Genomic DNA, 53,667 nt, shown 5'->3' with positions numbered 1-53,667 from the left:
GTCCAGCGGCTCGATGACCTGCGCCAGGTTGGCGATGAAACCGGACGGGGTCAGCACCCGCAGCCAGTTGTCGCCGCCGTCCTCGTCCTCGCCGTCGCCGTCCTCGGCGAGCAGCAGCGTGCCGTCGGGCGCCATGGCCACGGTGTCGGGCTGGTTGAGGGTCCTCGGATTGGGCGACTCGAACAGCAGCTGCAGCGTTCCCGTTTCGTGGGAGGCCGGGGTGTACCGCCAGACCTGGCCGTTCTCCCCGTCGCCCGCCTCGCTCGCCACGAACGTCACCGAGCCGTTCGACCACGCGGAGCCCTCGAGCCCGAGGAAGCGGCAGCCACCCTTCGCGCGCCCCTGGGAGTACACCGAACCGGGGTTCTCCTCGGCGTCGGACGGGTCCGGCTCGTCGATGTCCACCCAGTGCGTGTCGAGCACCTCGCCGACGCGCTGCCCGGTGGCCGTGTCGTAGTTGCGGTCCCCGGTGACGGCGAGCATCTGCAGCTTCCCGCCGGCGGCGAGCTGGCCGGGCCGGCGCGGGACGAACCGGTAGAACCCGTCGCCGGGGTCGCCGTTGTCCTCGGTCATGTAAACGATCCCGGTCCGCGGATCGATCGGCGCCGTCTCGTGCTCGAAGCGCCCCATCGCCTTGAGCGGAACCGGGTTCACCGGCCCGCGCGCGTCGGACGGAATCTCGAACACGTATCCGTGCGGCTTGTCGAACCCCGCCTTCACCCCGTCGGTCGTCTCCTCGCACGACAGCCAGGACCCCCACGGGGTGGCGGCCCCGCTGCAGTTGGACAGCGTCCCGTTGAGCACCAGAAAGCTCTCCAGCAGCCGTCCGCTGCCGAGGTCGTACAGCGACGAGGTGCACCCCGCCGGCGCCGCCCGGTCGTAGGCGTTGCGCGGCCCGATCGCCCGCTGCTTCGCCCCCGGGATGTCCAGGTCGATCTCGTGGTTGCGAACGATCCGGACCCGCCCGCGCCCGGCGTCGAACACCGCCTGCCCGTCGTGACACCCGGGCGTGGCGATCCCGTCGCTCATCCTCGTGCCGGCCGACCCGAAGGTGCGGTACGAGAATCCGGCTGGTAACGCGAGCTCCTTGCCGGCCTTGACCAGCGGCCCGTACCCGTCCTTGAGCTGCGGCGCCCCCGCGGCGGCCACGCCCCCGCCGAGAAACGCCCCGCCCAGCCCGCCGCCCACGAGCCCGAGCCCGGTGACGGCCAGAACATCACGCCGATTCATCGTCATGAAGGCACGCTCGTCCCGGATCCGGTACGCCCGCAAGCGCAGGTCATGAACATCGAGTTCAGCGCAGTTGAACGTGAGAGGCGGCGTGTTCGCTCCGGAGGACGTATCGCGCCCGGAAACCCGCCCGGGTATTGTCTGGCGATCGTCGTCGATCTTGTGAGGTGGGTCCCGGTGGGTGGTCGGTCGTACATGGTCGCGACCCGGATTCCTATGTCGCGGGCCGGGTTCGACAGCTGGCTCACCACGCCGCTGCCCGGGCTGGACGTCATCGAGAACCCGCGGGACATGTGGCGCGGCTGGGCGCTCGACGGTCAGGACGCCGACTGGGAGTTCGCCGCCATCGCCGATTCGCCCGCCGCCGTCGCCGGGTTTCGCGAGGACCGGCGCCGGACACCCGTGGAGCTGCTCGCCGCCCGGGCCGCCACCGGGTTCACGCTCGCCCGGCACCGGGAGCAGGCGCTGGAGATCTACCTCTACGACTACCACGCGGACGTGTACAACACGCAGACCGAGCTGTTGATGCTCGCCGGGGCCGGCCGGTTCGCCGACGCCGAGGGCGCGGTCATGTACTGGGGCGGCAACGTGTACCCGGACCTGCCCATCGACGGGGACGAGCCGCTCGCGGTGCTGCTCGCCGGCGCCGACGGTGCGCGCTTCGCCGGCCGGTACCCCGTCGACCGGCTCATCGAGCAGCTGCGACCGGTCGAGGCGGCGTTCCTCGGGGCCGTCGTGGACAGCGGCGACGAGAACATCGGCTGGGACGACTCCGAGATGCTGGATCCCGCGGTACGGGCGCAGCTCACGAAGCGGTAGCCCCGCCAAACAGATCAGGCCCTATACCTGCGAGGGGATTCCCTACACCGCCCCCAGGACAGGCTGCAGTTACGCGAAGGTGCCTTAGGGTGTCACACGCCGTTCAGCTTCCGCGCCTAGCGTCAGCCGAAACCCACGTCCACCTGGAGGTCCGGGTCAATGTCCCGTGCGCTCATCCGGCGCGTCATCGTCACCATATCGTTGTCCACAGCCGGCCTGACCTGGCCATTATTCGCCGACCCGGCCGCCGCGAACCCGGCCGGCACGGGTCTGGTCATCAGCGAGGCATACGTCAACGGCGGCTCGTCCGGCGCCAGCTACCTCAACAAGTTCATCGAGCTGTACAACCCGACCTCGAGCCCGATCCCGCTGTCCGGCAGCACGCTGCAGTACCGGGCCCCCACCAGCACCGTCGTGCCGAGCGGGGCACAGGTGTTCGCGCTGTCGGGCACGGTGGCCGCGCACGGGCACTTCCTGATCCAGCTGCCCAGCAACAACGCCGCCACCAACCCGGGCGCGCCGCTGCCGGCCGCCGACCTCAACACCGGGACCAGCATCAACCCGGGTGCGGGCGGTGGGACGCTGTTCATCGCGGCCTCCGCCGGCGGGGTGCTGCCCACCGACGCGTCGGTGATCGACAAGATCGGCTGGGGCACCAGCAACTCGCCCGAGGGCTCCGTAACCTCCGGTAACGGGCTCACGCTGAGCTACCAGCGCGACGCGGCCGGGGCGGACACCGACAACAACGCGGCCGACTTCCACACCGCCGCGCCGGAGCCGCAGAACGCGGCGTCCGACGGGGGCACCGCCACCGTGACGGTGACGAACCCCGGGGCGCAGAGCGCGACGACCGGCACCGCGATCGCGCCGCTGACGCTGACGGCGTCGGGGGGCACCGCGCCGTACAGCTGGAGCGCCTCCGGTCTTCCCGACGGCCTCGCCATCTCCGCGGCGGGCGTCGTCTCCGGCACGCCGACGGCGGCCGGAACCTCCTCGGTGACGGTGACCGCGACCGACGCGAGCAACGTCAGCGGCTCGGCGACGTTCGCGTTCACGGTGAGCTCGGCGACGACGGTCCTGTCGATCGCGCAGATCCAGGGCACGAACACCGACACCTCGCCGTACACCGGCAAGGGCGTGACGACCGAGGGCGTCGTGACGGCCGTGTACACCACCGGCGGCTTCAACGGCTTCTTCCTGCAGACGGGCGGCACGGGCGGCGCCGAGTCCAACGACGCCACGCCGGGCGCCTCCGACGCGGTCTTCGTCTTCGGGTCGAACTCGGCGGCGCAGGTCGCGATCGGCGACAGCGTGCGGGTCGCCGGGACCGTCCAGGAGTACCAGGGCGAGACCGAGATCACCTCGCCGAGCGTCAGCAAGCTCGCCACCCCGCTGCCGAACGTCGCGGCGGCCACGATCCCGTGGTCGAGCCTCACCACCGATGCGCAGAAGGAGGCGCACGAGGGCGAGCTGATCGCGCCGCAGGGCACGTTCACCGTGTCGGACAACTACGACGCGAACTGGTACGGCTCGTTCACCCTCGCCGCCGGCGACACCCCGCTGCGCCAGCCCACGGACGCCGGCAAGCCCGGCAGCCCCGAGGCGATGGCCGTGGTCGCCGACAACGCCGCTCGCAAGGTGACCCTGGACGACGGCGCGAGCGTCAACTACAGCGGCGCCGCGAACACCGGCACCCCGCTGCCGTGGCTCACGCCGACCAACTCGGTCAGCGTCGGGTCGAAGGTCGCGTTCCACCAGCCGGTGATCCTGGAGTACCGCTTCTCGCTGTGGAACTTCCAGCCGACCCACCAGGTCACCGACGACGGCGCGGCGGTCGCCACGTTCAGCGACACCCGCACCGGCAACCAGCAGCCGGCCAACGTCGGCGGGAACCTCCGCCTGGCGACGTTCAACGTGCAGAACTACTTCCCGCTCACCGGTGAGGCGTACGTCGCGAAGGGCCTCGGCACCTGCGTGTTCTACGACGACCGGGCCGGCAACCACATCGCCAACAAGTCCTGCACCGGCCCGAACAACGCGGCCGGCCCGCGCGGCGCCGCCACCGACGCCAGCTTCCAGCGGCAGCAGGCGAAGATCGTCACCGGCATCAACCGGCTCGGCGCCAGCGTCGTGTCGCTGGAGGAGGTCGAGAACTCGGCGAAGTTCGGCGGGGACCGCGACGCCGCGCTCGCGCAGCTCGTGACCGCGCTCAACGCCGCCGCCGGCACGAACGTGTGGGCCTACGTGCCGTCCCCGCCCGCGGACCAGCGGCCGGCGATCGGCGACGAGGACGTCATCCGCACCGCGTTCATCTACAAGATCGCGGATGCCGTACCCGTCGGGCCTTCGAAGATCCTCACCACGTCCTCGGCCTCGGGGCAGCCGTTCTCCATCGCCCGCGAGCCGCTCGCCCAGGGCTTCAAGAAGGCGGGCGCCACGGACGCCGACGCGTTCCTGGTCGTGGCGAACCACTGGAAGTCGAAGGGCAGCGGCACCCCGCTGTACCCCGGCGACGAGGAGAACACGTCCTCCCTCGCGGTGAACCAGGGCTCGTTCAACGCGACCCGCGTCCGCGAGGCGCAGGACACGACCGCGTTCGCCACGCAGGCGGCCGCGGCGCTCGGCACGGACCGCATCTTCCTGGTGGGTGACTTCAACAGCTACACCCAGGAGGACCCGATGCAGGTGCTGTACCAGGCCGGCTACACCGACCTGGCCTCCGCCCTGGACTCGGGCGAGACGACGTACGCGTTCGACGGCCTGCACGGCTCGCTCGACCACGTGCTCGCCAACGGCCCGGCCCGCGCGCTGGCGACCGGGGCGGACGTGTGGCAGATCAACGCGCAGGAGGCGATCGCGTACTCCTACAGCCGGTACAACTACAACGCGACCCTGCTGTTCAACGGCTCGGACCCGTTCACGGCCTCGGACCACGACCCGGTCGTCGTCGGGCTGAACGCGCCGGTGACCCCGCAGCTGCCGGCGTGGAGCGCGTCGAAGGTGTACCTCGGCGGCGACAAGGTGACCTACCAGGGCAAGGTCTGGCAGGCGCTGTGGTGGACGCAGAACCAGACCCCGGGCGACCCGTACGGGCCGTGGCAGGAGATGGCGACGGCGTCGGACGGCACCGCGATCTGGACCGCGTCGCGCATCTTCAACAGCGGCGACGTGGTCGTCTACCAGGGCAAGAAGTACGTCGCCCAGTGGTGGACCCGCAACCAGGCCCCCGGCGACCGGTGGGGACCCTGGAAGGCGCTGTAGTTCGGTCTCGTACTGCTGAGTTCTTCTGGTAGTGCCCGGGCCGCCCTCGCGACTTCGCGGGGGCGGCCCTCTTCTACGCTCGATCCGTGGTTACTGAGATCGGGGTCGAGCTCGCCGACGGGCGGCTGCTGCACGCGTACGACACCGGCGGCGACGGCCCGGTCATCTACTGGCACCACGGCACCCCGAACATCGGCGAGCCGCCCGCGCCGCTGCTCGGCGGCGGGGTCCGCTGGATCTCGCACTCCCGGCCCGGGTACGGCGCCTCGACGCCCAGCCCCGGCCGGAGCGTGGCCTCGGTCGCGGCCGACGCCGCCGCGGTCGCCGACGCGCTGGGCGTCACGAGCTTCGCGGTCATGGGCCACTCCGGCGGCGGCCCGCACGCCCTGGCCTGCGCGGCGCAGCTGCCCGGCCGGGTCACCGCCGTCGTGGGCATCTCCGGCCCCGCGCCGTACGAGCCGTTCACCGCCGCCGGCCTCGACTGGTACACCGGCATGGCGGACGGCTCGGCCGAGTCCCTGCGCGCCGCCCGCGCGGGCCGCGAGGCGAAGGAGCGCCAGCTGGCGGCGGCCACGGGCGAGGAGGACATCGGTTTCCGGCCCGCGGACTGGGAGGCGCTGCGCTCGGACTGGGCGTGGCTGGACTCGGTGGTGGCGCCGGCACTGCTCATGGGCCCAGCGGGGCTGATCGACGACGAGCTCGCGATGGCCGGCGACTGGTCCTTCGACCCGGCGACGATCACCTGCCCGGTCCTGCTGATGCACGGCGAGGCCGACGGCATGGTGCCGGCCGCCCACAGCGCCTGGCTGGCGGGGCACATCCCGGGCGCGCAGGCGCGCCTGCTGCCGGACGAGGGCCACATCACCGTTCTGCGCCACGCGAGCGCCGCCCTGGACTGGCTGCACGCCCGCCCCTGATCTGAACGTCCGTCGTCGGATTCCGGGACGAGGAGGCCTGGCGCCGGTCGCGTAACGCAGCCCTGGAAGGACCGCTATCGGAGTAGGCCGCGCCGGTAGCCCTCTCCGACAGCGGCGGCCCGGTCCCGGACGCCGAGCTTGTCGTAGATGTGCTGCAGGTGGGTCTTGATGCTCGCCTCGCTGACGAACAGGAGTCTCGCCACCTCCCGGTTGGAGGCGCCGTCGGCGACCAGTTGGAGTACTTCCAGCTCTCGATTGCTCAGCGCCAACCCGGTCGGTCTGCGGACCCGGCTCATGAGTTGACCGGCGGCCGAGGGCGCGAGTACGGACTCCCCGCGATGGGCGGCCCGCACGGCACGGATCAGCTCCTCGGGTGGCGTGTCCTTGAGCAGATAACCGGTAGCGCCCGCCTCCACCGCCGGCAGCACGTCGGTCTCGCTGTCGAAGGTGGTGAGCACCAGTACGTGTATCGGGAGCGCGGTCTGGGCGAGGGCGGCGATCGCCTGGACGCCGTTCATCTCCGGCATCCGCAGGTCCATCAGCACCACGTCGACACGCAGCCGCACCGCCTCGGTCACCGCCTCCCGGCCGTTGGCGGCCTCGCCGGCCACCTCGATGTCGGGCAGGTCCGCGAAGGCCCCCCGAAGTCCGTTACGAACGATCGGATGGTCGTCGGCGATCAGGATGCGGATCATGATGCCACCATCGGGATCGCCGGCACCCGTACGCTGATCGCCGTGCCCTCGCCAGGAGCGCTCTCGATCTCCATCACACCTCCCACAGTCCGGACCCGCTGCACCATGCTCCTGAGGCCGAATCCCTGAGCCGAGCCACCGTTCATGCCCCGCCCGTCGTCGCGAACATCGAGCAGGACCACATCGGTCAGGTAGGAGAGGGTCAGCCCCACCCGGGATGCGCGGGCGTGCCGGACCACGTTGTGCAGCGCCTCCTGCGCGACCCGGAACAGCGTGACATCGATGGCCGGGCTCAGTGCGACCCGTTCGCCGGTGACGTCGAATCGCAGGGTTATGCCGGTGTCGTTCGCCCAGCGCCGGGCCAGGTCACCCAATGCCTCCGGCAGGTGGGCCCCCTCCAGTTGGCGCGGCCGTAACGCCTGCACCGACCGGCGGGCCTCGTCCAAGCCCTCCCGGGCCAGGGCCAACGCCCGGTCCACGTGCTCACGCGCCTGCGTCGGCGAGTGCCAGACCCGTTGGGCCGCCTGCACCTGGGTGACGATGCCGGTCAGGCCCTGCGCCAGCGAGTCGTGGATCTCCCCGGCCATACGCTGCCGCTCGTCCAGCACGCCGGCCTCGCGGGCCTGGGCCAGCAGCTGGGCGTGCAGGCCGGCGTTCTCCTCCAGCGCCGCCTCCAGCCGGGCGAGCATCTGCTCACGTCGCTCGTGCTGCTCGGCACTCTTCTCGGCCAGCACGATGCCGGAGCTGATCGCCGCGGTCTGGATCACGATCACTCCCAGGTAGGTTCCGAGCGACTGTACCGTCGCGGCCGGCATATCGGACGCCATGGTGTTGATACAGATCGACGTTCCGAGCACGCCGGCCGCCCCCAACGGCCACGGTCGCAACTGGTACGCGTGGAAGAACCCGGTGATGGCGAAGAGCAGGAAGATCACGTCACGGGCCATCAGCGCGACGCAGAGCGTGAGCAGCCCGGCGAAGTAGATCAGCATCGGCAGGGTCCGCTTCCGGCGGTCCTGCGGCACCCGGGTGTGCCCCAGATACATCCACCCGGCGGCCGCCCCGACCAGGCCCAGGGTGATCGCATGGTCGTTCCAGGTCCGGCCGGGCTGCGCCAAGGCGATCGCTGTCGAGGCGGGGAGCAGCAGCCAGGGCACTACGACGAGCAGCTTCTCGTACCAGCGGTCCCAGTCGGGGCCGGCGTCACCGCTCATCGAAGCTCGCACCTTCGGCTCATTCCCAGCGGAACAGCTTCGCCGCCGCACCACCGGCCACGACCGCGAACAGCGCCATTATCCCGAGTTGCAACAGCTGCTGCGACGAACCTGCCGTCCCGGCCCCCACCACCGCGTCACCCGACCAGCCCGCCAGCAGCGACTGCGCCCCGGGCGGGGTGTAGTCGCCCATTCGCATCAAGAAATCCGGCAGCAGGAAGCGTGGCAGGAAGACGCCTCCAGCGAACATCGTCACCATGTACACGACGGTCGACAGCCCGGTGGCGACCCGGGAGGTGGGCGCGACCGCAGCGATCAGCATGCCGATCGCGAGCACCGCGCCGAAGCCGAGCAGGAACGCGATCGCGAACCCGAACGGGTGCCGCGGCAGTGGCACGTCGAGTACCAGCCAGGCCGAGACGATCAGCAGCGCGGCCGCCGCGACCGCAGCGGCCAGGGCGACGATGAGCTGCGCCGCCAGCACCTTGCCGGGGTGGATCGGCGTGGTGGACATTCGCCGGAGGATGCCCCGCTCCCGGTAGGTGGCCACCGCCACCGGGATGTGCTGCAGCCCGACGATGCCGAGCCCGAGCACGAGTGCGCTCGGGGCCCAGAGCTCCACGAACCGCACCCCGCCGAACTGCTCCGACGGCTCCCGCAGCGTGGGGACAGCACCGAGCCCGAGAAGGATCGCGGCCGGGAACAGCACCCCGAAGACGACCGCCATCGGCTCCCGCAGGAACAGCTTCGCCTCGGCGACAGTGAGTTTGTACAGAGCGGACATTACGACAGCTTCCTTCGAGTGAGGGTGACGAAGGCGTCGTCCAGGCTGGCCTGCTCGACTCTGAGATCCCCGGCGATGATGTGCTGCTGAGCCAGGACCGAGGTGACCGCCTGCAGCAGGTTTCCAGTGCCCGTCACCAGCACCTGCTGCCCTTGGCGCCGCACGCTGGTCACCTCTGGCAGGCCGGTCAGCAGCCGCTCGTCCAGGCAGGTCGATGGCCGGAACCGCACCCGCTGCTCGGCCCCAGCGCGCGCGACCAGGCCGGCGGGGGTGTCCAGAGCGACCACGCGCCCGGAGTCGATCAGCGCGAGCCGGTCACAGAGCCGCTCCGCCTCATCCATGAAGTGGGTGACGAGGACGATCGTCACGCCCGAGTCGCGCACCTCTTCGACCAAGTCCCAGGTGTCCCGCCGGGCCTGCGGGTCGAGCCCGGTGGTGAGCTCGTCCAGCACCGCGACGGTGGGACCACCCGCCAGGGCGAGCGCGGCCGAAAGCCGCTGCTGCTGACCACCGGAGAGCTTCCGGTACTGCGTGTTGCGCTGCTCGGCGAGCCCCAGCATTTCCAGCAGCCGCCGCCCGTCCGCCGGCTCGCGGTAGAACGAACGGTACAGATCCATCGCCTCGGCCACCGTCTGCTTGTCCGGCAGCCGGTGCTCCTGCAACTGGACCCCGACCCGTTCCCGCAACTCACCCCGGTCCCGCCGAGGATCGAGGCCGAGCACCGTGACCTCGCCACGATCGGGAGTACGCAGGCCGCTCACGCACTCGACCGTGGTCGTCTTGCCAGCGCCGTTCGGACCGAGAATTCCGAAGATCTCGCCCGCCTCGACCGTGAACGACACATCGTCGACGGCAACCCTGTTCCCGTATCGCTTGTGGAGGTTCGTCACCTCGATGATCCCCATGGCAGCGAGTTTCGCCCGCCACCGACGGTTGCCGATTCACCCAGCCGGCACCGAGGTCGGTCGACCCTCGCATCAACCGATCGGTTGACCCATACCGCCCGACGCGCCGGTGCAGGCCCGGTTCACTCGCGGCGATTCACCGGATCTGGTACTCGCCGCCGCATGCCTCGGCGAGAGCCGGCCCGAACAGCGCCGCCGGCGTGTACGCGCCGGGCTTGCCTTGCCCGTCCAGCAGCCGCCGGACCACCTCGGCCGGCACCGTGGCCGTCCAGGACTGGGCCTCGCCGACCCGCAGCCAGCCCTCGCGGATGCTGCCGTCCGGCCACTCCACGACGGCGTGGCCCCAGGAGTGCGCACGGGGCTTCGGCCGGGCCTTCGTCGGTACCGCGGCCAGCCGTCGCCGGGCGAAGGAGCGCACCGGGCCGATCGCGAGCAGGGCGGTCGCCACGGGCAGCACCGCGCGGACGACCGGGGAGGACGGGGCCTCGCTCGACGCGGCGAGCACGTCCGCGGCGCCGCTGGCCCGCTGGGCGGCCATCAGCTCGCCCAGCGGCATGCCCGCGGTGGTCACCGTGGAACCGTCGGGCAGGACCAGTTTCATCGGGTCACCGGCGAGACGGGCTGGTGCGAGCCGTCCGTTGCGGTACCGGCGGCCTTGGAACCGCCCACCGCCCTCAACCCCGGGGATGCCCTCCACGAGGGTACCGGCCAGGGCGTCGCCGACGACGCCGTCATCGGCGGCCAACGAGGGCACCATGTCGACCCGGACCCGCCGCGGTGCCGGCCGCCCTTCGCACAGCTTCACCACGACGCTCTCGGTGGCGGTCACGCCGAACCCGGCGCCGGTGACGGCCGTGCGCCCGGCAGCCGTCAGCTCCCCGCCCCGGCCGAGGATCGCCGACACCGCCGCCAGATCGTTGGCGAGGTCGAGGTAGTGGCCAGCCGGAAGGCAGGCGCCCAGCAACGGCGCGGCCGTCTCGAGGAACGGTCCGACGGTGTTGACGACCACGGCCGGCCGCTCCCGGCGGATCGCGGCCGCGGTCTCGCGGACCGATCCGGCCACCAGCGTCGGCAGACCGCCGGCCGCCGCCTTCAGCCGTTCGGCGTCGCGGCCGACCAGCGTCGGCTCGATGCCCCGGCGCCGCAGTTCGGCTGTGATCGCCCGCCCGCTGCGGCCGGTGCCGCCGAGAATCCACACGTCCGTCATGGCACAGCTCCGCCCTGGTGCGGCGCCCGCCCCAGTGACGACACGCCGTGCCATCACCATACCTCCAACGACACGGGATGTCATCACGGCTATACTGACGTCATGGCCCGATGGCGACCGGACGCTCGCGAGCGCTTGCAGCAGGCGGCGCTCGAGCTCTTCGCCGAGCAGGGCTTCGCCGCGACCACGGTGCCGGCGATCACCGCGCGGGCCGGCCTGACGACGCGCACGTTCTTCCGGCACTTCGCCGACAAGCGCGAGGTGCTCTTCGCAGACGAGGCCGAGATCCCCGCCTTCGCCGCGAAGCTCATGACCGAGGCGCCCACCGGCGAACCGCTGACGATGATCGTCGCGGGCCTGCGCATGGTCGCCGAGACGTACTTCGAAGGCCGCAAGGATGCCCTGCGGCAGCGGCGCGCGATCGTGGCATCCGACCCGGGACTGCGCGAACGCGACCAGCACAAGCGCGCGACGCTGGCCCAGGTGGCGCGGGACGGCTTCCGCGCCCGCGGCCTCGACCCGCTCCGGGCCGGCCTGCTCGCCGAGACGGCGGTGACCCTGATGTACGTGTCCGTCGCCGAATGGCTCGACACTGACGACGATCGCCGGCTCCGCGACATCATCGACGCCGCACTGGCGACGCTGCGCGCGGAATTGGCGGGCTGAGACGCCTCCCCCGCGCGGTTCAGACGTTCAGTCGGGGTCGCCCGGTTGCCACTCCTCCATGCTGAGCATCAGCTGGGTGCAGGAGGACACCTCCGGGCAGTTGCTCTCGTGGGCGAGGTTCCGGTCGTCGGCGTTGACGGTCATCCGGTACGTGGGCGGGTAGACCAGGCTGACGCAGCCTGCACCCCCGCCGCAGCGATTCGCCCCGGGCAGCGCGCCGACCTGCTGGAACCGTTCGGAGAGGGCACTGAGCGCAGCCGGCCCCGCCATGTTCGGCGCTATGTAGAAGCGCGTCCAGAACGGTTTGCCGGAGGGATACTTGTCCTCCAGCGTTGCCGTCACCCGCCACCCCTCCGGCAGGGTGATCCGGTCGAGGGCGGCGTACGCGGCGTCGTTGCGCTGCGCAGCGGGCCGGTACGAGAAGTACCAGTAGCCCCCGCCGATGAGGGCGAGGACCGCAACGACTCCGGCCGCGATGATCCACTGGTCTCGGGTTCTGATGGCGCGCTCCACGACGTCGAACGGTCTCCGGCACAGGCAGTATCCCTCATCGATCCTTCGCCGTGGGGCACCCGTGGCGCTTGAGCCGCGACGAGCACCTCGACCCACTCGTTCGTCACGGCGGCCGACGTCTACGGAGAGTGGGGTTCGCGCCGGGCTGGCCTCGCCGCGCGGGGCATCACCAGCGTCGATGTGGCGGGTGGCGACCGGACGCCTGGTCGCCACCCGCCGGGCGGGCCGGTGCGCGGAGGCGCTCAGCCGTTGTAGACGCGCAGCTCCGAGACCTGCCCGGCCGGCCAGCCGGTGTTCGCGGTGAAGGTCAGCCGCAGGTAGCGGGTGGTCACCGTGGACGGGAAGGTGATGGTGACGGTGTTGCCGGTGGCGGGATCGAAGGTGTACCCGGCGGAGCCCACGATCGTGGAGAAGCTCCCGCCGTCGGGGCTGCCGCTCACCGACAGCGTCTGCGTGCGCGTCGCCCAGGCCGGCTGCGGCGGCAGTGTGAGCACGATGCGGCGGGTGGCCGTCGCGCTGCCGAGGTCGACCTGCAGCCACTGGGGCCACGAGTTGTTGGCGCTCTCCCAGTAGGTGCCGGTGTTCGCGTCGACGGCGTTGCCGCTGCCGTACACCTGGGTGTGGCTGCTCTCCGCCGTCGGGCGGCCCGCGGCCAGGTTCGTGGCGTTGTCCGGCGGGGCCGAGGTCGTCGCCGCGACCGCGTTGGAGGCGCCGGAGGCGTTGCCGGCCGCGTCGAAGGCGGCGACGGTGAAGGTGTACGCCGTGGCCGCCGTCAGGCCGCTGACGGTGAAGGCCAGCGTCGACGTGGTACCGATGACGCTGCTCGTGGATCCCGAAACCCGGCTGATGCGATATCCCGCGACGCCGACGTTGTCGGTGGCGGCGCTCCACGCCAGCGCGACCGTCGTGTCGGTGACGCCGGTGACGCGCAGGTTTCCGGGCACGGTCGGGGCGGTCTGGTCGGCGCCGGTCGGCAACGGCACCGTGAAGCGCGTGGCGGTCAGCGCGACCTGGCCCTTGAGCATCCGCCCGCCGTCGGCGGTCAGCCGCAGGTAGTAGTCGGACGAGCACGGCGTGCCGTCCTCGTCGAGGGCCCGCATGCCGGAGTTGGTGGGCTGCCAGGCCGCGCTCTCGGCCGTCTTGGCGATCTGATTGCCCTCGTTGAACTCGTCGAACATCGAGATGTACACGCTCTGCACGCCGGCCCGCGTGTGGTTGAAGAACTGCCGCCACATGAGCTCGCCGTGCCGGCGGTGCCCGGCCGCGAGGTCGCCGGGGATGACGCAGGGCTGGTAGTCGATCCCGCGGGCGCCCAGATCGGCGAGGTCGGGCAGCACGCGGTTCTGGTAGAACCAGTCGGCCCCGGCGTTGTCGCTGATCCGCCCGACCATCCACGGCGAGACCATGTCGAACGCGTGGTACACGTCGATGAAACCGGCCCGGGAGTCGTCCGTGCCGAGCCGCCAGTGCGTCGGCACGCCACCGATGACGTAGCAGCCCTGCCCCTTGAACCAGTTGACGACATCGAGGCACGCGGACGGCGTGAAGGGCCGCCCGTCGTCGTTGAACCCGAACCCCCAGATGCACACGACGGGCTTGCCGTTCTGGCGGGCGTAGGTGGGCGAGGCGGTGTGGGCGGACATCTTGTTCGTCCAGTCGGCCTTGATCTCGCCCTGCATGTTCAGCCACCACGTGACGTCGTACATGATGTAGAACTTCCGCCCGTACGCCTCGGCGGCCTGGCGGACCTTCTGCGCCATCGCGTCGCGGGTGGCGCCCTCGCCCCCGTTGGGGTTGAACCGCTGCAGCGCGGCCGTGTCGCACCCGTTCTGCTGCATCCAGCGCAAATGCGTGTCGACGGTCTGCTGGTCGCAGGACGAGAAGAGGTTCGCCGGCTGGCCGTTGCCGAGGTTGGCGAAGTTAGTCCGGTACCCCTTCGTGAAGTCCCGCATGTCCGGCCAGCAGGTGATCGAGCACGCCCCGGGCGCCGGGCTCTGCGACCAGTTCGGGCTGTAGTGCCACCATCCGTTGATCGGCGCACCGTCCCCGATGCAGGCGAACCAGCCCTGGTAGCCGACGGTGACCTTGCCGACCACGTCCCCGGGCGGGCTGACGGCGTAGGCGACCTCGGCGCCCTGTGCCCCGATCGGCAGCGCGCCGGCGGCGGCCCCGGCGAGGGAGGTGGCGATGACGGAGCGGCGGGAAACTCCCATGTGGACTCCTAGGGATGTCGCCCCTGAGGCGGCGTCTCCCCGGTCGGCGGTCCAGGGCAACGCATCGGAGTTCGCCTTCGGGGCACGGCGGGGGAACGGGCCTGAGCGGGGCCCGCGCACCGGCACTGACCAGCCCGGACTCCCGAGGGAGCCCGGTTGGCGGTGCTGACCACATGACGGCTTCTGGCGTGAGATCCTGCCAGCCGCGACACACCGAGCGCAATACTTCGATGTGATCGTCGCAAATTCACGACGAACTTCTGTTGCTTTGGACGTTTGTCCATCGATAGCTCAGGTACAGGCCGGGTAGGAGGTGATCCAGCGGCCGCGCACGTCCCAGGTCCCGCCGCCGGCCGTGGCGCCGCGCAGTCCGTGCAGGGTCTGAGCTCCGGCGAGGGCAGGGAGGCGGGAGTCGTACAGGGACGCGAAGGCGTAGGTGCGGGCCGGGTCCCAGTCGGTGGAGTGGCGCAGGCGGCGGGCGAGTTGGGCGAAGCCGAGCGGAGCCGCGGCCATCACCCACGCGTCGGGTAGTTCCGCGGTCAGTCTGCTCGCCGGACGCAGCCAGGACGCGGCGTTTTCGGGCCAGTTCACCACGGCGAGTACCTTGCCGCCGCGGGCCTTCCATGCGGCGGTGAAGGCTTCAGCCGCGTCGCGGGAGGGGTCGTCCCTGCTGTGGCCGACCGCAACGGTCCCGATCCGCGACTTCGGCCCGGTCAGCAGGGCGAGGAGGGCGGCGAACTCGGCGTCGGTGTGGGGGCCGGGCGCCGGGAGATCGCCGTATCCGGCCAGGTCCGCGGCGCTGATCAGCGGGGAGCGGGAGTGCTTTCGCTCCTTGAGGATGCTGTTCGCTTTCCAGTGGGTGTGCCTTTCCGGCAGACACACCGCGCAGGGCCGGTATCCGGCCGTGATCGCGGTGGCCTCGTCCGGGAAGAACACCCGGTGGTTCACGTAGTGACCGCGGGCGATGGCTCGCAGTGCGCATGGGCAGTCCAGCCGCCCGTACAGCCGGCCGCGCCGGTGCCCGCCGAGGGCGCCGGGGGTGCTGCTGTGATAGGGCTTGCCGTCCGGGCCGAGCAGCGTATAGATGCGCCGGCCCTCGGGCGGGCCGGGTACGGCGGGCATCATGCGGCGTCGTGGAAGACGAGGCCAAGGGTGCGTCGGCGGCCGGAACGGACCGTGCTCACCCCGTGCCGCATGGGCCCGTTGGACCAGCCGCGCTTGGACGGGACCGGCCTGTCGCGGGTGGTGAAGATCAGCCCGTGGCCCTGTGGCAGGGTCGTGGACGAGCCCCTCGACTGGGCACGGGGGCGCTGCTCGGTCATGATGAACTCGCCGCCGGTGAAGTCGACGCCGGGCGCGTCCAGGCCGATGACGACCTGGAGCGGGAAGAGCATGTCGCCGAACACGTCGCGATGCAGGGCGTTCCAGTCGCCGGGGCCGTAGCGCAGCAGGATCTGCGCCGAGCGGTCCTGCCCGGCCGCGTGGCACATCGCCAGCCACTCCCGCAGTGTGTCGGGCCATGGCGCGGACCTGCCGAGCTTCTTGGCCCAGTCGCGGGCGATGGGCAGCAGGTGCGGATAGAACGCCTCACGCAACTGCCGTATCACGTCCGGCAGGTCGTGGGTGAAGTAGCGGTACTGACCGGAGCCGAAGCGGTGGCGTGCCATGTCGATGGTCGTGCGGAAGCGGTCGGCCTCGTCGTACAGTCCGGCGATCGCTGCGCATTCGGCCGGAGTGAGCAGCTGCCCGGTGAGTGCGTTGCCGTAGTCACTGAGCTCGTCGGTCAGCGCGCCCCAGTCGCCCGCCGCGACCCGGTCGCCGACGCGTCCGGCCGGCTGGATGGTGTCGGTCATGGTGACTCCTTCGATGGACGCGGGCGCCCCGGCTCCGCGGGCATGGCAGCCTGGTGGACGTGCTCGGAGTCCAGCGGCTGCGCCGCTCGCGCCGGTGTCAGATCAGCGTCGGCTGCAGGACACCCTCGTGGGTGAGGAGCTGGACCTTGCGCTCGACGCCGCCGGCGTAGCCCCGCATGGTGCCGTCGGCGCCGATCACCCGGTGGCACGGGCGGACCAGCAGCAGCGGGTTCGCGCCGATCGCCGCACCCAGCGCCTGGATCCGCTCACGCGGCAGGCCGAGCTGTTCGGCGAGCTCGCCGTAGGTGGTCGACGTGCCGTACGGAATCTGCTCCAGTGCGTGCCACACGCGCTGCTGGAAGTCCGTGCCGCTAGGTGTGAACGCGATGTCGAACTCGGTGAGTTCACCCGCGAAGTACTCCTCCAGCTGGCGGGCGATGTCCGCGAAGCGGTCGGGGTCGTGGAGCCAGCCGGCCTGGATGGCCGGGGCGGTCTTCTGGCCTCGCATGGACAACGAGGTCAGCGTGACGCCGTCCCGCGTCTCCTCGCCGACCAGGAGCAGGTCGCCCAGCGGGCTGGTGATCGTCGCGTAGGCGGTCATCGTAGGCTCCTCTTCGTTTGCCTTCATTCCACCTTCAACGATGAGGTGTAGCGGCCGCGTTTGCTGGCGGTATTCGGACGTCACGCTGTGGCGGTGCGGCGCTGGCCGGCGGCGTTCCAGCAGTGGCGCATCCCGGTGTTCGGTGGCAGGGCATGCGCCGGTCCAGGTCGCGGGCAGCTGTCGAGTCGCGGCATGGTGATGAACAGGTGCTCGGCGGTGCCAGCCGGTCCAGGATCGGCCTTCGAAGGGGTCGAGGCCCGCGGCCGGTCTTGAGGTCGGGGTAGTCGTGTTCGATCGGCCAGCGGGTCTTGGGGTGCCGGATCAGGTCGGTGGCAGGGACCGACGATCACGACCGGGTCCATCGTCACGCGGCGGGCGAGGAACGACAGCGTGTCGTGCGTCTGCGGGTCCAGCCACCGCACGTCGTCGGCGAGGACGGCGACCGGCCGGTCCGCGGCCGCCTCGACGAGGATGTTGAGCGCCGCCAGCGAGACCAGGAACGGCTCCGGGCTGGCGTCGGCGTCCGCGCCGGATGCCGCGCGCATCGCGTCGACCTGGCGCTGCGGCCGGCGGCCGGCGTAGCCCATCAGCGGTCGCAGGAGCTGGTGGAGACCGGAGTACGGCAGAGCTGTGCCTCGGCGTCGACTCCGATGGCGCCGAGGGTGCGGAAGCCGGCGGCGCGGGCGAGCTCCCGCGCCGCCTCCAGCAAAGCGGACTTGCCGATGCCGGGCTCGGTCAAGAAGCACCACGGCGACATCCGCGTCAGCTCCGAGCCCGGCGACACCCGGTTCACGGTGCTGCTCCCCCTCCGCGAAAGCCACCAAGCCCGTCGGCGAGGGGACCGGCCTCGGCCGGTGAGCACCACGGCCGCGCCCGCCGGCTCGTCACCGTCGCCGCCACCGGCGAACAGCGCACCCAGCCCGGCCGGCTCCGCGTCACGGCCGAGCAGCTCGGTGCCCAGCGGTCCGGTCCGCCGGCCCGGAACATCACGACAGTAGCCACCTCCCCGCGCATCGACGATGCGCATGCTCACACCGGCCGCCCCGGTCAGCCACAGGGCCCGGACTGCGCGCGTCAGTCGATCGACTGACGCCGGCCGGGCTCGGACCGCACGATGAGGACCGTCTTGCCCGGCTTGCGCGGCCGCGTCCCGCCGGCATACGCGGCGCGGCCATCGGCCAGTGGGAAGGTGCTGCTGACGACCGGGCGCAGCCGGCCCGCGTCGGCCAGCGCGGCCAGCCGGCCCAGCTGCGTTCGATCCGGGCGGACGACGAAGAACATCGCGTGTACCCCGTGCGCGGCGGCGAGCTCGCGGTCGGGCGGGGCGCCGAGCGTCACGAGCCGGCCGCCGGGCCGCAGCACCGGGTAGGAGCGTGCCAGCGTGGAACCGCCGACAGTGTCGACGACCACGTCCACCCCGGCCACTACACGGTCGAAGTCCTCCCGGGTGACGTCGATGAAACGGTCGGCGCCCAGCGCCCGCACTGTCCGCGCGTGGTCCGGGAGGTCGGTGGCGACGACCGTGGCGCCGAGGTCAGCGGCGAGCTGGGTGACGTAGACGCCGACGCCGCCCGCACCGCCGTGGACGAGTACCGTTTCGCCGGCGGTGAGCCCGGCGTGGTCGACCAGCGCCTGCCAGGCGGTGAGCGCGGACAGCGGCAGGGCGGCGGCCTCGGCGTGCGACAGCGTGGCGGGTTTGGCGGCGAGCGCCTCGGACGGCACTGCGACGAACTCGGCGGCCGCGCCGTCCCGGTCGAAGTCGATCAGGCCGTAGACCTCGTCGCCGGTGTGCAGGCCGGTGACCGCGGCACCCGTCGCGACGACCGTCCCGGACACCTCGTGGGACGGGATGACCGGGGTGCGGTCGCGGCCGTCGCGCGTGGTCCACGACAGGTCCCAGCCCAGCTCGGCGAAGGTGATCGCGGCGGCGTGCACGGCGACGAGCACCTCCCCCAAGCCCGGGCGGGGTCGCGGTGCGGTCTCGTAGACCAGCTGTTCGGGGCTGCCCCGGGCATGCGCCCGCAGCGCCATCATCGTGTCGTCCACAACAGGCACTTCCTTTCCTGGTCGGGTGCCGATCGACCGGCGCGACGCCGGCCGATCCACCAGTGTTGTGATGTCACAGCAGCGGCCCGCGATCGGCGTTGCCGGTCGCCACCTCGGCCGGCGAGTGCGGCGCGAAGTTCGCCACCGCCGCCTCGAATTGCGGCCGGCCCGGGGCCGGGACCGTCCACCGCTCGGGCTCCTCCGCGCTTACCGCGCTGCCGAAGCTGTACTGGAACTCGTCGGCCGTCAGCGACACCGCGTGGTGGACGTTGGCCGGGTTCCTGAGCACCGGGCTCGCGGAAACGGGGCCCAGGAGGAGGGGTGCAGCCAGAGGCCGTGAATGAAGAGGACTGGGATGGGCGACTCGGGCATGAGGTACCTCGTCTCGTTGCGTAACGGTGGTTGCTCCGCGATGGTGGCTTCTGGACCACGGCATCGGGGTGGGACACCATCACCGCGTGCGAGGAGCGCATCGTGCGGATCCGGGCGTGGGCCCGCCCGGCCATCATCCGCTGCCCGGCCGGGTTGATGGCGTGATCCGCCAGGGTGATCATCGGCACCGTCCGCCAGGCGGGCGCGAGGGAGAGTTCGGTGAACGCGAGCGGCCGCTGGGTCACCGCCATCAGGTCGGCGGTCGCGGCGAGCACGTCACCGGCAAACACCGGCCCGGCTTGATCGTGATGTCCACGTCGGCGCCGGACCCGGCCGGGTTGGGCCACGGGGCGCGTCGCGGTGGGTGCCGGGGCCGAGCAGCGACGGGTACGTCGCCGGATCGGGCACCGTGGCGATGCTCTCGCCCCGGCCGGGCACGAATGCGCCGACGTAGACCAGGGCCCGCACGTTCGGCACGCCACGGGCGGCGTTGGCGATGACGGCGCCGCCGTAGGAGTGCCCGACCAGCACGATCGGTCCGTTGATCGACTGCAGCAACGCCCGGACGTAGTCCGGGTCGCTGGTCAAACCCGCAGCGGGTTCGGCGCGGCGACAACCGGGTAGCCGAGGCACCGCAGAGTCCGGACCTCCGCGTTCCAGCCGCTGGAATCGGCGAACGCTCTGGCCGTCGTGTGCTGTGCGTTCTTGTTCATGCACCAGGACGATGGTCGGCTTTCCGCGGTTGTCGTCACCGCCCTTTCCACGATGGTCGAGCTGACAGCGACCATCGTGGGGACCCGCGCCGCGGCTGGTCTTCCGTCAGCCGGCGGTACGCGCCACCGTCGGCCGGCTGCCCGGCCGCTCGATGACTCGCGGGCAGCCGGGCGCGCCGTCACCCGCCCGATGCCCGGGCGACACCGATCGCCACACGATGGCCGGCATGCGAACCGTCGCGACACTGGCCCTCGGCCTTGTCGCCATCCTCTGCCCGCCCGTCTCGGCGCACGAGTCGCGGGTGCCGGCCGGCTTCGCCGAGCGGCGCGCCGACTTCGGCGGCATCGGCATCAACTATGTGCGCGGCGGCCACCACCCCCAGACCTGGTACGAGTGGCGCGGCCTGCTGCCGGAACTCGGCGAGCACTAGCGCCCGGCCTGCGCGGCGCGGGCAAGAGCGACGCACCGCGGGGCGGCTACGACAAGAAGACGATGGCCGCCGGCATCCACGGCCTGCTGGTGCGGCTCGGCCTCGACCATGACGTCCGGCTCGTCGGCCACGACACCGGCACGAACGCCTACGCCGCCCACCCCGCGGACGTGCGGCGGCTCGTCCTCAGCGAGGCGCCGATCCCCGACCCGGCCATCTACACCTTCCCCGCGCTTCGGCTCTCCGGCCCCGGCATCTGGAACCTCGGGTTCTTCACCCTCACCAACGGCCGGCCCGAATCGATGATCAGGGGGCGCGAGCACCGATACCTACGACGGTTGTCGAGCGAGCCGCCGCACCGGTCGGCGCGGCGGCTCGCTCGCCGCTGTGGCGGCGGTCAGGCCGCCTTCAGGTAGCGGCCGTCGTGGTACAGCAGCGGCGCCCCGTCCGAGTGTGCGCCGTGGATCGGCTCGGCCAGCACGATCGCGTGGTCGCCCGCGTGCACTCGCTCGGCCACCCGGCACACCAGCACCGCCAGGGCGTCCTCCAGCACCGGGACGCCGTCGGGGCTCTCCCGCCAGGTCAGTGGCGGTGCGAAACGGTCGATCCCGCTGGTCGCGAACCGGCGCGCGACCGGCTCCTGGGCCGCCGTCAGGACGTGGACCCCGACGTGGGCGGCGCGCTGGACCGTCGGCCAGCTCGATGAGCGGCGGTCCAGGCAGAACGATACCAGCGGCGGCTCCAGGGACACGGACGTGAACGACGTCGCCGTGAAGCCCGCCGGGCCGGGCGCGGTGATCACCACCACGCCGGCGGCGTGGCGACGCAGCAGAGCGCGGAACAGGTCCGGGCCGATTGCCGTCAACTCCGGGCCTCCTCTACGAGACGGTGAGAATGGCGGGGGCGGCCGGGTCCGCGCGCAGGCGCTCCAGCCACTGCACGACGTGCGCCGCCACCGTCCGGTGCGTGATGTCGTTCAGCGCGTCGTGGCGGCCGTCGCGCACGGTGGCCAGCTCGGCCCGCGGGAGCGAGGCGGCGAGCCGGCGGACTCCGGCCAGCGGCGCGACCGGGTCGGCCTCGCCGTGGATCAGCAGGACGGGGACGGTGATCTCGGGCGGTACCACGGCGGCGGCCAGATCGGCGGGAACCTCCGCGGCCAGGGCGCCGCGGGCGAACGCGCCGTCGCCGGTCAGCCGGGAGCGGTGGGTCGGGCACGCGGTGCGGGCCTCCAGCTCGTCGTCCCACCCCAGCAGCGAGGGCGAGGAACCGGCGGACCACGGGGTGCCGGCGGCGATGACCCCGGCGGCGCCGGCCGCGTGGGCCAGGGCGAGCGCCCGCAGCGCGCCGGTGTCGGAGCCGGCCAGCACCAGCGGGGCGACCGCCTGGTCCGGGTCGCCCGCGCGAAGCCGGTGAGCCGGACTGGGCGGGCCGGACGCGCGGACCGCGTAGCCGTCGGCGGCGAGGCGGCGGCCGAAGCGCTCGTACACGCCGGGGTGCTCACCGCGCCCCGGCAGCACCAGGACCGTGCCGCGCACGGCGATCTCCGGCGGCGGATCCCAGCGCAGGCCGGCCAGGACCGAGGCGGTCACCGGGCACCCACCGGGACCGCGGCGGACGCGGCGGCCCGGTGGGCGAGCTCCTGGCGGACCAGTGGCAGCAGGTGGCGGCCGTAGTCGATGGCGTCGTCGAGGGGGTCGTACCCGCGGATGAGCAGCGTCGTCACGCCGATGTCGACGTAGTCCAGCAGCGCCTTGGCCACGGTCTCGGGCGTGCCGACGAGCGCCGTCGAGTTGCCGCCGGCCCCGGTCGCCTTGGCCGGCGCGGTCCACAGGGCGCGGTCGTGCACGTCGCCCTTGGCCGCGGCGGCCAGCAGGCGCTGGGAGCCGACGTTCTCCGGCGGGCCGTCGCTGCGCCAGGCGCGCTGCGGCCAGTTGGAGCGGCCGGTGAGGACGGTGTCGAGGATGGCGTGTGCCCGCTCCCAGGCGAGCTCCTCGGTCGGGCCGAGGATCGGGCGGAACGAGACGCTGATGCCCGGCGGCTCGCTGCGGCCGGCGGCGGCCGCGGCGGCACGCACGGAGGCGATCTGCTCGGCGGTCTCCGCCAGCGGCTCGCCCCACAGCGCGAAGGTGTCGGCGTGCTTGCCGCCGACGCGGTACGCGGCCGCGGAGGAGCCGCCGAAGTACAGGGGAATCCGGTGCGCCGGCTGGACGTGGGCGGAGAAGTCCTCGAAGCGGTAGTACTTGCCGTCGTAGTCGAACGGCTCGGGCGAGGACCAGGCGCGGCGCAGGATCTCCAGGTATTCGTCGGTGCGCGCGTATCGCTCGTCCTTGCCGAGGTAGTCGCCGTCGCGGCGCTGCTCGTGGTCGTTGCCGCCGGTGATGGTGTGCACGGCGACGCGCCCGCCGCTGAGCTGGTCCAGGGTCGCGAACGTGCGGGCGGCCAGCGTCGGGGCGACGAAGCCGGGGCGGTGCGCGACGAGCAGGCCCAGGCGCTCGGTGTGGGCGGCGACGTGCGCGGCGACCTGGCCGCCCTCGGGCCAGCCGGAGCCGTACCCGATGAGGATCCGGTCGAAGCCGGCGTCCTCGTGGGCGCGGGCGAAGCGGCGCGTGTACGCCGGATCGACGAGCGGTCCTGAGGGCGCATGGATCTCGGAGGCGTGCTGCGTGCCGATCATGCCGATGAACTCGACCGTCATGGCGTGGATGTCCTTTCGTAGCGGGCCAGCGCGGCCTTGCCGGCCACGGCGAGAATGGTGTCGTCCTGCGGGGTGTGGATGCGGGCGCAGAGCACGTCGCGCAGGTGACGTTCGAGGGGGTTGCGCCGGTTGAGCGCGTTGTTGCCGACGAGGGCGACGGCGTCCTGGACGCTCTCGATCGCGGCGCGGGTGCCGGCGAGCTTGCCGAGGCCGGCTCGGCGGATCGACTCGGGGTCGCCCGCGTCGACGCCGGCGGCGAGAGCGCGCACGAGGACCTCGGCCGAGAGCAGCCGGGCCTCGATCTCGCCGACCGCGGCCTGGAACCGCGGCAGGGTGGCCAGGGGCTGGCCGAGCGAGGTGGGGACCCGCTCGTGCAGGAAGCGCACGAGCCAGTCGCGGGCCGCGTTCGCCACGCCGAGGTACAGCGCCGTCAGCCCGAGGCAGTTCCAGGCGAACAGCTCCGCGCCCCGGGCGTCCGGCACGGGCGCGGCCAGCTCCACGGTCGCGTCGATCGGGACGCGCACGTCGGTGAGGACGACGTCGTCGCTGCGGCTCGCGCGCAGGCCGAGGTGGTCCCAGGTGGGCTCGATGCGCAGGCCGGGGCTGCCCCCGCGGACCAGGAACGAGCCCGTGCGCGGCTCGTCCTCGTCGGTGCGGGCCCAGACGAGCATCCAGGCCAGGGCCTCGGCGCCGGTGGAGAAGATCTTCCGGCCGGTCAGGGCCCAGCCGCCGGCGACCCGGCGGGCCACGGTGGCGGGCAGGCCGCCGCGGGCCGGGGTGCCGAGCTCCGGCTCGACGCGCAGCGCGTTGACGAGCGCCGGGCCGCCCGCCGACTCGGCCAGCAGCTGCCGGTAGTGCGGCGCGGGCCAGCTCGACGTGCGCGCCTGCCCGGCGTGGGTGAACAGCGTCATCGCGGTGACGAGCGCGACGGCGGGGTCGCCGGCGCCGAGGGCGGTGAGGATCTCCACGGTGCGGGCGAGCCCGGCGCCGGGACCGCCGTAGCGCTGGGCGACGGTCGCGGTGAGCAGGCCGTGCCGGTGGACCAGCGCGATGCCCTCGTGCGGGAACGTGGCCTCGCGGTCGTGCTCCTCGGCGCGCTCGGCCAGCTCGGCCGTCACGGCGGCCAGGTCGGTGGCGGTGGCTGTCATGGCATCCTCCGGATCGCCGGTGGTTCGTGGACGGTGACCGGGGGCGGCTCGCCCCGGTACCGCTCCACCTGTACCAGCGCGTGCTGGCCCGTGCAGCCCTGGGAGAGCCGCGAGCTCGGCGCGTCGGCGGTGAGCACGTTCGGGTTGCCGTGCGCGCACAGCACGCCCTCGGGGGTGTCGACCGGGTCGAACCACGCGCCGGTCGGCAGCCGCAGCACGCCCCGCCGCAGCCCGTCGTCGATGACCGCCCCCGCGAGGCAGGCGCCCCGGTCGTTGAACACCCGCACGACGTCGCCGGCGGCGATGCCGCGCTCGGCCGCGTCGAGGGGGTGGATGCGCAGCGGCTCGCGGCCGGCGACCTTCGCGGCCCGGCTGACCGCGCCGACGTCGAGCTGGCTGTGCAGGCGCGTCTCGGGCTGGTTGGCGATGAGCAGCAGCGGGTGGCGGGCCGCGGCCGGGCCGCCGAGCCACTCCTCGGGCTCCAGCCACGCGGGGTGGCCGGGGCAGTCGGGGTAGCCGAAGGCGGCGATGGTCTCGCAGTACAGCTCGATCCGCCCGCTCGGTGTGCGCAGCGGGTGGCCGTCCGGGTCGGCGCGGAAGCGCTCGAAGAGCGTGAACCGCTCGGGGCCGGGCGGCAGCTCCAGTTCCCCGGCCGCCCAGAACTCCTCGAACGTCGGCGCGTCCGCGGGGCGCCAGCCGTCGTAGAGGTGCCGCAGCCACTGCATCGGCGTGCGCCCCTCGGTGAAGGCGGCGCCGTAGCCGAGCCGGTCGGCGAGCCCGGCGAGGATCGCATGGTCGTCGCGGGCCTGCCCCAGTGGCGGTACCGCGCGGTGCATGGCGATGAGATGGGTGTCGCGGCGCCCGCCCCCGATGTCGTCGCGTTCGAGGGTCGTGGTGGCCGGGAGCACGACGTCGGCGTGGCGGGCGGTCGCGGTCCAGTGCGTTTCGTGCACCACCACGGTGTCGGGGCGGCCGAACGCGCGCCGCAGCCGGGCCAGGTCCTGGTGGTGGTGGAACGGGTTGCCGCCGGCCCAGTGGACGAGCCGGATGTCCGGGTACGTGCGGCGCTGCCCGTCGTAGTCGTAGGCACCGCCGGGGTCGAGCAGCATGTCGGCGATGCGGGCGACCGGGATGAAGTCGGTGACCGGGTTGGTGCCCTGGGGCAGCCACGGCAGCCGCGCGGCCGGGCCGTGGTCGCCGACGTCGCCCATCGAGCCGTACCCGTGCCCGAACCCGCCGCCGGGGAGCCCGATCTGCCCGAGGGCGGCGGCCAGCGCGAGACCGGCCCAGACCGGCTGCTCGCCGAAGCGGGCCCGCTGCAGCGACCACGTGACGGTGACCAGGGTGCGCCGGTCCGCCATCCGGTGCGCGAGGGCGCGAATGTCCTGCGCCGGGATGCCGCAGATCGGCGCGGCCCACTCCGCGGACGTGGGCGTGCCCTGGATGTACCGCAGCAGCCGGGGGAATCCGACGGTGCAGCGGTCCAGGAAGTCCCGGTCGTGCCGGCCGGCCTCGACCAGCGTGTGCAGCAGTGCCAGCATCAGCGCGGTGTCGGTGCCGGGCACGATCGGCAGCCAGGTGGCGTCCAGTGTGGACGGCAGGTCGGCGCGCAGCGGGCTGACGAGCACCACGGGCGCGGCCAGCCGGGCGAGGTGGCCCGGGGTGGCGTGGCGGGTGACGCCGCCGGGCGTGACGTACACGTTCTTGGCCGGGATCCCGCCGAACGCGACGACCAGCTCGGTGTGCTCGGTGATGGTCGGCCACGAGGAGGCGTTGCGCAGCACCTCCTCGGCGTCGCCGACGACGTGCGGCAGCAGCACCAGCGACGTGCCGAGGCTGTAGGAGTTGCGGGAGCCGGTGTACCCGCCGCCGAGGTTGAGGAAGCGGTGCAGCTGGCTCTGGGCGTGGTGGAACCGGCCGGCGCTGGCCCAGCCGTACGAGCCGCCGAACACGGCCCCGTCGCCGTGCTCGCGCCGCACCCGGGTCAGCTCGCCGGCGACCAGGTCCAGGGCCGTGCCCCAGCCGACCTCGACGAACTCGTCGCGGCCGCGCCGGTCCGTCGGGCCCGGGCCGCGCTCGAGCCAGCCGCGGCGGATCGCCGGGGCGCGGACCCGCGTGGCGTGGGTGACGCCGTCGGCGACGTTGCCCAGCAGCGGGGACGGGGCCGGATCGGCCGGATGCGGGGCGACGGCGAGGCCGCCCGCGCCGGCGGTCACCCGGTAGGCACCCCAGTGCGAGGTGGTCGGGGTGCTCATACCAGCGCCCCCCAGGCTCCGGCGCGGTGGCAGGCGACCGCGCGAGCGCCGTCCACGGTGGACAGTTCCGGCTCGGTGGCGCAGCCGTCGGTGGCGAAGGGGCAGCGGGCGGCGTATCCGCAGCCGCCGGCGTACCCCTCGCCGTCGCCGCCACGCAGGCGGGCCGCCGGGATCGGGTGCTCGCGGCGGACGCTGGGCGAGGAGGCGGCCAGCAGCGCGGTGTACGGGTGGCGCGGCTCGGTGAGCACCGGGCCGATCGGGCCGTGCTCAACGAGCCGGCCGCCGTAGAGCACGGCGACGCGGTCGGCGATCCCGGCCAGGGAGCTCAGGTCGTGGGAGATGACGACGAGGGTCACGCCGCCGGTGTCGCGCAGGTCGGCGAGCAGGCGCAGGACGTGGTTGCGGTTGGAGGCGTCCAGGGCGGAGACGGGCTCGTCGCACAGCAGCAGCCTCGGCTCGACGGCGAGGGCGCGGGCGAGCAGGACCCGCTGGCGCTGGCCGCCGGAGATCTGGCCGGGTGTGCGAGGGCCGAGCGCGGGGTCGAGGCCGACGCGGGTCAGCGCGGCGGCGACTCGCTCGGCGATCCCGCCCGGGGCGAGCCGGCCCGCGATGGCCAGGCCCTCGCCCACGATCGTGTCGACCGTGTGCTGCGGGTCGAGGGCGCGCAGCGGGTCCTGGAAGACGTACTGCAGCACCCCGGTGCGCCGCCACGCCCGCAGTGCCCGGCCGCGCAGCGCGGTCAGGTCGGTGCCGGCGAAGCCGATTCGTCCACTGTGGACGGGCGCGAGCCCGGCGACGGCGCGGGCGAGGGTCGTCTTGCCGGAGCCGGTCTCGCCGATGACGCCGAGGATCTCGCCGGGCTCGACGGTGAGGTCGACGCGGTCGAGGACGGGGCGCTCGCCGTACGACACCGTGAGCCCCTCGACCGAGAGCAGGGCACTCATGCGCCCACCAGCGCCAGCTCGGCCGCGCGGTGGCAGCGCACCGCCCGGTCGTCCAGTGTGGACATCGGGACCGGGTCGGCGCACACGCCGGAGGCGTATGCGCAGCGGGGCGCGAAGCGGCAGCCGGCGACCGGGGTGCCGGGCTCCGGCGGGCGGCCCGGGATCACCTGCAGCGTGCGGCGGCGCCAGTCGCCGAGGGAGGCGACGCTCAGCAGCGCCTCGGTGTACGGGTGCCGCGGGCCGGCGATGACCTCGGCGGTCGGGCCCTGCTCGACGATCTCGCCGGCGTAGAAGACCGCGACCCGGTCGCAGACCTGCGCCACGACGGCGAGGTCGTGGCTGACCAGCAGCAGCGCCAGGCCGTCGCGCTCGCGCAGGTCGCGCAGCAGGTCGAGGACCTCGGCCTGCACGGCGGGGTCGAGGGCGGTGGTGGCCTCGTCGGCGACGAGCAGCTCTGGCCCGCCGGCGACGGCGATCGCGATCAGGGCGCGCTGGAGCATGCCGCCGGAGAGTTCGTGCGGGTACTGGTCGTAGACGGTCCCGGGGCGGCGCAGGCCCATCGCGGCCAGCAGTTCGACGGCCGCGGCGCGGGTCGCCCGGCGGGGCAGGCCACGCTTGAGGCGCAGCTGCTCGGCGAGCTGGCGGCCGACGGTCAGCGACGGGTTGAGGTACGACCCCGGGTCCTGGAAGACGGCGGCGAGGCGGCTTCCGCGCACGCGGTCCCAGCCCGTGCGGGTGAGCGCCGTGAGGTCCGTGTCGCCGAGGGTGACCCGGCCGCCGGAGACCGCCACGCCGGGCGGCAGCACGCCGAGGATCGCGCGGCAGGTGAGGGTCTTGCCGGAGCCGGACTCGCCGACCAGGCCCAGCGACTGTCCCTTGTGGAGACTCAGCGAGACCTGCCGGACCGCCTCGGCCCCGCCGGGCACGGTGACATGGAGGTCATCGACGCGCAGCACGGGTCCCCCGATCGTCGGCGAGATTGTTGAGCGCGGCCACGGTCAGCGCGATCAGCGCCGCCGGGATGAGCGGCGCCCACGGCTGCTGGGCCAGAAAGCCCAGGTCGCTGGCGAGGACCCCGCCCCACGTCGGCGCGGGCGGCTGGACGCCGATGCCGAGAAACGTCAGCGACGACACGGCCAGCAGCGCGCCGCCGGTGGCCTGGGCGGCGGTGACGGCGACGGTCGGCAGGACCTTGCCCCACACGTGGGTGCGCAATATCCGGCCGCGGGAGGCCCCGAAGAGCTCGGCGGCCTCGACGTACTGGGCCCGGGTGAGGCTCAGCCCGGCGGCCCGGGTGACGCGGAAGAACAGCGGCGCCAGCAGCAGCCCGATGGCGAGCATCGCCTGGGTGAGGCCGTTGCCGAGGATGCCGGTGACGGCGACCGCGAAGACGATGAACGGCAGCGTCATGAGCGCGTCGGCGGCCCGCAGCAGCAGCCACTCGACGCCGCGGCCGAGCCACAGCGACGCGAGGCCGGGAACGACGCCGAGCAGCAGCCCGACGCCGACGCTCTCGATCGCGGCCAGGACGGTGGTGCCGGTGCCGGCGACGAGGCGGCTGAGCACGTCGCGGCCGAGGTAGTCGGTGCCGAACGGGTGGGACCACGACAGCCCGCGCAGCGCGAGGTCCGGGTTCTGGTGCAGCGGGTCGTGCGGGGCCAGCAGGCCGCCGGCGACCGCAAGGACGGCCACGACCGCGAGGATCGCCGCGCTGCCGGCGGTGGCGCGGCTCATGACCGCCGCCCCTGCGGGGTGAGGCGGGCCAGCGCCAGGTTGACCAGCGTGTTGCACAGCAGCACGACGGTGACGGTGACGAGCAGGGTGCCCTGGATGAGCGGCACGTCGTGCTGCGCGGAGGCCTGCAGCGTCAGCTGGGCCAGGCCCGGCAGGTTGAAGATCTTCTCGGTGACGACGGCGCCGCCGAGGACCATCGGCACGCCCATGCCGAGCACGGTCAGCGCCGGGCCGGCGGCGTTGCGCAGGGCGTGGCGGAACAGCACCCGGCGGGCGCCGAGGCCGCGCACGACCGCGCCGGTGACGTAGTGCTCGCCGAGCTGCGCGACCAGCGAGGTGCGCAGCTGGCGGGCGATGGAGGCGGCGATGTCGAGGCTGAGCGCCAGCGCCGGCAGGATCGCGAAGCGCAGCCAGGGGCCGAGGCCGTGCTCGGGGCCGACGTATCCGCCGGCCGGGAGCGCCTTGAGCAGCACTGAGAAGACGACGACGAGGCCGATGCCGATCGCGAACGGCGGCAGGGTGCCGAGCGCCGAGGCGACGAACGTGACGGCCCGGTCGAGGCGACTGCCCTGGCGCAGGGCGGCGGCGATGCCGGCCGCGCCGCCCAGGAGCACGGCGAGCAGGACCGCGAGGCCGGCCAGGGCCAGGTCGACCGGGAGCGCGGCGAAGATGCTGTCGGAGACCGGGATCGTGGTGAAGTACGAGCGGCCGAGGTCGCCGGTGAGCGCGTGGCCGAGCCAGTCCGCGTAGCGCACCAGGAACGGCCGGTCGAGGCCGAACTCGTGGTTCATCCGGGCGATGTCGGCCGGCGTGGCGGTCTCGCCGAGCACGGCCGCCGCCGGGTTGCTCGGCGACAGGGCGCCGAGGCCGAACGTGAGCAGCGACGAGAACAGGAACACCACGACCGGCGTGGCCACCGCGCCGATCCAGCGGCGGCGCCGGCGCTGCGGCGGGGTCGCCCCCGAAGGGGCACGCGGCGGCGCCGGCGGCCGTTCGAGCAGCGTGGTCATGAGACGGTCACCCCTTCGAAGCGCTGGACGACGGTGAACTCGGGGATGGCGGAGACGTTCGGCCGGCGGGCGAGGATGCGCGGGACCGTGTAGAGGAAGACGTTGGGCATGGTGCGCACCGCGACCGCCGTCGCCGCCTGCAGCACCGTGGGGTAGCTCGGGTCGCCGAGCGGGGTGCGGCTCACCTTGGCCAGCGCCTCGGCGAGCTCCGGCGGCTGGACGCGGCCGGGGTTCATCAGCCCCTCCTTGCCGAAGAGCACCTGGAAGGCCTGCACGGCGGCGTCGCGCCCGGCGAACTGGTCGACGAAGAGGGCCTTGCTGTGCTGGACGTACACCAGCTGCGTCGACTGGGCCTGGGGGATGACCTCGATGGTCGGCTTGAACCCGGCCGCCTGCAGCTGGGACTGCAGCTGCTCCGGCACGCCGGCCGCGGTCGCCGTGGTGATGACGACGTCGACGGGGGCGCCGCGGTACGACGACTCGGCCAGCAGCTGCTTCGCCTTGCCGGGGTTGTAGGCGTAGATGCCGTCCAGGGCGGGGTTGTAGCCGGCGTAGCCCTTCGGGAACGGCTGGTACGCGACCTCGCCGTGGCCGAACTGGGCGGTCTTGAGCAGCGCGGCGCGGTCCACGGCGTAGCGCAGGGCCTCGGCGACCTTCGGGTCGTCGAACGGCTTCTTGGTGATGTTCACGTCGAGTACGGCGACGACGAGCGAGGGGATCACCTGGACCTGCAGCCCGGCCGCCTTGGCCGCCTCGACCTGGCTGCCGGGGATCTGGGCGACGTCGTACTGCCCCGACTGCAGCGCCGCCACGACGGTCGCCGCCTCCGGCAGCGGGTACGCCTCGAAGTTCTGCAGCTTGATGCTCGCCGCGTCCCAGTAGCTGGGGTTCTTCGCCAGAACCGCCTTGGCGTTCTGCGCGTAGGAGGTGAGCGTGAACGGCCCGGCACCGGCCGGCTTGGTGGCCAGGGCCTCGGCGTTGGACTCGAAGGCGGCCGGGTTCACGATCATGCCGGTCTTGCCGGCGAGCAGGTTGGGAATCTGGAAGTCGGCGACGCCGAGCTTCAGCACGACCGTGGCCGGGTCCGGGGCGAGGATCTCCTTGACGTTGACCAGCTGCGGGCCGACCAGCGACTTGGGGAAGTCCCGGCCGCGCTCCAGGCTCTTCTTCACCGCGGTCGCGTCGAGCGGTGCGCCGTCGCTGAAGGTGAGGCCGGGGCGCAGCGTGAAGGTGACCTCGGTGCCGTCGGCGTTGTACTTCCAGCCGGTGGCCAGGGCCGGCGCGGCGTCGCCCCGCTCGTCGAGCTTGGTGAGCCCGGCGTAGACGAGGGAGAGCACGTGCACGTCCCAGCCGGCCGACGAGGTGACCGGGTCCCAGCTGGTGGTGAGCGCCCAGCCCCACTTGAGGGTGCCGCCCGCCCCGCCGGCGCCGGGGCCGGTGGTCCCGTCGCCGCACGCGGTGAGCAGCGCGGCGCCGCCCAGTGCGGCGCCGAGGCCGAGGAACGACCGGCGGCTCATGATCGAGGAATTCATGACGGCTGATGCCTTTCGAGGGTCTGCGGGTACGCGGAAGCCGCGCCCGGACAGACGCGGGCGCAGAGATGGTGCCAGGAAAAGGGGAGTGAGAAAGGGGCCTAGCGACAGAGCGCGCTTGCCGTGCGGGTCATGCGTCCTCCGCTTCGCTCCGGCCGCACGCCTTCCGAACTGAGCCCATGATGACCGGCCTCCTTCACTTCGCTCCGGAACCGGTCATGGGCCCATCATGCGGAGCGCCGCGAACTGTCGTCAATAGCCATCGGGATGTGTCCTATTTATCGAGACGAAGCCGATGGGTTTGATAGGAATTAGCGCGCCCGTGTGGCAGGATGGGTGCCGGCCTCGCCGGGGTCCAGGAACACCGGACCGCCGGGGGTCGGCACGGTCACCGCGCCCGGAGGCGGGGCGTCGGACCCCAGCAACAGGCGGGTCTCCGGGCCGGTGACGCTGCGGTAGTCCGCCAGGCCGCCGCACGCGGGCGCCACCCGCACGCTGCCGGGCGCGACCGCCTCGGCCGCCTCCAGGTAGCGCTCCAGCGTCCGCCAGCCCGGCACGATCGCGCGCCCGCGCGGGCCCTGGAAGATCAGGGTCGGGAAGGCATAGCGCAGCCCGTCCTCGGCCTCCTTCGCCGCGCCCGGATGCGGCCCGTCCGCGCGCAGCCCGACGACCTCGGGCGCGGGGCGGCGGCACTCGCGGTAGTCCCGTGCGGCCGCCCGCCGGGTCCACGGGGCGCGCAGGTCGGCGGCCAGGCGCGCGGTGTCCAGCCCGGGCACGCCGCGCACGGCGTCCAGGGCGTGCTCCTCGGTGTCGGCCGGCTCACCGAGGACGAAGAACGTCTCCCGCAGCCGGCGCAGCACCCGATCGGCGACCGCCGCGCCCTGCCCGCCCGCGGCCGTCGCCACCAGGGACGACGGCACGCTGGACAGCGCCACCCGGGAGAGGCGCGCGGGCCACGGCGCGCCGGTGTGCCCGGCGATCTGCTGAACGTGCCGGTGGTACCACGCCGTCTCGGCCGCCGGGTCCGGGGCCGGGTCGTCGTCGGGGTGGAACAGGATGCCGAACACCCGCCGCCAGGGCGCCGGGGCGAGGGCGGCGCGCAGGTAGCGGAAGACCGGCTCCGAGCCCCACGCCCACGGGCACATGGGGTCGGTGTGCTCCACAATGGACAGCTCGCCGCTCACGGACGTTCGACCGGCGCCCACAGGCTCGGCAGGTTGACGACCACGCCCTCCTGGCTGCTGCGGGCGATGACGACGACCGCCTCCTGCGCCCCCGGGTTCTCCTCGCGGTGCGCGACGTAGGGCGGGACGAAGATGTAGTCGCCCGGCCCGGCCTCCAGGCGCACCTCCCGCTCGCCCTCGGCGAAGACGAAGACGGGGTGGCCGGAGACGATGTAGATGGCGGTCTCGGCCTCGCCGTGGTGGTGGTCGCCCGAGTTGGTGGCCGGGGCCACGTGGGTGCGGCCCATCCAGAGCTTCTCCGAGCCGACCGTCCGGCCGGAGATCGCCTCCAGCCGGGTCATGCCGGAGGTCTGGCGGGTGTCGCCGCTGAGCTCGGCGGCGCGGATGTGGCGCAGCGGGGCGTGCCAGTGATCGGTCATCGGGCGGCTCCTTGGTTGGCGTACAGCAGGTCGGCGACGGTCGTGCCGGTCAGGATCTCCTCGGTGCGGGCCCGGATCTCCCGCCACACCGCGGCGACGGCGGGCGCGCGGCCGGGATCGTCGTCCGGCCCCTCCCCGTGGACGGTGAGCAGCTCGCCGTCGACGGCCGCGACGACCTCGGCGAGGGTGATCGCGGCGGCGGGGCGGCCCAGCCAGTAGCCGCCCTCGCAGCCGCGCTGGCTGCGCACCAGCCCGGCCCGGCGCAGGTCGCGCAGGACGGCCTTGAGGAAGCGGAACGGGATGTGCTCGTCGGCGGCGATCGACTCGCACACGAGAGGGCGGTCGGGCTCGGCGGCGAGCGCGGCCAGGGCGCGGATGGCGTAGTCCGCCTTCGCCGAGATGCGCATGGTCCGAAACCATACCAAGGAACTCTGATTTGTATCCATTGCCCTGCGAGTACAATCGCGGCGTTTGAGACTTTTTGCCCGATTTGTCGTTGACCCCCTCGGTGGCCGGGCACGAGGCCCGGACGGACGGGAGTTCGACATGAACCGCAGGAGCCTGCTGCTGGCAGCCGGCGCCGTCGGCGTCACGACCGCGGTCGGGGGTGCGGCGGCCGCGATCGCCGCGGACGACCCGGAGGCGGGCCGCAAGCCGCGGCCGATGCTGACCTGGGAGCTGGTCGGCGGCTTCGTGCCGGCGGGCTGGAACGCGCTGCGGGCGCCGCGGCTGGTCGCCTACGACGACGGGGTGCTCATCGCCGACGCCGCCCGGCGCCTGCGCCTCGGCCAGGGCGAGCTGCGCTCCCTGCGCAACCACGCCACCACGGTGCTGCGCGACCCGGCCAACGCCCGCCGCCGCCCGGGCGCGCCGATCATCGCCGACGTCCCGTCGACGGTCTTCACCGCCCGCACGAACGGGCGGAAGTTCAGCCTGCGGTTCGAGGGGCTGGAGGAGACGCGGCGCGACAAGGCCTACCCGCCGCCGGCGTACTCCCTGCTGGAGCACCTCACGCAGCTGCGTGACCGGGTGAACCGCTCCGGCGCCCAGTGGCACCCGGACGCGGTCCGGCTCGTCGCCAACCTCATGCAGGCCGCCCAGCCCAGCACCGGCGCCGTCCCGCCGTGGCCGGCCGGCGTCCCCGTCCCGCAGTTCCGCAAGGACGAGTTCCTGGCCCAGCTGGACCTGCGCGACCGGCAGGCCCGCGCGCTCATGCGCGCGCTGCCGCACCCGGACCAGGCCCAGTGGCCGGTCCACCGGCTGCCCGACGGCCGCCGCGCCCAGGTCAGCTGGCGTTTCCTGCTGCCGCACGAATGAGCTTCATCGTCTCGATGAGCACGCGGTGGCTCTCGGCGAGGTCCTGCCCCAGCTGGAAGGCCCCCTCGGTGTGCAGCACCGCGAAGCCGTGCATCGCGGCCCGCAGGACGCGGGTCGCGTGCACGAGCCGGTCGCCGTCGAGGTCGTAGCCCTTGAACACGGCGAACACGACCGCGAGGAACCGCTCCCCGGCCGCGGTGACCGCCGCGTCGCCCGGGTCGGGCCGCTGCGGGACGAGCGCGTAGCGGTGGGGGTGGCGCGTGGCATAGGCGTGATACGCCACCATGAGCGCCTCCAGCGCGCCGTCCCCGCTGCGCCCGAGCATCGCGGCGGTCACCTCCGCGGTGAGCTCGTCGACGATCCGCGCCGCGAGCCGTCCGCGCAGCTCGGCGAGCGAGGCGACGTGCTTGTAGAGCGACGGCGTCGCCACCCCGCACTCCCCCGCCACCGCCGCGAGGGTCAGCGCCGCCGGCCCGCCCGCGTCCACCACCCGCAGCGCCGCGTCGACCACGGCGGCCGGGCTGAGCCCCGCCCTAGGCATCCGCGCGCGCCGCGAGGAACGCCAGCACCGCCGCGGCGGTCTCCTTCGGCATCTCCGAGTGCGGGTAGTGCCCCGCCCGGTCGATCATCGCCACCGCGCCGCCGACCCGCCCGGCCACCAGCCGGGCCTCGGCCGCCGGGTCCGGGAAGTCGGGGTCCTTGCCGCCCATGACGACCAGCGTCGGCGTGCGCACCTCGGCGAAGCGCGCCTCGCACCCGGACACGTCGGCGGCCATCATGGCCCGTAGCGCCGCCATCCGGCCCGGCTCGGCCAGGTTCGCGGACAGCGCCGCCTTCTCCCCCGGGTCCGGCCTGCCCGTCTTGTACAGCGACGCCCAGTACGTCACCCAGAGCCGGCGCGACGCCGACACCGCCTTGATCGCGGTCCGCATCAGCAGGTTCGGCGCGGGCAGGACCCGGGCGAACGGGTCGGAGAGGACCAGGGCCGAGAAGAGCTCGGGGGCCTCGGCGGCCGCCCAGATCGCGCTCGCGCCCGTGTAGGAGTTCGTGAACAGCACGGCCGGCCCGGCGTCGAGGTGGCGCAGCAGCGCGATCGCGTCCCGGGCGACGGCCTCCGGCGAGTAGTCGCTCCAGACGGCGTCGGTCTCGCCCTCACCGCGCAGGTCCATGGTGACGACCCGATGGCCGGCCGCGGTCAGCTCGGGCACGAACGGCGCGTAGGTCCGCCGCGTGACCCCCAGGCCGGGCAGGCACAGCACCAGCGGCCCGTCGCCGAGCGTGTCGTCGTAGGCAATGGTCCCGCCCTCGTGCGCAAAGCTCATTGTCATAGCTTTAAAGCTAATGCCGTTAGCTTTCCTCGTCAAGCCCGCGCTGCATCAGCACGGTGCCGACCCATCGCCCGTGCTTGAACCCGACCCCGCCCAGCCGCCCGGCCTCGCGGAACCCGAGCCGCCGGTGCAGCGCGTGGGAGGCGTCGCCGCCGGCGTCGGTGATGACGGCGATGACCTGCCGGGCCCCGGCGCGGGCACACTGGTCCAGCAGCGCCCGCAGCAGCGCCGAGCCGATCCCCCGCCCGCCGTACCCGGGCGCGAGGTAGATCGAGTCCTCGACGGTGTGCCGATAGGCCGGCTTGGGCCGCCACGGCCCGGCGTAGGCGTAGCCGGCGACCCGGCCCCCGACCCGGGCCACGAGGAACGGAAGCCCGCGCGCGGTCAGGTCGTCGAGCTTGGCGCGCCAGTCGTCCACCGTCGGCGGGTTCTCCTCGAACGTGATGACGGTGTCGGTGACGTACGGCGTGTAGATCCGCTCGACGGCCGCCAGGTCCGCGATGACCGCCTTCGCGATGGTGAGATCCGGTTCCATGGGGGCATCGTCGTACGCCGCCGGCCGGACTGCGCGGGCGGGCCGGAGTCGGTAGGGTTCGGGCCGTGGGAGCGCTTGGGCGGGCCGGACGGGAATACCGGGCGCAGCAGCGGGTTTCGCTGCTCGAAGGACGGCTGGACCTCGGCCTGCCCGAAGGGGCCCGCGTCGAGGCCCGGCCGCAGTCGCTGATGGGGGTCGCCACCGCCGGGGTCACCGAGACCCGTGTGGTGTACGACCTTGACGGGGAGCGGCTGGTGCTGCTCGCGACCGAACTGTTCCGCACCGCGCCCGGGGACCTGCACCAGAGCGTCGGCCGGATCGTCGAGGCCTGGGAGCTGCCCGCCGGGCAGCGACTCGTCCCCGTCCCGGCCGAGGCCGACGGGGTTCAGGTCGCGGCCTACGGGTTCTGGCCGCTGGACTCGAGCCGCCAGGCGGTGCCGATCGCGGACGCGTTCGTGCGGGCCCCGGACACGACCGTCATCCGGGTGCAGATGTTCGTGTCGCCCAACGCGGCCGACGACCGGGAGGGGCTAACCGAGCTGGCCGGGGCGGTCCTGCGCACCCTGTCCGCCGGACAGCGTGGCGTCGACGCCGGCGGTGGGAGCCGGCGCCTGTCCGGGCTCGACGGGGAGGCCATCCTGTCCGTCGACGTACCGAAGGGCTGGGTGGCCTATCAGGAGCCCGGGCTCTCGTTCGTCGTGCTGCGGCTGCTGCGCCTCACCCCGCTCGGCGGGCCGTTCGCCACCGTCACCGTCTACCGGGGCAGCGCACCCTCGCTGGTGCACCAGCGATTCCCCGCCGACGCGGTCACGCGGGCCGGCGGGCGGCTGCTCGGGCTGCCGACCGACTGGGTGCACGTGCACACGGGCATCGGGGGCAGTTCCGCCGTACACATGCAGGAGGCCCTCGTCGAGGACGGCCAGGGGCAGTTCGTGCACGCCCTCGCCGAGACCGACGACCCCGGCCTCGAGGACGAGATCGCCGCCCTGCTCGGATCCCTGACGCGGGTCTGATCAGAGGAAGTCGCGGCCCGGGGTCAGGCCGGCGGCAGCACCAGCTCCTCGGCGGACTCGATGAGCTGCAGCGAGTCCTCGGCTCCGAGACGGCGCTCGCAGAGGTAGCCCAGCAGCGACCAGGTGGTGTCGTAGACCGCCTGGGGCGGGAACGCCTCCAGCACGCCCTCGGCCCCGAGCTGGCTGCGGATCAGCGCCTCGGCGACCGCTGGGTCGACCTCGACGTCCTGCCGCATGCCTTCGACGAACCCGGCGATGTCGTCGCCGGGCGTGTCCTCGTCGAAGAGGCTGCGCACGGCCAGCCCGAGCGCGGCCTCGAGCACCGGCGCGTCGTGCTCCTGCGCCGGCATCTCGGCGGCGCGCCCGGCCGCGTCCTCGTCCCCGTTCAGCAGCGCGACGACCACGGCCCCGACCCGGGACCGCGGCTGCCAGCCCTCACCCTGCTCACTGCCCATGTGATCGAGAGTAGCGACCCGACGCGCGGGTTCCCGGCCCATGGGACGGAAGCTGAGCGGCCGCCTGGCGGGAGGCTCCGCCCGCCGGTCGGGGTCACCCGGACAGACCGCCTTCTTGACGGTTCAGGCACTGCTTTCCGCATACACCATCCGTACCGTGACGAACACGTAACGCAACTTCGGTTGATGGAGGGAGAAGTGATGCGAGGAAAGACGCGAACCGGCCTGGTCGCGGCTCTGTCGGTGCTGGCCACCGCGGGAGCGGTCGCGGTGGCGACGCCGGCCGTGGCGAACACTCGGGACAACGCGGGCTCGTACATCAACACGAGGACGAACCTCAACTCGGTGCCGGGCGCAGCCTGGTATTACTGGGCCAACTCCGGCGTCGGGGTGTGGATGGACTGCTGGACCCAGGGACCGCTGGCGGACGGTCAGTACAAGTGGTTCAAGGTGACGGTCCGCGACGGCACGGGCTACGGCATGGTCGGATACGTTCCAGCCCCGCGGGTCAGCAACCAGTGGACATCATCGCCGCTCTGCCCACCGTGGTGATCCCGGCGAAGCGGTCCGCATCCGTTCGAGGCTGACGATCCGGACGACGAACAAGGCGGCGCGCGACGCCTTGTGACGGGACGACGGACCCGCGCCAGAACCTAGAGGGCACGGCGCAGCCACTGTTCGACGCCGGCCACGTGGATGGCCGCCCAGGAGCGGGCCAGGTCGGGCTCGCGGGCGGCGATCGCGTCGACGATGGCCTGGTGCTGCTCCCGCGTGCGGGCCGCGGCGCCCTCCTGGGTCAGGCCGCGCCAGATGCGGGCCCGGGTCGTCGGGCCGGACAGGCCGTCGATCAGGGAGCACAGGACCGCGTTGCCCGAGCCGGCCGCGATCAGGCGATGAAACTCCAGGTCGTTGGCGACCAGGGCCTCGATCGGCGGGTCCTCGCCCAGCGCGTCGAGGACCGCCTGAAGCTTCGCGACCTCCTCGTCGCTCATCCGCCCGGTGGCCAGGGCGGTGGCGGCCGGTTCCAGGATGCGGCGGACCTCCAGGAACTGCAGGACGGTGTCGTCGCGGTGGAAGTCGACGACGAAGCTCAGGGCGTCGAGCAGGAGGTCGGGCTCCAGGCTCGTCACGTATGTGCCGTCGCCCTGGCGGACGTCCAGGACCCGGATCATCGACAGGGCCTTGACGGCCTCGCGCAGGGAGTTGCGTGACAGGCCCAGGCGCTCGGCCAGGTCGGCCTCCTTGGGCAGGCGGTCGCCCGGGCCCAGCTCACCCGAGGTGATCATGCCCTTGATCTTGTCGATTGCCTCGTCGGTCAGTGCCATACGACCCTCCGCGGCGACTGTACGCCGTAGACCTCGGCCGCCGTGGCGGCGAAGACCCGTTCGTGCTCGGCCGCGGGGACCAGCTCCTCGGCGGCCGCCAGGACCCGGGCATACGGGGCGGCCAGGGTGCAGACCGGCCAGTCCGAGCCCCACATCAGGCGGTCGGGGCCGAAGAGCTCCAGTGCGGACTCCGCGTACGGGCGCAGGTCATCCACCGTCCAGCGCTGCCAGTCCGCCTCCGTCACCAGGCCCGAGAGCTTGGCGGTCACGTTGTCGCACCGGGCCAGCACGGCCAGGGCGGTGTACCAGGTCACGAATGCTCCGGCGGCTATGCCGGGCTTGCCCAGGTGGTTAAGGACGAACCGGACGCCGGGCAGGGCGGCGGCGCAGCGGGCGGCGGACGGGAGCTGGTCGGCCCGGATGACCAGGTCGAACACCAGGCCCGCGCGGCCGTAGGCGGCCAGGCCGGCGCGCACGTCGGGGCGGTCCAGGTAGCCGGCGTCCTCGGCCTGGACCTGCGCGCGCAGGCCGACCAGGTATTCGGCGCCGGGCAGGTCGCGATACGCGGAGAAGCCGGGAGCGGCGGGATCGTCCCAGGCCACCACGCCGGCGATCTCCGGGGTGGTCATCGCGTGGGCGAACAGCAGCCCGGCCTCGGCGGCGTCGCCGCGGCCGCCCTCGACCAGGATCGTGTGGGTGACGGCCGCCGGGTGCAGCTCCGCGCGCAGGTCGGCCGGGGTGAAGGTGCGGCGGATCGGGGCCAGCCCGGGGGCGTCGAGCCAGGCGTAGCCGCCGCCGAGGTGCCACAGGTGGTGGTGCGCGTCGACGATCACAGCAGGCCCCGCTCGCGCAGGGCCGGCCACAGCGACGCCGGCGGCGGAGTCGCGAAGAGGGCCGCGTTGCGCCGCACCTGGCCGGCGTCGTCGGCGCCGAGCACGACCGTGGTCACGGCCGGGGCGCGGGACGGGAAGGCGATCGCGGCGGCGGGAAGGGTGGTGCCGTGGGCGGCGCAGACCTCGGCGACGGCGGCGGCGCGGGCGACGAGGTCCGCCGGCGCGGGTGCGTACTCGTACGGCAGCCCCGCGCGCGGCTCCTCCCGCGCGAGCAGGCCGCTGTTGAAGACGCCGGCGGCCAGCACGGCGACGCCGGACGCGGCGCAGGCGGGCAGCAGGTCCTCGGCGGCGGGCTGTTCGAGCAGCGTGTAGCGCCCGGCGACCAGCACCACGTCGGGGGTGCACTCGGCGACGACCCGGGTCAGCACCGCGGCGTCCTTCGAGCCGGCGCCGATCGCCCCGACGACCCCCTCGGCGCGCAGCTCGGCCAGGGCCGGGAAGCCCTGCCGCAGCGCCTCCTCCGGGTGGTGCTCGGGGTCGTGCAGCAGCGCGACGTCGACCCGGTCGAGGCCGAGACGGCGCAGGCTCTCCTCCAGCGACCGGCGGACCCCGTCGCGGCTGAAGTCCCAGACCCGGCGGTGGGTCCTGGGCACCGCGAAGCCGTCGGCGAGGTCGTCGCCGTCCTCGCCGACCGGCTCCAGCCGGCGGCCGACCTTGGTGCTCAGCGTGTATCCGGCGCGCGGGCGGTCGCGCAGGGCCGCGCCGAGGCGGCGCTCCGAGAGGCCGAGGCCGTAGTGGGGTGCGGTGTCGAAGTAGCGGATGCCACACTCCCAGGCGGCGTCGACGATGGCGCGGGCGGCCTCGTCGGAGCGCTCGTGATACAGGTTGCCCAGTTGCGCGCAGCCGAGGCCGAGGTTCACGTCTTCGGCCTCACGCGCAGGCCGTGCATGCCGCCGTCGACGGCGAGCACGGTGCCGGTGGTGGCGCCGGCCAGCGGGCTGGCGAGATACGCGATGGCGTGCGCGACCTCCTCGGCCGACACGAGCCGGCCGGTGGGCTGGCGGGCCCGCAGCGCGGCGAGCTCGGCGTCGGGGTCGGCGGCCTGGTCGAGCAGGCGGCGCACCCACGGGGTGTCGGCGGTGCCGGGGTTGACGCAGCAGACCCGGATGCCCTCGCGGACGTGGTCGGCGGCCATCGCGGCGGTCAGCGCCTGCACCGCGCCCTTGGTCGCGCTGTAGAGGGCCCGGTCGGGCAGGCCCGCGTGGGCGGCGATCGAGCAGGTGTTGACGATCGCGGGGTGGGCGGAGCGGCGCAGGTACGGCAGCGCGGCCCGGGTCACCCGGACCAGGCCGACGACGTTGACGTCGTACACGCGGTGCCACTCCTCGTCGGAGTTGGCCTCCACGGTGCCGACGGCGCCGATGCCGGCGTTGTTGACCAGGATGTCGATGCCGCCGAGGCGCTCGGCGGCGGCGGTGACGCCCGCGCGGACGGCGGCGTCGTCGGTGACGTCGGCGGCGAACCCGACGATCGGCTCGGGCAGGCCGTCGGTGTGCAGGTCGAGGCCGGCCACGCGGGCGCCGCGGGCGGCCAGGTGGCGGGCGGTGGCCAGGCCGATCCCGGAGGCGGCTCCGGTCACGACGGCCGCGAGACCGTCGAACTCAGTGTTCACGAAGCTCTCCCATACATCGGAGGGTTGCTGTCTACCAGCCGGACATCACGGGCCGCAAGGGATCGCCTCGCGTGGATACATCGGACGTTCTGATCGCGACGAGCAGGACCAGGCAGAGCAGCGTCAGCAGGCTCAGGGGCGGGGCGAGCCACACCAGGCGCAGCGCGAGCACGACACCGGCCGCCACGGCCAGCGGGCGGCGGACCACGAGCAGCGCCGGCAGCGCCCAGACCAGGTGGTGGACCCAGGTGAAGGGGCTGACCAGGCACATCGTGACCCCGGTCAGCGCCAGGCCGGCCCAGTCGCCGGCGTGGCGGACGCGGGCCGCCCAGACCAGCAGGACCGCGACGGCCAGCGGCGGCCAGAGCAGGTCCGGGGCGCCGAGGCGGTGCAGGGCGCCGGCGAGGGACTGGTCGGCCGGCTCGCCCGCCTCGCCGATGCGCGAGACCTGCCAGGCCAGGCCGCCCCAGTAGCGCGCCGACGCCGCGGGCTCGGCGAGCCAGGTGGCGGCGGTGGTGGCCGCGGCGGTCCCGGCGGCGACGAGCGCCTCGCGGTAGCGGCGGGCGATCAGCAGGTACACGATGAACAGCGCCGGCGTCAGCTTCACCGCCGTGGCGATCCCGATCAGGGCCCCGCTGCGCAGCCGCAGCAGATCGAGCGCGACGAGGGCGAGCAGCACCAGGTTGACCTGGCCGAAGCCCAGCGTGTCGCGCCAGGGCTCCAGCGTGGTGAGCAGCACCAGGGCGGTCAGCACCGGCAGCGCGCGGCGCAACCGCAGCCGCAGCACCGCGACGGTGCCGGCGAGCGAGGCGGCGGTGAGCACGCCCGCGGCGCCCGGCAGTGGCAGCAGGGCGAGCGGGGTCAGGACCAGCGCGGCGAACGGCGGGTAGGTGAAGCCGTAGTCGCGGTGCGGGCCGGGCTGGCGGTAGCCGTAGAGGTCGCCGCCGGCCAGCCACAGCCGGATCGCACCCTGGTAGATGCGCAGGTCGAACCAGTCGTGCCAGCGCGCGGAGACCACGACGAAGGCGGCGGCGGCCATCGCGAGCGCCGCCAGGCCCACCCAGGCCCGCGCGGGGGCCGCAACCTCGACGTCCGTGGCAGCGACGTTACTCCATACCGCGCTTGCCCGGCGTCCAGAAGGGTTTCGTCAGCACCGAGCGGCGCGGCCAGCCCCGGTCGCGCACGAGGTGCTGCCGCACGGCCTGCACGGTGCGCGCCTCCCCCGCCACATACGCCCGCCCGGGCTCCCCGGGAAGATCCAGCAGTTGTACCGCGCGGACGAGGCCCTTCGAGTCGGCCGCGCTCTCGCCGTCGCGCTGGACCCACGTCACGTCCCCGTCCAGGTCGAGCCGGTCCTCGGGGCCGGCGACCTCGACCACGGCCCGGCTGGCGGCGCGCTCGGGCTCCGGCAGCGCCCGCAGCATCGGGCCGAACGCGACCGAGGCGGTCTCCTCGCCGACGAAGAGGTGATACGGCGCGGTGCGGGTCACGAAGTCGCCCTTGGGCTTGCTCAGCAGCACCTCGTCGCCGGCCCGGACGGCGGCCGTCCAGCGCGCGCCGGGGCCGTCGCCGTGCAGCAGGACTCGCAGCTCGACCGTGTCGCCGGCCCGGTCCCAGACGGAGTACGTGCGCAGCACCGGCGCCAGCGCGCCCTCGGCCCCGACGTGGAGGCGGACCTGCTGGCCGGGGCGCCACTCGGCGTCGCGCAGCGCGCCGGCCCGCAGGCGGACGTGACGGAACCGCCCGGTGCTCTCGGCCCGGTCGACCGTGGCCCGCACGAACAGCATCTCCCACAGCTTCATGGCGGCGACGCTACAGCCTATCGGCGATATATCGGAACCTTCGCAGGATGCATTGCTGCAATGCATCAGGCGCAGGGCCGGCCGTAGTCGTACGGCAGCGCCTGCAGCCGCTCGACGGGGATGTCACCGAGGATGAGGTACTTCTCGGCACCGTCGGGCACGATGTCGTCGGGGTCCATCAGCGCCGGGTACGGGTCCGGCTGCCCGGTCGCCAGCATGTACGGGCGCGGGTCCTCGGCGTACGTGACCAGCGCGCCGGCCTTGTCGGTGAGGATCGCGCCGTACTCCTGCATCGCCCGCGCGATCATCCGCGCGACCGGGCTGCGCACGGTGCCGATGTCGAAGGCCGGGTCGAGCCGGAACCGCTGCCCCTCGCAGGCGATGTCGGCGCCCTCGGTGTTGCCGTCGTCGCGGGTGGCCGGCCAGGAGTGGCAGTTGGCCCGGGTGCGCACGGTGGCGATGTTGACGGCGTGGTCGATGTACCCGCGCCGGAGCTCCTCGATGCGGATCGTGAACGCGCCCATGGGCAGGCCGGTCGCGGTCGCGCCGAGCGGGTTGGCGAAGATGCCCGGGTTCTTCGAGTAGTGCTCGATCCGGCCGCCCCAGCAGGCCGACCAGTGCCCGTCCGGGGCCTGCTCGGCGCGCCAGAAGTCCCAGTACGTGTCCGTGGACGGCTGGTAGATCGTGACCGCCGCGTCCGTGCCCTTGGACGGCGTCAGGTTCGCCGGGGTCGGCACCGCGGCCAGGCTGTCGGCGATGACCGGGGCGAGCTCGGGCTTGTTCAGGCAGTCGGAGAAGGTCCAGCGCTGCCTCGGGGTGCTGCGCCCGACCGTGTAGATCGGGGTCGAGTACTCGTCGGTGTTGACCGCCCACGACCCGTAGTTGTTCACCTTGTCAAGGCGGATGTTCTCCACGACGGCCGCGGAGTTGGCCGCGAGCGGCACGTTCCTGGGCAGCTTCGTGTTCCACGGCCCCCGGGCGGAGAACCCGTTGGCGGGCTTCGGCCGGTCATGCCGGTCCGGTGCCGCAGCCGCGGGCTGCGCCAATCCGATCCCGGCCACGACGATCATCGCGACAGCGGCGAGTCTCATGCGCGTGAGAGTAGACAGCGGCGGCGGGCCCGGCCCCGAATCGGCCGCCAGGCCCCGCAAACGCCCACGTCGAGCGTGAAACTTCCGGTCGCCTCACCGAGGAAATGTCAGATGTCCTCGTCCAGCTGGGTGCCGCGGCGCGGGTCGCGGATGCTGCGGCCCGTCGAGTCGACCGCCCCGGAGTCCACCAGGCCGCCACGGGCCAGCTGGTGCTGCAGGCTCTGCTGCCGCTCGGCCTCCCGGCGCGCCGCCTCGCGGGCCTGCGCCTCGGGGCTGTTCGGGTCGATTCCGGTCGGATCAGGCGCGTTCATGCTGCTCACTCCCACTGCTCGGCGGTACGGGGACGGCGGTCGGGTCACCTTACCCAGCTCTATCTGGGCTAATCCAGATCCGGAAGGCGGCAGATTTTCACAGCGCGTGGATAGATTCGGCAGCGAGGATTCTCGACTCCCGAAGGAGACCTGACGCATGTCAGCACAGAGCAGCGCGGCGAATGCGGGCACCATCGACGTCGGCGGCGACATGACCGTCAACCGGCTCGGCTTCGGCGCGATGCGCATCACCGGCGACGGGATCTGGGGGCCGCCGCGCGACCCCGACGAGGCCAAGCGGGTCCTGCGCCGCGCCGTCGAGCTGGGCGTGAACTTCATCGACACCGCGAACTCCTACGGCCCCGACATCAGCGAGGAGCTGATCGCCGAGGCGCTGCACCCGTACTCCGACGATCTCGTCATCGCCACGAAGGGCGGCCTGGTGCGGCCCGGCCCGAACCGGTGGGAGGCCGACGGCCGCCCCGAGCACCTGCGCGAGGCCCTCGACGGCAGCCTGCGCAAGCTGCGGCTGGACGCGATCCCGCTGTACCAGTTCCACCGCCCCGACCCGAAGGTGCCGCTGGAGGACTCGATCGGCACGATCGCCGAGCTCAAGGCCGAGGGCAAGATCCGGCACATCGGCGTTTCGAACTTCACCGAGGAGCAACTGCGGGTCGCGCAGCGCATCACCCCGGTCGTGTCCATCCAGAACCGGTACAACGTCGACGACCGCGGCTCCGAGTCCCTGGTCGACCTGTGCGAGCAGGAGTCGATCGTCTTCCTGCCGTGGGCGCCGATCCAGAACCTGGAGGGCAACGCCGCGATCGAGGCGGTCGCCAAGAAGTACGAGGCCACCAGCCGTCAGATCGTGCTCGCGTGGCTGCTGGCGCGCTCGTCGTCGATACTGCCGATCCCCGGCACCGGGTCGGTCGGGCACCTGGAGGACAACATCGCCGCGGCCGGCATCCAGCTCACGCCGCAGGAGGTCTCCGACATCACCCGAAACTCCTAAGGCCTGTTGCAAACTCGGGTTTGATGTCCGGGTTGTGAACAGTCCGGGTTGTGCGTCTCGTCGTTCCGGTGTGGTCCCGCATGTTGGGGTGCGGGGCTGGTCCGGGGTTGTCGAGGGCGTCGTTCCGGCAGTTCGCCGAGCACGCCGGCACCAGCCATCCAGGATGGCTGGTGCTGCGCTGCGGCCGCCGCGGCCGGGCACCGGTTGAGTGCCGGCCGGGGCGGTGGTGTCCGCTTGACTCGAGCAGGGCTCCTTGCAGCCCCTCATTAATGGCATCCACGCCGTGGGTAGCGAGAGTGGTCTGCGCGGCGACCCAATCCACCCGGGCCGTGCCGGGCACGGCCGGGTCGCTCAGCACCGTGTGCGCCCCGACGAGAGCCGCGACAAGGTCCCGGTCGCCGGTCAGACCGCACTGCGGGCAGGTGTGACGGCGGTGATGCAGCTGTTTGGGGACGCGGGCGGTGCAGAGGCAGTGCTGGGTCCAGGCGGTGTGCCGAGTCCCGGCCCGGACCAACCCACCACCACCAGCCAACGCGGCAACCTTGGCGGCTTCCCGATCGACGGCGGCCAGGAGCATGCCGGGGGTGAAGGCGTGGATGCCGCGACCCCACCGCCGCGCCCACGCCCGCAGGTCACCGGCCTCGACAACCAGGTTCGGGCCATGGGCGGCCACAATACCGGCGGCGACGATCCGGGCGCGGGTACGCCCGGCCTGGGTACGGGCCGCGCCGTCAGCAGCCGCCTGCCCGCGCAGCCGCAGGTAGCCGGCCGAAAGCTGGTCGCGGCGGTAGGCCTGCACCGGAATACCCGCCGCGTTGGCCATGCGGGCGCCGCCCGGCACCGCGACCTGTGCCGGGCGCAGGCCAGCGGTTCGGCGACGGTCGGCTCGCCGCTGCTGCCGGGCGGAGAGCCGGTACTGGCTTGGGTTGGTGGCGCGGCGGGAGCGTTGCAGGGCGCGGTCACGCCGCCGCTGCCGCAACCGTTCCGCCGCGAGCCGGTCGGCGTCGGCGCCGGTCTTCGCGATCTGGGTGGCGCGCACCCCGCCGCCACCGCGGTCGGTGTCGATCGGGACGGAGACGACGGCCAGGTTGGACACGTTGACGTCCACGCCGCCGCGCCGGTGCAGGGCCGCGGCCGTCCGGCGGCGGGCCACGACCGTCGGGGAGGTATGGCCGGGGCCGAGGATCATCAGGTGCGCCTCGTAGCGCCACCCACCCAGCGTCCCTGGGTCGCGGTACCGGACCAGGTCGATCTTGTGCCAACGCTGCGGGTCGGCGAGGTAGTGCTCCAGCACCGGCCGGCGGCCCGGACCCTGGGGCAGGCGGACCGGCAGCGCCAGGTCCCGGGCGCCGGTGCCGGTCAGCACGACGGCGAGGGGGCCGTCGTGGTCCCACCACGACCGCACCGGCCGACCACCCGCGGTGGGGGTGACGGCGGGCATCCGCCGCGGCTGCCACAACCGCCCGGCCCGGTCGAACACCGCCTGATGCCCCGCCAGGGTCCCGGCCAGGCGGAACGTCTCCCACTTCCGCACCCTGGTATGCGACCGCGCCCGCCCCGGAATACGGCTGAACGTCCACCAGCCGCCGACCTTCGGCCCGCCGTGGCGGCGTCCGGTCGCGTCGGGGAACAGGTGCCGATCGGCAGCCTGCCACACGCTGTCGGCGACGTGCATCGCCACCGCCTTCGTACAGGAGCGGCGCAGATGCGGGGCACGGTCCAGGTGCCGGTACGCGGCATGCTCCAACCCGGCCCGGGTCAACCCCAGCCGGTCACGGACCACAGCCGGACCTACGGCGGCTCGCATGCGGTGCGCCGCCCAGTACGCGTCCACCCGTGCGCGGGCGTCACGCTGCACCGCCCGCCGCACCGCGAACACCGCCGCGAACACCCGCTCCACATGCCGCCGCACCCCGGATCATGCACATCCAACGGCAGCCGCAACACCGACACCGGACCGTCCCACCGCCACGGCACCACCCGGTTCGGTCCACGCCGCCGTATCGACCCCGCTGCCGCCACACCGACCAATATAGGGCCACACGGCCCCCGGCACCATCGCTGTGCCGTGCCGGTACGCCCGGATCATCGCCGTGCTCGCGCGCATGACGCGGGATGTCGGGCTCGCCGCGGAGCTGGCCCAGGACGCCCTGGTGGCGGCCCTGGAACAATGGCCGGCCCGCGGCGTGCCCGACGATCCCGGCCCGTGGCTCATGGCGACCGCCAAGCACCGGGCGGTCGACCATCTGCGCCGTCAGGAGAACTACCGTCGCAAGCTCGCCGTCGTCGGTGCCGGCCCGGACTCGGCCGCGTTCGAGCCGGACCTCGTCGACGCGCTGGACGACCACATCGGCGACGACCTGCTGCGGCTCATCTTCACCGCGTGCCACCCGGCGCTGAGCACCGAGTCGCAAATCGCGCTGACGCTGCGGATGCTGGGCGGTCTGCGTACCGACGAGATCGCCCGCGCCTTCCTCACCACCGAGGCGACCGTCTCCCAGCGCATCCTGCGTGCGAAGAAGACCCTGGCCAAGGAGCGCGTGCGCTTCGAACTGCCCCCGCCGGCCGAGATCCCGGCGCGGCTGGCCGCCGTGCTGGGCACCGCGTACCTCATCTTCAACGAGGGCTACTCGGCCACGGCCGGCGACGACTGGGCCCGGCCCCAGCTGTGCGAGGAGGCCATGCGCCTGGGCCGGGTGCTGTGCGGGCTGCTGCCGGGTGAGGCGGAGGTGCACGGGCTCAGCGCGCTGATGGAGCTGCAGGCCTCGCGCATCGCCGCGCGGACCGGCCCCGACGGCCGCCCGGTGCTGCTGCTCGAGCAGAACCGGCGCCGCTGGGACCGGCTGCTGATCCAGCGCGGGCTGGCGGCGCTGGAGCGCGCCGCCGGCCTGGGAACCCTCGGGCCGTACGGGCTGCAGGCCGCGATCGCCGCCTGCCACGCGCGGGCGCTCACCGCCGCGGCGACGGACTGGGGGCGGATCGCGGCGCTGTACCGGCTGCTGTCCCACGTCGCCCCGTCGGCGGTGGTGGAGCTCAACCGCGCGGTGGCGCTCGGCATGGCCGACGGCCCGGCCGCGGGCCTGGCGATCCTCGACGAGCTGGCCGCGCAGGGCTCCCTGGCGTCCTACCCGCACCTGCCGGCCGCCCGCGGCGAGCTGCTGTCCCGCCTGGGCCGGGCCGAGGAGTCGCGGGCCGCGTTCGCGCAGGCCGCGGCCCTGACCCGCAACCAGGCCGAGCGCGATCTGTTCACCCGCCGGGCCGGGGGCTGAGTCACCAGCGCCGGCCGCCGCCAGGATCCACGCGCGTCCGTGGACCGTTTCCAGGTCACCGGATCGGGGTTGCTTCGCCGGTGCGCGAGCGGTGCGGTGTCGTTCCCGCTTGAATCACCCTGAACGGGGGAAGAGGACCAAGTGCGGGTTCTGGGCGGTCGGTACCGATTGCAGCGCAAGCTGGGCGAAGGAGGCATGGCCAGCGTCTGGCGGGCGCACGACGAGGTGCTGGACCGCGAGGTGGCGGTGAAGCTGCTCACGCCCGAGCACACCGCGGACCCGGAGGCGTTCGAGCGGGCCCGCAACGAGGCGCGCTACGGGGCCCGGTTCGCCCATCCGAACGTCGTGTCGGTGTACGACTTCGGCACCTCCCGGCGGGCCGGGCGCGGGACCGCGTATCTGGTGATGGAGCTGGTCGGGGGGCAGTCGCTGGACCGGGTGATACTCGACGGGCCGCTGGACTGGCGGGTCGCCGGGCGGGTCTGCGCCGAGGTCGGGGCCGGGCTGGCCGCCGCGCACGGGCACGGGATCGTGCACCGCGACATCAAGCCGGCCAACGTGGTGCTGACCTCGTCGGGCGCGAAGATCCTCGACTTCGGGGTGGCGGCCCGCGCCGGGCAGCCCGAGCAGCTGCCGGACGGGACGCTGCTGGGCACGCCGGCGTACCTCGCGCCGGAGCGCCTCGAGCTGGGCGTCGCGGCGCCGCCGGCCGACGTGTACGCGGTGGGGGTGCTGCTGTACCAGTGCCTCACGGGGCGGCTGCCGTGGCCCGCGAACACCGACGAGCAGCTGCTGCACGCCCACCGGCACGCCTCGCCGGCGCCGCTGCCGGCGATCGCGGGCCTGCCCGACGAGCTCGCCGAGGTCTGCGCGGCGAGCCTGGACAAGCTGCCGGAGGCGCGGCCGACCAGCGTAGCGCTCGCGCTGATCCTGTCGGCCGCGGTCGACGTGCCGGTGCACGTGCCGCCCGTGCTGCAGCCCGCGCTCGCCTCGCCCGTGCCGCCCGTGCTGCAGCCCGCGCTCGCCTCGCCCGTGCCGCCCGTGCTGCAGCCCGCGCTCGCCTCGCCCGTGCCGCCCGTGCTGCAGCCCGCGCTCGCCTCGCCGCTGCCGCACACGACGACCGAGCGGATATCCGCTTGACCTCCGTGTGAGGGTCGTTCTGTGAGCCAATCCCTTCGGCTGAACCTCGCGCAGTGGGACGAGCGCGCTCCGGCACACGCGGCCTCGGACGGATACGGCATCCAGCGTTTTGTCGACGATCCCGGGCACCTGAGCGACGTCGTGCGCTTCGACCGGCCCCGGCTGGGCGACATCGCGGGCCTGCACGCCGTGCACCTGCAGTGCCACATCGGCACCGATACGCTCTCGCTGCACCGCCTCGGCGCCCGGGTCACCGGTCTGGACTTCTCCCCCGCGTCGCTGGCCGAGGCCCGCGACCTGGCCCGGCGCACCGGGGCGGAGATCGAATACGTCCAGTCCGAGGTGTACGCCGCGCTGGAGGTCCTCGAACCGGGCGCCTTCGACCTGGTCTACACCGGCGTCGGCGCCCTGTGCTGGCTGCCCGACATCCGCCGGTGGGCCGCGGTCGTGGCCGGGCTGCTGCGCCCCGGCGGCCGGCTGTTCATCCGCGAGGGCCACCCGATGATGTGGAGCATCGACGAGACGCGCGAGGACCGGGCCCTGGTCGTGACCTTCCCGTACTTCGAGCAGGCCGAGCCGCTGGTGTGGACCGACGACACGACGTACGTCGACACGACCGCGAAGTTCGAGCACAACACGACCCACACGTGGAACCACGGCCTCGGCGAGATCGTGACCGCCCTGCTCGGCGAGGGCCTGGAGCTGACCATGCTGCAGGAGCACGACAGCTGCCCGTGGGACCCGATGCCGGGGATCACGGTGGGCGACGAGCACGGTGAGTACCGCCTGGCCGAGCGACCGGAGCGGCTGCCGTTTACATACACTCTTCAGGCACGCAAGCGCCCGAACTAAAGTTTTCCTGGAGGAGTTGCGCCGTGGCCGATGAGCAGGACGTCAACGAGGTCGTGGCCGCGGCGGCCCGCTCCGCCCGCGCCGCCGCCGGCTCGCTCGCCGCGGCACCGGCCAAGACGATCGACGAGGCGCTGCGCGGCATGGCCCGCCGCCTGGCGGCCGCCCCCGGCACGATCCTCGCGGCCAACCGCGCCGACGTCGAGGCCGCCGAGCGGGAAGGGATGAGCGGCGGCCTGCTCGACCGCCTCCGCCTCGACGAGGCCCGCCTGGCCGCGATGGCCGAGCAGATCGACATCCTCGCCGACGTCGAGCCGGAGCCGGCCCGCCGCACGGTCCGCGAGCTGGGCGGAGGCCTGGTCCTGCAGGAGTGGCGCCGCCCGGTCGGGGTGATCGGCGCCAACTACGAGGCCCGCCCGAACGTGACCGTCGACGTGGCCTCCCAGCTCATCAAGTCCGGAAACGGCGGCGTGCTGCGCACCGGCTCGGCGGCCCTGGCCTCGGCGATCGCCCTGATGGACGAGATCGTCGCCCCGTCGCTGGCCGAGGCGGGCCTGGACCCGGCGGCGGTGCAGCTGATCCGCGCCCGCGGCCGGGCCACCGCCGACGCCCTCGTCGCCCAGCCCGGGCTGATCCCGCTGGTCATCCTGCGCGGCAGCGGGGAGAGCACCCGGACGCTGGCCGAGAAGGCCGCCCTGCGCGGCGTGCGGACCCTGGCCCACGCCGACGGCGGCGGGGTGTTGTACCTCGACGCCGCCGCCGACCTGGACAAGGCGTTCGCCCTGATCAACGCCGGCCTGGACCGGCTCGGGGTGTGCAACCGGCTCAACCTGCTGCTCATCCACCGGTCCCGCTACGACGAGCTGCTCCCGCGCGTGACCGCGGCGCTCGCGCCCCGCGTCGCCGTGTCGCAGCCGCCGCACGAGCACCCGCTCGGCTACGAGTGGGCGCTGGACTCCGCCCGCGAGGCGACCATCACCGTGGCGCCGGCGGACGGCCCGCTGGACGCCGCCCGCCTGGCCAACGACGAGACCTCGGGCCTGGCCGCGGGGATCGTCACCGAGGACGCGGCCGCCGCCCGGCAGTTCCTGGGCGCCTATGCCGGGACCGGGGCGTTCTGGAACGCCACCACCCGGCTGCTGGACGGGTTCAAGCTGCTCAACGTGCCGGAGACGGGCATCAACATCGACCGCGTGCCCGGCCCACGCGGCCCGGTGACGTTCCGGGACCTGTCGCTGCGTCAATACACGGTCGTGCCGGCCGACCGCCTCGCCGACCTGGACTGATCTCTTGGTTGAGGCGCGCCCTAGTTGAGCAGCGCGCCCTACTTGAGTAGTGTGCCGTGGATCCAGCCGGCCAGCGGATCCACCCGGGTGGTGGCCTCCTCCCGGTCGTGCGGGCAGGTCGGGCCGGTGCTCTCGACGGAGACGAGGACCGGCCGGCGGCCGTTCCCGGCGAAGTACGGCGCGCCCGAGTCGTACTCGCACGCGCTGGTGGTGGGCGCCGGCCGGTAGCCCTTCACCCCGACCGTGGCCGCGGCGACGGACGACACCTTCAGCTGCCCGGTCCGCAGGTGCTGCGACGGGGCCGGGTCCGTGGCGGCCGGCTTGCCCCAGCCGGTGATCCGCAGCACGTCACCCGCCTTCGGCGCCTTGTCGGCCACGCGCAGCGGCTGGACGTCGTAGACCGGCTTCGCGAGCTTGGCCATCGCGATGTCGCCGCTCGGCGCCTGCTGCACCGAGACCACGTCGACGACGTGGCCGGTGCGGTGCGACAGGTCCGCGCGGCCGATCGTCGCGGTGGTCCCGTACGGCACCGGCCCCGACACCGGGTTGCGCCGCGGATCGTGGAAACAGTGCCCGGCGGTGATGATCCACCACGGCGACAGCAGGGCCGCCGAGCAGGCGCTGTCGTAGTGGCTGCCATCGGGGCGCGGGATGCCGGTCATGGTCAGCTTGACCGAGAACCGGTAACGCCCCTCGGGCACCGAATCTCCATCGGCGACGGCGTCGGCCGGTGTGGCGAGGCTCAGTCCGGCCGTCGCCGCCACCGCGGCGAGGACGACCGATCGAGCGAGCCGCTGCACCATGCGACTCCTCCCGGCGGGGCCCGCTTCCGATGCGGGCCCGGCGCGTCGACCAGCGTCAGCACGCGGACGCGCAGATCGGCGTCGCTCGCCGCCGCCGGTCAGCAGGCGCGTGGCCGCATCGGTGATCGCCTGGCGGGCTTTGGAGGACATCATGTCGCTCACCCTGGTCAACCTGTTCGAGGTGGCGCCCGAGCAAGACGCCGAGTTGCGAGCGCTCGTCAGGCGTCGACCAGCTCGCCGTAGGACGTGACCGTCAACTCCTGCA

At 73.3% G+C, this 53,667-nt stretch carries 60 protein-coding genes (2 of these 60 running past the window's edge); 14 read left to right on the top strand and 46 right to left on the bottom strand.

Translation table 11 applies throughout. The features are described from left to right. Window positions 1-1,236: the 5' portion of an alkaline phosphatase PhoX gene (locus tag ACQPY0_RS13160; protein WP_432988369.1), read on the bottom strand. The gene continues 165 nt to the left of window position 1, outside the view; the window shows 1,236 of its 1,401 coding nt (coding positions 1-1,236); its start codon is at window positions 1,234-1,236; the stop codon falls past the left edge of the window. Between the two features lie 171 nt (window positions 1,237-1,407). Here ACQPY0_RS13160 and ACQPY0_RS13155 point away from each other — a divergent pair, with 171 nt between their 5' ends. Further along, on the top strand, window positions 1,408-2,049 hold the full coding sequence (locus ACQPY0_RS13155; protein WP_432988367.1) for a hypothetical protein: 642 nt from the start codon (window positions 1,408-1,410) through the stop codon (window positions 2,047-2,049). Window positions 2,050-2,171: 122 nt separating this feature from the next. Here the strand turns inward: ACQPY0_RS13155 and ACQPY0_RS13150 are convergent, their stop codons facing one another. After that, on the bottom strand, window positions 2,172-2,327 hold the full coding sequence (locus ACQPY0_RS13150; protein WP_432995942.1) for a hypothetical protein: 156 nt from the start codon (window positions 2,325-2,327) through the stop codon (window positions 2,172-2,174). Between ACQPY0_RS13150 and ACQPY0_RS13145 the strand changes: the two genes are divergently transcribed. Both ACQPY0_RS13145 and ACQPY0_RS13140 read left to right on the top strand, forming a co-directional pair. Continuing rightward, window positions 2,266-5,310 carry an ExeM/NucH family extracellular endonuclease gene (locus tag ACQPY0_RS13145; RefSeq protein ID WP_432995212.1) on the top strand — a complete coding sequence of 1,015 codons (3,045 nt, stop codon included), beginning with the start codon at window positions 2,266-2,268 and terminating at the stop codon, window positions 5,308-5,310. The genes ACQPY0_RS13150 and ACQPY0_RS13145 overlap by 62 nt on opposite strands. 86 nt (window positions 5,311-5,396) lie before the next feature. Further along, the gene (locus tag ACQPY0_RS13140; protein WP_432988365.1) at window positions 5,397-6,227 is read left to right on the top strand and encodes an alpha/beta fold hydrolase; all 831 of its coding nucleotides are present in this window, start codon (window positions 5,397-5,399) and stop codon (window positions 6,225-6,227) included. 74 nt (window positions 6,228-6,301) lie between these two features. Here ACQPY0_RS13140 and ACQPY0_RS13135 read toward each other — a convergent pair whose 3' ends face one another. From ACQPY0_RS13135 to ACQPY0_RS13115, 5 genes are all read right to left on the bottom strand, one after another. Next, the gene (locus ACQPY0_RS13135; RefSeq protein ID WP_432988363.1) at window positions 6,302-6,922 is read right to left on the bottom strand and encodes a response regulator; all 621 of its coding nucleotides are present in this window, start codon (window positions 6,920-6,922) and stop codon (window positions 6,302-6,304) included. Further along, the gene (locus ACQPY0_RS13130) at window positions 6,919-8,136 is read right to left on the bottom strand and encodes a sensor histidine kinase (RefSeq protein WP_432988361.1); all 1,218 of its coding nucleotides are present in this window, start codon (window positions 8,134-8,136) and stop codon (window positions 6,919-6,921) included. Before ACQPY0_RS13130 ends, ACQPY0_RS13135 begins: the two co-directional genes overlap by 4 nt. Before the next feature lie 19 nt (window positions 8,137-8,155). Next, window positions 8,156-8,920 (bottom strand): ABC transporter permease, encoded by a 765-nt coding sequence (locus ACQPY0_RS13125; RefSeq protein ID WP_432988359.1) that lies wholly within the window; start codon window positions 8,918-8,920, stop codon window positions 8,156-8,158. Next, window positions 8,920-9,825, bottom strand: a complete 906-nt coding sequence (locus ACQPY0_RS13120; RefSeq protein ID WP_432988357.1) for an ABC transporter ATP-binding protein — start codon at window positions 9,823-9,825, stop codon at window positions 8,920-8,922. Before ACQPY0_RS13120 ends, ACQPY0_RS13125 begins: the two co-directional genes overlap by 1 nt. A 136-nt stretch (window positions 9,826-9,961) precedes the next feature. Then, a complete protein-coding gene (locus ACQPY0_RS13115; RefSeq protein WP_432988355.1) occupies window positions 9,962-11,032 on the bottom strand; it encodes a hypothetical protein in 1,071 nt (356 codons plus the stop codon). Window positions 11,033-11,134: 102 nt separating this feature from the next. Here ACQPY0_RS13115 and ACQPY0_RS13110 point away from each other — a divergent pair, with 102 nt between their 5' ends. Next, window positions 11,135-11,698, top strand: a complete 564-nt coding sequence (locus ACQPY0_RS13110; RefSeq protein ID WP_432988353.1) for a TetR/AcrR family transcriptional regulator — start codon at window positions 11,135-11,137, stop codon at window positions 11,696-11,698. Window positions 11,699-11,725: 27 nt separating this feature from the next. On the opposite strand, the gene ACQPY0_RS13105 is transcribed toward ACQPY0_RS13110, so the two are convergent. From ACQPY0_RS13105 to ACQPY0_RS13055, 11 genes are all read right to left on the bottom strand, one after another. Beyond that, the gene (locus ACQPY0_RS13105; protein WP_432988351.1) at window positions 11,726-12,211 is read right to left on the bottom strand and encodes a hypothetical protein; all 486 of its coding nucleotides are present in this window, start codon (window positions 12,209-12,211) and stop codon (window positions 11,726-11,728) included. A gap of 242 nt (window positions 12,212-12,453) precedes the next feature. Beyond that, entirely contained in the window at window positions 12,454-14,424 is a 1,971-nt protein-coding gene (locus ACQPY0_RS13100) for a discoidin domain-containing protein (RefSeq protein ID WP_432988349.1), read from the bottom strand. Window positions 14,425-14,715: 291 nt separating this feature from the next. Further along, window positions 14,716-15,549, bottom strand: a complete 834-nt coding sequence (locus ACQPY0_RS13095; protein ID WP_432988347.1) for a hypothetical protein — start codon at window positions 15,547-15,549, stop codon at window positions 14,716-14,718. Next, the gene (locus ACQPY0_RS13090) at window positions 15,546-16,277 is read right to left on the bottom strand and encodes a 2OG-Fe(II) oxygenase (protein ID WP_432988345.1); all 732 of its coding nucleotides are present in this window, start codon (window positions 16,275-16,277) and stop codon (window positions 15,546-15,548) included. Before ACQPY0_RS13090 ends, ACQPY0_RS13095 begins: the two co-directional genes overlap by 4 nt. A 97-nt stretch (window positions 16,278-16,374) precedes the next feature. After that, window positions 16,375-16,878 carry a methylated-DNA--[protein]-cysteine S-methyltransferase gene (locus tag ACQPY0_RS13085; protein ID WP_432988343.1) on the bottom strand — a complete coding sequence of 168 codons (504 nt, stop codon included), beginning with the start codon at window positions 16,876-16,878 and terminating at the stop codon, window positions 16,375-16,377. Between the two features lie 80 nt (window positions 16,879-16,958). Beyond that, complete coding sequence (locus tag ACQPY0_RS13080; RefSeq protein WP_432988341.1) at window positions 16,959-17,465, bottom strand: hypothetical protein; 507 nt, start codon at window positions 17,463-17,465, stop codon at window positions 16,959-16,961. After that, the gene (locus ACQPY0_RS13075; RefSeq protein ID WP_432988339.1) at window positions 17,465-17,905 is read right to left on the bottom strand and encodes a hypothetical protein; all 441 of its coding nucleotides are present in this window, start codon (window positions 17,903-17,905) and stop codon (window positions 17,465-17,467) included. Before ACQPY0_RS13075 ends, ACQPY0_RS13080 begins: the two co-directional genes overlap by 1 nt. A 47-nt stretch (window positions 17,906-17,952) precedes the next feature. Next, a complete protein-coding gene (locus tag ACQPY0_RS13070) occupies window positions 17,953-18,924 on the bottom strand; it encodes an NADP-dependent oxidoreductase (RefSeq protein ID WP_432988337.1) in 972 nt (323 codons plus the stop codon). A 73-nt stretch (window positions 18,925-18,997) separates the two neighbouring features. Next, window positions 18,998-19,213, bottom strand: a complete 216-nt coding sequence (locus ACQPY0_RS13065; protein ID WP_432988335.1) for a hypothetical protein — start codon at window positions 19,211-19,213, stop codon at window positions 18,998-19,000. Window positions 19,214-19,572: 359 nt separating this feature from the next. Next, window positions 19,573-19,929, bottom strand: a complete 357-nt coding sequence (locus ACQPY0_RS13060; protein ID WP_432988333.1) for an alpha/beta hydrolase — start codon at window positions 19,927-19,929, stop codon at window positions 19,573-19,575. Beyond that, the gene (locus ACQPY0_RS13055; RefSeq protein ID WP_432995940.1) at window positions 19,881-20,009 is read right to left on the bottom strand and encodes a hypothetical protein; all 129 of its coding nucleotides are present in this window, start codon (window positions 20,007-20,009) and stop codon (window positions 19,881-19,883) included. Before ACQPY0_RS13055 ends, ACQPY0_RS13060 begins: the two co-directional genes overlap by 49 nt. Window positions 20,010-20,236: 227 nt before the next feature. On the opposite strand from ACQPY0_RS13055, the gene ACQPY0_RS13050 reads away from it, so the two are divergent. Beyond that, a complete protein-coding gene (locus tag ACQPY0_RS13050; RefSeq protein WP_432988331.1) occupies window positions 20,237-20,440 on the top strand; it encodes a hypothetical protein in 204 nt (67 codons plus the stop codon). Next, window positions 20,404-20,856, top strand: a complete 453-nt coding sequence (locus ACQPY0_RS13045; RefSeq protein WP_432988330.1) for an alpha/beta fold hydrolase — start codon at window positions 20,404-20,406, stop codon at window positions 20,854-20,856. The genes ACQPY0_RS13050 and ACQPY0_RS13045 overlap by 37 nt, the downstream gene beginning before the upstream one ends. Here ACQPY0_RS13045 and ACQPY0_RS13040 read toward each other — a convergent pair. The 13 genes from ACQPY0_RS13040 to ACQPY0_RS12980 form a co-directional block, all read right to left on the bottom strand. Beyond that, window positions 20,838-21,305 carry a flavin reductase family protein gene (locus ACQPY0_RS13040; RefSeq protein ID WP_432988328.1) on the bottom strand — a complete coding sequence of 156 codons (468 nt, stop codon included), beginning with the start codon at window positions 21,303-21,305 and terminating at the stop codon, window positions 20,838-20,840. The genes ACQPY0_RS13045 and ACQPY0_RS13040 overlap by 19 nt on opposite strands. 13 nt (window positions 21,306-21,318) lie before the next feature. Continuing rightward, a complete protein-coding gene (locus tag ACQPY0_RS13035) occupies window positions 21,319-22,029 on the bottom strand; it encodes an alpha/beta hydrolase (RefSeq protein WP_432988326.1) in 711 nt (236 codons plus the stop codon). Next, a complete protein-coding gene (locus ACQPY0_RS13030) occupies window positions 22,026-23,135 on the bottom strand; it encodes an LLM class flavin-dependent oxidoreductase (RefSeq protein ID WP_432988324.1) in 1,110 nt (369 codons plus the stop codon). Before ACQPY0_RS13030 ends, ACQPY0_RS13035 begins: the two co-directional genes overlap by 4 nt. After that, window positions 23,132-24,283 carry an acyl-CoA dehydrogenase family protein gene (locus ACQPY0_RS13025; protein WP_432988322.1) on the bottom strand — a complete coding sequence of 384 codons (1,152 nt, stop codon included), beginning with the start codon at window positions 24,281-24,283 and terminating at the stop codon, window positions 23,132-23,134. The genes ACQPY0_RS13030 and ACQPY0_RS13025 overlap by 4 nt, the downstream gene beginning before the upstream one ends. Next, entirely contained in the window at window positions 24,280-26,538 is a 2,259-nt protein-coding gene (locus ACQPY0_RS13020; RefSeq protein ID WP_432988320.1) for a molybdopterin-dependent oxidoreductase, read from the bottom strand. Before ACQPY0_RS13020 ends, ACQPY0_RS13025 begins: the two co-directional genes overlap by 4 nt. Next, window positions 26,535-27,482, bottom strand: coding sequence for an ABC transporter ATP-binding protein (locus ACQPY0_RS13015; protein WP_432988319.1), 948 nt, complete (start codon window positions 27,480-27,482; stop codon window positions 26,535-26,537). Before ACQPY0_RS13015 ends, ACQPY0_RS13020 begins: the two co-directional genes overlap by 4 nt. Beyond that, window positions 27,479-28,438, bottom strand: coding sequence for an ABC transporter ATP-binding protein (locus tag ACQPY0_RS13010; RefSeq protein ID WP_432988317.1), 960 nt, complete (start codon window positions 28,436-28,438; stop codon window positions 27,479-27,481). The genes ACQPY0_RS13015 and ACQPY0_RS13010 overlap by 4 nt, the downstream gene beginning before the upstream one ends. Beyond that, window positions 28,422-29,216 (bottom strand): ABC transporter permease, encoded by a 795-nt coding sequence (locus ACQPY0_RS13005; RefSeq protein ID WP_432988315.1) that lies wholly within the window; start codon window positions 29,214-29,216, stop codon window positions 28,422-28,424. The genes ACQPY0_RS13010 and ACQPY0_RS13005 overlap by 17 nt, the downstream gene beginning before the upstream one ends. Then, the gene (locus tag ACQPY0_RS13000; RefSeq protein ID WP_432988313.1) at window positions 29,213-30,226 is read right to left on the bottom strand and encodes an ABC transporter permease; all 1,014 of its coding nucleotides are present in this window, start codon (window positions 30,224-30,226) and stop codon (window positions 29,213-29,215) included. The genes ACQPY0_RS13005 and ACQPY0_RS13000 overlap by 4 nt, the downstream gene beginning before the upstream one ends. Beyond that, the gene (locus tag ACQPY0_RS12995) at window positions 30,223-31,758 is read right to left on the bottom strand and encodes an ABC transporter substrate-binding protein (RefSeq protein ID WP_432988311.1); all 1,536 of its coding nucleotides are present in this window, start codon (window positions 31,756-31,758) and stop codon (window positions 30,223-30,225) included. Before ACQPY0_RS12995 ends, ACQPY0_RS13000 begins: the two co-directional genes overlap by 4 nt. A 311-nt stretch (window positions 31,759-32,069) precedes the next feature. Next, a complete protein-coding gene (locus ACQPY0_RS12990; protein WP_432988309.1) occupies window positions 32,070-32,942 on the bottom strand; it encodes a hypothetical protein in 873 nt (290 codons plus the stop codon). Continuing rightward, window positions 32,939-33,361 (bottom strand): cupin domain-containing protein, encoded by a 423-nt coding sequence (locus ACQPY0_RS12985; RefSeq protein WP_432988307.1) that lies wholly within the window; start codon window positions 33,359-33,361, stop codon window positions 32,939-32,941. The genes ACQPY0_RS12990 and ACQPY0_RS12985 overlap by 4 nt, the downstream gene beginning before the upstream one ends. Next, complete coding sequence (locus ACQPY0_RS12980) at window positions 33,358-33,768, bottom strand: RrF2 family transcriptional regulator (protein WP_432988305.1); 411 nt, start codon at window positions 33,766-33,768, stop codon at window positions 33,358-33,360. The genes ACQPY0_RS12985 and ACQPY0_RS12980 overlap by 4 nt, the downstream gene beginning before the upstream one ends. A 139-nt stretch (window positions 33,769-33,907) precedes the next feature. On the opposite strand from ACQPY0_RS12980, the gene ACQPY0_RS12975 reads away from it, so the two are divergent. Further along, window positions 33,908-34,678, top strand: coding sequence for a hypothetical protein (locus ACQPY0_RS12975; RefSeq protein WP_432988303.1), 771 nt, complete (start codon window positions 33,908-33,910; stop codon window positions 34,676-34,678). Here the strand turns inward: ACQPY0_RS12975 and ACQPY0_RS12970 are convergent. Genes ACQPY0_RS12970 through ACQPY0_RS12960 form a run of 3 tightly spaced genes read right to left on the bottom strand, consistent with a single transcriptional unit; the run spans window position 34,647 to window position 36,541 of the window. Further along, entirely contained in the window at window positions 34,647-35,219 is a 573-nt protein-coding gene (locus ACQPY0_RS12970) for a TetR/AcrR family transcriptional regulator (protein WP_432988301.1), read from the bottom strand. The two genes, ACQPY0_RS12975 and ACQPY0_RS12970, sit on opposite strands and share 32 nt — an antisense overlap. After that, entirely contained in the window at window positions 35,212-36,006 is a 795-nt protein-coding gene (locus ACQPY0_RS12965; protein WP_432988299.1) for an alpha/beta fold hydrolase, read from the bottom strand. The genes ACQPY0_RS12970 and ACQPY0_RS12965 overlap by 8 nt, the downstream gene beginning before the upstream one ends. A 19-nt stretch (window positions 36,007-36,025) precedes the next feature. Then, window positions 36,026-36,541: an N-acetyltransferase family protein gene (locus ACQPY0_RS12960; protein ID WP_432988297.1), complete on the bottom strand. Its 516-nt coding sequence runs from the start codon at window positions 36,539-36,541 to the stop codon at window positions 36,026-36,028. A gap of 65 nt (window positions 36,542-36,606) precedes the next feature. On the opposite strand from ACQPY0_RS12960, the gene ACQPY0_RS12955 reads away from it, so the two are divergent. Further along, window positions 36,607-37,554: a hypothetical protein gene (locus ACQPY0_RS12955; protein ID WP_432988295.1), complete on the top strand. Its 948-nt coding sequence runs from the start codon at window positions 36,607-36,609 to the stop codon at window positions 37,552-37,554. A gap of 23 nt (window positions 37,555-37,577) precedes the next feature. Here the strand turns inward: ACQPY0_RS12955 and ACQPY0_RS12950 are convergent, their stop codons facing one another. Then, a complete protein-coding gene (locus ACQPY0_RS12950) occupies window positions 37,578-38,009 on the bottom strand; it encodes a hypothetical protein (protein WP_432988293.1) in 432 nt (143 codons plus the stop codon). A 201-nt stretch (window positions 38,010-38,210) separates the two neighbouring features. On the opposite strand from ACQPY0_RS12950, the gene ACQPY0_RS12945 reads away from it, so the two are divergent. Further along, window positions 38,211-38,561: a hypothetical protein gene (locus tag ACQPY0_RS12945; RefSeq protein WP_432988291.1), complete on the top strand. Its 351-nt coding sequence runs from the start codon at window positions 38,211-38,213 to the stop codon at window positions 38,559-38,561. A 101-nt stretch (window positions 38,562-38,662) separates the two neighbouring features. Here ACQPY0_RS12945 and ACQPY0_RS12940 read toward each other — a convergent pair whose 3' ends face one another. The 8 genes from ACQPY0_RS12940 to ACQPY0_RS12905 all read right to left on the bottom strand — a co-directional run bounded on the left by ACQPY0_RS12940 (window position 38,663) and on the right by ACQPY0_RS12905 (window position 45,043). After that, entirely contained in the window at window positions 38,663-39,334 is a 672-nt protein-coding gene (locus ACQPY0_RS12940) for a FadR/GntR family transcriptional regulator (protein ID WP_432988290.1), read from the bottom strand. After that, window positions 39,325-40,167 (bottom strand): amidohydrolase family protein, encoded by an 843-nt coding sequence (locus ACQPY0_RS12935; protein WP_432988288.1) that lies wholly within the window; start codon window positions 40,165-40,167, stop codon window positions 39,325-39,327. Before ACQPY0_RS12935 ends, ACQPY0_RS12940 begins: the two co-directional genes overlap by 10 nt. After that, on the bottom strand, window positions 40,164-41,087 hold the full coding sequence (locus ACQPY0_RS12930; protein WP_432988286.1) for an aldo/keto reductase: 924 nt from the start codon (window positions 41,085-41,087) through the stop codon (window positions 40,164-40,166). Before ACQPY0_RS12930 ends, ACQPY0_RS12935 begins: the two co-directional genes overlap by 4 nt. Beyond that, window positions 41,084-41,839 (bottom strand): SDR family NAD(P)-dependent oxidoreductase, encoded by a 756-nt coding sequence (locus tag ACQPY0_RS12925; protein ID WP_432988284.1) that lies wholly within the window; start codon window positions 41,837-41,839, stop codon window positions 41,084-41,086. The genes ACQPY0_RS12930 and ACQPY0_RS12925 overlap by 4 nt, the downstream gene beginning before the upstream one ends. A 31-nt stretch (window positions 41,840-41,870) precedes the next feature. Beyond that, window positions 41,871-42,878, bottom strand: coding sequence for a glycosyltransferase 87 family protein (locus ACQPY0_RS12920; RefSeq protein ID WP_432988282.1), 1,008 nt, complete (start codon window positions 42,876-42,878; stop codon window positions 41,871-41,873). Between the two features lie 67 nt (window positions 42,879-42,945). After that, window positions 42,946-43,641: a siderophore-interacting protein gene (locus ACQPY0_RS12915; protein ID WP_432988281.1), complete on the bottom strand. Its 696-nt coding sequence runs from the start codon at window positions 43,639-43,641 to the stop codon at window positions 42,946-42,948. Window positions 43,642-43,706: 65 nt separating this feature from the next. Beyond that, window positions 43,707-44,732 carry a hypothetical protein gene (locus tag ACQPY0_RS12910; RefSeq protein ID WP_432988279.1) on the bottom strand — a complete coding sequence of 342 codons (1,026 nt, stop codon included), beginning with the start codon at window positions 44,730-44,732 and terminating at the stop codon, window positions 43,707-43,709. A 107-nt stretch (window positions 44,733-44,839) separates the two neighbouring features. Then, a complete protein-coding gene (locus ACQPY0_RS12905; protein WP_432988277.1) occupies window positions 44,840-45,043 on the bottom strand; it encodes a hypothetical protein in 204 nt (67 codons plus the stop codon). A 157-nt stretch (window positions 45,044-45,200) separates the two neighbouring features. Here ACQPY0_RS12905 and ACQPY0_RS12900 point away from each other — a divergent pair, with 157 nt between their 5' ends. Then, a complete protein-coding gene (locus ACQPY0_RS12900; protein ID WP_432988275.1) occupies window positions 45,201-46,055 on the top strand; it encodes an aldo/keto reductase in 855 nt (284 codons plus the stop codon). On the opposite strand, the gene ACQPY0_RS12895 is transcribed toward ACQPY0_RS12900, so the two are convergent. Continuing rightward, entirely contained in the window at window positions 46,039-47,955 is a 1,917-nt protein-coding gene (locus ACQPY0_RS12895) for a hypothetical protein (protein WP_432988273.1), read from the bottom strand. The genes ACQPY0_RS12900 and ACQPY0_RS12895 overlap by 17 nt on opposite strands. Before the next feature lie 205 nt (window positions 47,956-48,160). On the opposite strand from ACQPY0_RS12895, the gene ACQPY0_RS12890 reads away from it, so the two are divergent. The 4 genes from ACQPY0_RS12890 (at window position 48,161) to ACQPY0_RS12875 (ending at window position 52,599) form a co-directional block, all read left to right on the top strand. Beyond that, window positions 48,161-49,324, top strand: a complete 1,164-nt coding sequence (locus tag ACQPY0_RS12890; RefSeq protein ID WP_432988271.1) for an RNA polymerase sigma factor — start codon at window positions 48,161-48,163, stop codon at window positions 49,322-49,324. 195 nt (window positions 49,325-49,519) lie between these two features. Next, window positions 49,520-50,464, top strand: coding sequence for a serine/threonine-protein kinase (locus ACQPY0_RS12885; RefSeq protein WP_432988269.1), 945 nt, complete (start codon window positions 49,520-49,522; stop codon window positions 50,462-50,464). 21 nt (window positions 50,465-50,485) lie between these two features. Next, on the top strand, window positions 50,486-51,316 hold the full coding sequence (locus tag ACQPY0_RS12880; protein WP_432988267.1) for a class I SAM-dependent methyltransferase: 831 nt from the start codon (window positions 50,486-50,488) through the stop codon (window positions 51,314-51,316). A 23-nt stretch (window positions 51,317-51,339) separates the two neighbouring features. Beyond that, window positions 51,340-52,599 carry an aldehyde dehydrogenase family protein gene (locus ACQPY0_RS12875; RefSeq protein ID WP_432988265.1) on the top strand — a complete coding sequence of 420 codons (1,260 nt, stop codon included), beginning with the start codon at window positions 51,340-51,342 and terminating at the stop codon, window positions 52,597-52,599. A gap of 38 nt (window positions 52,600-52,637) precedes the next feature. Here the strand turns inward: ACQPY0_RS12875 and ACQPY0_RS12870 are convergent, their stop codons facing one another. Further along, window positions 52,638-53,402, bottom strand: a complete 765-nt coding sequence (locus ACQPY0_RS12870) for a S1 family peptidase (protein ID WP_432988263.1) — start codon at window positions 53,400-53,402, stop codon at window positions 52,638-52,640. A 218-nt stretch (window positions 53,403-53,620) separates the two neighbouring features. Beyond that, window positions 53,621-53,667, bottom strand: partial view of a right-handed parallel beta-helix repeat-containing protein gene (locus ACQPY0_RS12865; RefSeq protein ID WP_432988261.1) — the final stretch only. The gene runs 1,192 nt beyond the window's last position; the window shows 47 of its 1,239 coding nt (coding positions 1,193-1,239); its start codon lies beyond the right edge, outside the window — the gene reads right to left on this strand; its stop codon occupies window positions 53,621-53,623.

Source organism: Dactylosporangium sp. CA-233914 (genome assembly GCF_050942935.1).
Classification (GTDB): Bacteria; Actinomycetota; Actinomycetes; order Mycobacteriales; family Micromonosporaceae; genus Dactylosporangium.
The sequence above is the reverse complement of the archived record's forward strand: the minus strand, read 5'-3'. Positions and strand labels throughout refer to the sequence as shown.

What these genes read in the sequence shown, in the direction of transcription:
- ACQPY0_RS13150 (WP_432995942.1), bottom strand. Translation starts at nt 2,327, where the DNA reads ATGACCAGACCCGTGCCGGCCGGGTTCGCGGCGGCCGGGTCGGCGAAT.
- ACQPY0_RS13135 (WP_432988363.1), bottom strand. Translation starts at nt 6,922, where the DNA reads ATGATCCGCATCCTGATCGCCGACGACCATCCGATCGTTCGTAACGGA.
- ACQPY0_RS13130 (WP_432988361.1), bottom strand. Translation starts at nt 8,136, where the DNA reads ATGAGCGGTGACGCCGGCCCCGACTGGGACCGCTGGTACGAGAAGCTG.
- ACQPY0_RS13125 (WP_432988359.1), bottom strand. Translation starts at nt 8,920, where the DNA reads ATGTCCGCTCTGTACAAACTCACTGTCGCCGAGGCGAAGCTGTTCCTG.
- ACQPY0_RS13120 (WP_432988357.1), bottom strand. Translation starts at nt 9,825, where the DNA reads ATGGGGATCATCGAGGTGACGAACCTCCACAAGCGATACGGGAACAGG.
- ACQPY0_RS13115 (WP_432988355.1), bottom strand. Translation starts at nt 11,032, where the DNA reads ATGACGGACGTGTGGATTCTCGGCGGCACCGGCCGCAGCGGGCGGGCG.
- ACQPY0_RS13110 (WP_432988353.1), top strand. Translation starts at nt 11,135, where the DNA reads ATGGCCCGATGGCGACCGGACGCTCGCGAGCGCTTGCAGCAGGCGGCG.
- ACQPY0_RS13100 (WP_432988349.1), bottom strand. Translation starts at nt 14,424, where the DNA reads ATGGGAGTTTCCCGCCGCTCCGTCATCGCCACCTCCCTCGCCGGGGCC.
- ACQPY0_RS13095 (WP_432988347.1), bottom strand. Translation starts at nt 15,549, where the DNA reads ATGATGCCCGCCGTACCCGGCCCGCCCGAGGGCCGGCGCATCTATACG.
- ACQPY0_RS13090 (WP_432988345.1), bottom strand. Translation starts at nt 16,277, where the DNA reads ATGACCGACACCATCCAGCCGGCCGGACGCGTCGGCGACCGGGTCGCG.
- ACQPY0_RS13085 (WP_432988343.1), bottom strand. Translation starts at nt 16,878, where the DNA reads ATGACCGCCTACGCGACGATCACCAGCCCGCTGGGCGACCTGCTCCTG.
- ACQPY0_RS13080 (WP_432988341.1), bottom strand. Translation starts at nt 17,465, where the DNA reads ATGGGCTACGCCGGCCGCCGGCCGCAGCGCCAGGTCGACGCGATGCGC.
- ACQPY0_RS13075 (WP_432988339.1), bottom strand. Translation starts at nt 17,905, where the DNA reads ATGCGCATCGTCGATGCGCGGGGAGGTGGCTACTGTCGTGATGTTCCG.
- ACQPY0_RS13055 (WP_432995940.1), bottom strand. Translation starts at nt 20,009, where the DNA reads ATGAACAAGAACGCACAGCACACGACGGCCAGAGCGTTCGCCGATTCC.
- ACQPY0_RS13050 (WP_432988331.1), top strand. Translation starts at nt 20,237, where the DNA reads ATGCGAACCGTCGCGACACTGGCCCTCGGCCTTGTCGCCATCCTCTGC.
- ACQPY0_RS13030 (WP_432988324.1), bottom strand. Translation starts at nt 23,135, where the DNA reads ATGACGGTCGAGTTCATCGGCATGATCGGCACGCAGCACGCCTCCGAG.
- ACQPY0_RS13025 (WP_432988322.1), bottom strand. Translation starts at nt 24,283, where the DNA reads ATGACAGCCACCGCCACCGACCTGGCCGCCGTGACGGCCGAGCTGGCC.
- ACQPY0_RS13020 (WP_432988320.1), bottom strand. Translation starts at nt 26,538, where the DNA reads ATGAGCACCCCGACCACCTCGCACTGGGGTGCCTACCGGGTGACCGCC.
- ACQPY0_RS13015 (WP_432988319.1), bottom strand. Translation starts at nt 27,482, where the DNA reads ATGAGTGCCCTGCTCTCGGTCGAGGGGCTCACGGTGTCGTACGGCGAG.
- ACQPY0_RS13005 (WP_432988315.1), bottom strand. Translation starts at nt 29,216, where the DNA reads ATGAGCCGCGCCACCGCCGGCAGCGCGGCGATCCTCGCGGTCGTGGCC.
- ACQPY0_RS13000 (WP_432988313.1), bottom strand. Translation starts at nt 30,226, where the DNA reads ATGACCACGCTGCTCGAACGGCCGCCGGCGCCGCCGCGTGCCCCTTCG.
- ACQPY0_RS12995 (WP_432988311.1), bottom strand. Translation starts at nt 31,758, where the DNA reads ATGAATTCCTCGATCATGAGCCGCCGGTCGTTCCTCGGCCTCGGCGCC.
- ACQPY0_RS12985 (WP_432988307.1), bottom strand. Translation starts at nt 33,361, where the DNA reads ATGACCGATCACTGGCACGCCCCGCTGCGCCACATCCGCGCCGCCGAG.
- ACQPY0_RS12980 (WP_432988305.1), bottom strand. Translation starts at nt 33,768, where the DNA reads ATGCGCATCTCGGCGAAGGCGGACTACGCCATCCGCGCCCTGGCCGCG.
- ACQPY0_RS12975 (WP_432988303.1), top strand. Translation starts at nt 33,908, where the DNA reads ATGAACCGCAGGAGCCTGCTGCTGGCAGCCGGCGCCGTCGGCGTCACG.
- ACQPY0_RS12970 (WP_432988301.1), bottom strand. Translation starts at nt 35,219, where the DNA reads ATGCCTAGGGCGGGGCTCAGCCCGGCCGCCGTGGTCGACGCGGCGCTG.
- ACQPY0_RS12965 (WP_432988299.1), bottom strand. Translation starts at nt 36,006, where the DNA reads ATGACAATGAGCTTTGCGCACGAGGGCGGGACCATTGCCTACGACGAC.
- ACQPY0_RS12960 (WP_432988297.1), bottom strand. Translation starts at nt 36,541, where the DNA reads ATGGAACCGGATCTCACCATCGCGAAGGCGGTCATCGCGGACCTGGCG.
- ACQPY0_RS12950 (WP_432988293.1), bottom strand. Translation starts at nt 38,009, where the DNA reads ATGGGCAGTGAGCAGGGTGAGGGCTGGCAGCCGCGGTCCCGGGTCGGG.
- ACQPY0_RS12945 (WP_432988291.1), top strand. Translation starts at nt 38,211, where the DNA reads ATGCGAGGAAAGACGCGAACCGGCCTGGTCGCGGCTCTGTCGGTGCTG.
- ACQPY0_RS12940 (WP_432988290.1), bottom strand. Translation starts at nt 39,334, where the DNA reads ATGGCACTGACCGACGAGGCAATCGACAAGATCAAGGGCATGATCACC.
- ACQPY0_RS12920 (WP_432988282.1), bottom strand. Translation starts at nt 42,878, where the DNA reads ATGGCCGCCGCCGCCTTCGTCGTGGTCTCCGCGCGCTGGCACGACTGG.
- ACQPY0_RS12915 (WP_432988281.1), bottom strand. Translation starts at nt 43,641, where the DNA reads ATGAAGCTGTGGGAGATGCTGTTCGTGCGGGCCACGGTCGACCGGGCC.
- ACQPY0_RS12910 (WP_432988279.1), bottom strand. Translation starts at nt 44,732, where the DNA reads ATGAGACTCGCCGCTGTCGCGATGATCGTCGTGGCCGGGATCGGATTG.
- ACQPY0_RS12905 (WP_432988277.1), bottom strand. Translation starts at nt 45,043, where the DNA reads ATGAACGCGCCTGATCCGACCGGAATCGACCCGAACAGCCCCGAGGCG.
- ACQPY0_RS12900 (WP_432988275.1), top strand. Translation starts at nt 45,201, where the DNA reads ATGTCAGCACAGAGCAGCGCGGCGAATGCGGGCACCATCGACGTCGGC.
- ACQPY0_RS12890 (WP_432988271.1), top strand. Translation starts at nt 48,161, where the DNA reads ATGACGCGGGATGTCGGGCTCGCCGCGGAGCTGGCCCAGGACGCCCTG.
- ACQPY0_RS12885 (WP_432988269.1), top strand. Translation starts at nt 49,520, where the DNA reads ATGGCCAGCGTCTGGCGGGCGCACGACGAGGTGCTGGACCGCGAGGTG.
- ACQPY0_RS12870 (WP_432988263.1), bottom strand. Translation starts at nt 53,402, where the DNA reads ATGGTGCAGCGGCTCGCTCGATCGGTCGTCCTCGCCGCGGTGGCGGCG.